The sequence below is a fragment of the Erwinia plantamica genome (assembly GCF_043420595.1).
GTDB lineage: Bacteria > Pseudomonadota > Gammaproteobacteria > Enterobacterales > Enterobacteriaceae > Erwinia > Erwinia aeris.
In genome coordinates this window covers 56608-111838 of record NZ_JBGCUC010000018.1, presented here as the reverse complement: position 1 = coordinate 111838, position 55231 = coordinate 56608, and the positions used below count along the sequence as shown (strand labels likewise).

Sequence of the window (55231 nt, the reverse complement as noted above, 5' to 3'; positions counted from 1 at the left end):
AGCCCTGCATGGTGCCTGGCTCAAGGATGTCACAACGAATGATAAGCGTAGAGTCTTCAAAGAAAGGATCCAGGACCGCGGTGGTCGCGTCCGGCATCAGCACCATGTCGGATTCGTTAATGCCTTTCCAGCCGCCGATGGAGGAGCCGTCAAACATTTTGCCTTCTTCGAAGAAGTCAGCGTTAACCTGGTGAGCAGGAATGGTAACGTGCTGCTCTTTACCTTTGGTGTCAGTGAAGCGCAGGTCAACAAATTTGACTTCATGCTCGTTCATCATCGACAGAACGTGTTCAGCGGACATACTTAACTCTCCTGGATTTGTCATGGTCGTCGGTTAGAGAACTTTCGCGGTGCGCTTTGCTTATCTCGCCCAGCCGACCGATAATTATGTTCTCTGACTGCTTAGCAACCGTTGTGGAAACTGGCCTCTTTCGCTTGTTATAATTAAAGCGAAAACTATGCCAACTTTCTTAATTGATGAAAAAAGCGCTATGATGCGCCCTCTCGTGAAACGGGAGCTGCACCATGATGGAAGTCGCGCACCATTATGGTGCTTTTGCGTGCGGTCAGTGCACAATAATAGTGCATTTTTCTGATAAAGGGTGTTTTTTGCACCGGAAACGGCCCCGAAAGCAATCCCGAAAGTTATCTTTAATTGAAAACTGTGATCCTGTTCAGCTCTTCGATTAATCCGTGTACAATAGCGCGCTATTTCTAATGCCTGAGGCAAAGCTGTGATCGAAAATTTGCGTAACATCGCCATTATTGCCCACGTTGACCATGGTAAAACTACCCTGGTTGATAAGTTGCTGCAGCAGTCCGGGACCTTTGACGCCCGCACCGAAGCGACCGAACGCGTAATGGACTCCAACGATTTGGAGAAAGAGCGTGGGATTACCATCCTCGCAAAAAACACCGCCATTAAATGGAACGACTACCGTATCAACATCGTGGATACCCCGGGACACGCCGACTTCGGCGGCGAGGTAGAGCGTGTGATGTCTATGGTCGACTCGGTGCTGCTGGTTGTGGATGCAATGGATGGCCCTATGCCGCAAACCCGCTTCGTGACCAAAAAAGCGTTTGCTAATGGTCTGAAGCCGATCGTGGTCATCAACAAGGTTGACCGCCCTGGCGCACGTCCTGACTGGGTTGTGGATCAGGTCTTTGACCTGTTCGTTAACCTGGACGCGACCGACGAACAGCTCGACTTCCCGGTTATCTACGCTTCTGCTCTGAACGGTATTGCTGGTCTTGACCACAGCGACATGGCAGAAGACATGACCCCGCTGTATGAAGCCATCGTGCAGCACGTTTCTCCTCCACAGGTAGAAATGGAAGCGCCGTTCCAGATGCAGATCTCGCAGCTGGACTACAACAACTATGTTGGCGTTATCGGCATCGGCCGCATCAAGCGCGGCAAAGTGAAGCCGAACCAGCAGGTCACCATCGTCGATAGCGAAGGCAAAACCCGTAACGGTAAAGTCGGCAAGGTGCTGACTCACCTGGGTCTGGAGCGTATCGACGCGACCGAAGCGGAAGCGGGCGATATCATCGCTATCACCGGTCTGGGCGAGCTGAACATCTCCGACACCATCTGTGACCCACAGAATGTGGAAGCGCTGCCGGCGCTGAGCGTTGATGAGCCAACCGTTACCATGTTCTTTAACGTCAACACCTCGCCGTTCTGCGGTAAAGAAGGTAAGTTCGTTACTTCTCGTCAGATCCTGGATCGTCTGCGTAAAGAGCTGGTGCACAACGTTGCGCTGCGCGTGGAAGAGACCGAAGACGCCGATGCATTCCGCGTTTCCGGCCGTGGTGAACTGCACCTGTCCGTACTGATCGAAAACATGCGTCGTGAAGGCTTTGAGCTGGCGGTATCCCGTCCAAAAGTTATCTTCCGCGAAATTGACGGTCGTAAGCAGGAGCCGTTCGAGAACGTCACCCTGGATATCGAAGAGCAGCATCAGGGCTCTGTGATGCAGGCGATGGGCGAACGTAAAGCGGACATGAAAAACATGGATCCGGATGGCAAAGGCCGCGTACGTCTTGACTACGTGATCCCAAGCCGTGGCCTGATCGGCTTCCGTAACGAATTCATGACCATGACTTCCGGTACCGGCCTGCTGTACTCTACCTTCAGCCACTACGACGATATTCGTCCGGGCGAAGTGGGCCAGCGCCAGAACGGCGTGCTGATCTCTAACGGCCAGGGTAAAGCGGTAGCTTTCGCCCTGTTCAGCCTGCAGGATCGCGGTAAGCTGTTCCTGGGTCACGGCGCAGAAGTTTATGAAGGCCAGATTATCGGTATTCATAGCCGTTCTAACGACCTGACCGTGAACTGTCTGACCGGTAAGAAGCTGACCAACATGCGTGCTTCCGGTACTGACGAAGCGACCACGCTGGTGCCGGCTATCAAGATGACGCTTGAGCAGGCGATTGAATTTATCGATGACGACGAGCTGGTGGAAGTGACTCCGCTGTCCGTACGTATCCGTAAACGTCACCTGACTGAAAACGATCGTAAACGCGCATCACGCGGCAGCAAAGAAGCTTAATCGCTTTTTTTAAGCTGTAATACAGGGCCGGATCTTTCCGGCCCTGTTTTTTTTCGCCTGTGGAACCTTCCTTCCAGATTTCAAAATCCTGCCCTGTTCAGCTTCTCTTTTTACCGCTAGAGTGAATACCTTACCGGAACAAATGGAGATGGCCATGCTGTATATCTTTGATTTAGGTAACGTCATTGTTGATATTGATTTCAACCGGGTTCTTGGCGTCTGGAGCGATCTGGGACGCGTGCCTTTGGCCACGCTGCAAAGCCGTTTTACGATGGGAGAAAGCTTTCATCGTCATGAACGAGGAGAAATCAGCGACGAGGATTTTGCCGAACAGCTGTGCGACGAGCTGGGTCTGGCGCTGAGCTTCGAACAGTTCACCGCAGGCTGGCAGGCCGTTTTTGTCGGCGTCAGGGCGGACACCATCCGTATCATGAACGGACTGCGCGCGCGCGGCCATCGGGTCGTGATCCTGTCTAACACCAACCGGCTGCATCAGCGTTTCTGGCCGTCGCAGTATCCTGAGGTACAAAGCGCGGCGGACAAGCTCTATCTTTCCCAGGAGATGGGGATGCGCAAGCCGGAAGCGCGTATCTATCAGCAGGTGCTGAGCGAAGAGGGCTTCACCGCCGGCCAGGCTATTTTCTTTGACGACAACCAGGAAAATATCGACGCGGCGCAGGCGCTGGGCATTCAGAGCGTGCCCGTATTTGATGCGACCACCATACCGGCCTTTTTCGCTAATGCGGCCGATTAACCATTATCGACACCGCCTGCGGGCGACCTGGCGCTGGATAAAGCTGCTGTGGCAGCGTATCGACGAGGATGGCATGACGCTGCTGGCGGGGCATCTTGCCTACGTATCGCTGCTGTCGCTGGTGCCGCTGGTGGCGGTGGTATTTGCGCTGTTCGCCGCGTTCCCGGCCTTCGCCGATGTCAGCAGGCAGCTCAAGCTGTTTATCTTTCAGAACTTTGTGCCGGCGTCCGGCACGGTAGTTCAAAGCTATCTGGAACAGTTTGTCGCCAACGTCAATAAAATGACGGCGGTGGGCGCCTGCGGGCTGGTGGTGACGGCGCTGCTGCTGATGTACTCCATCGACAGCGCGCTAAATGTCATCTGGCGCAGCAAGCGCAAAAGGCCCCTCGTTTACTCTTTTGCCGTCTACTGGATGATCCTGACGCTTGGCCCGCTGCTGGCGGGTGCCAGCCTGGCGATAAGCTCTTATCTGCTGTCGCTGCGCTGGGCTTCGGTCAGCGGCGTCAGCGGACTGATTGACTACGGGCTGCGTATTTTTCCGCTGCTGCTCTCCTGGCTGGCTTTCTGGCTGCTCTACAGCATTGTGCCAACGCGGCAGGTACCGGGGAAAGATGCGCTGGTCGGCGCGCTGGTGGCGGGGCTGCTGTTTGAGCTGGGGAAAAAAGGCTTTGCGCTCTATGTTACGATGTTCCCTTCATATCAGCTTATCTATGGCGTGCTGGCGGTTATCCCTATTCTGTTCCTTTGGGTTTACTGGACATGGTGTATTGTCCTGCTGGGTGCAGAGATCACCGCCTCTCTCGGCGACTATCGCCAGCTTAAACAGGAAGAAGAAAAGGAAGAGAATGATTGCCTTAATTCAACGAGCGCTGAGCGCCAGCGTGACGGTAGCCGGTCAGACCATCGGTGAAATCGGGCCGGGATTGCTAATCTTACTGGGCGTGGAAAAAGGCGACGACGAGCAAAAAGCGCAGCGGCTGTGCGACCGCGTGTTGGGCTATCGCATTTTCAGCGATGAGAACGGCAAGATGAATCTTAACGTGCAGCAGGCTGGCGGCAGCGTGCTGGTGGTTTCGCAGTTTACGCTGGCGGCCGACACGCAAAAAGGCATGCGCCCAGGCTTTTCGGGCGGCGCGGCGCCAGCAGAGGCCGAGCGGTTATATGAGTACTTTGTCGCCTGCTGTCGCGAAAGAGGCCTTGTCACCGAGACGGGCCGCTTTGCGGCGGATATGCAGGTATCGCTGGTTAATGACGGGCCGGTGACGTTCTGGCTCCAGGTATGAAGCGGTCGGAAAGGCTAACGGGCGCTCCGGAAAAAGAGAATCACTTTATGTATCATCTTCGTGTACCTGAAACCGCAGAAGAGCTGGATATCTACTACCAGTTTCGCTGGGAAATGCTGCGTAAACCGCTTCGCCAGCCCAAGGGATCGGAGCGCGACGCCTGGGATGCCTTTGCGCATCACCAAATGGTGGTGGATGAAAGCGGCGCGCCGGTTGCCGCAGGGCGGCTCTATATCAATGCGGATAACGAGGCGGCCATTCGCTTTCTTGCCGTGCACCCGGCGGTGCAGGGCAAAGGATTGGGCACGCTGGTCGCGATGACGCTGGAGTCGGTGGCGCGTCAGGAAGGGGCCAAGCGCGTGGTGTGCAGCGCCCGTGAAGACGCCGTCGAATTTTTCGCCAAGCTTGGCTACGTCAATCAGGGCGAAATCACCGTGCCACAGACAACGCCGGTTCGTCATTTTTTAATGATTAAGCCGGTGATCACGCTGGACGATATTCTGCATCGTGCCGACTGGTGCGGGCAGCTGCAGCAGGCCTGGTACGAGCACATCCCGCTCAGTGAAAAAATGGGCGTGCGTATTTTGCAGTATACCGGGCAAAAATTTATCACCACGATGCCGGAAACCGGCAACCAGAATCCGCACCATACGCTGTTCGCCGGCAGCCTGTTTTCGTTGGCGACGCTAACCGGCTGGGGGCTGATTTGGCTGCTGCTGCGCGAGCGGCATTTAGGCGGCACCATTATCCTGGCCGATGCGCATATCCGCTACAGTCATCCCATCAGCGGCAGGCCGGGCGCGGTAGCGGACTTAGGCTCGCTGAGCGGCGATCTGGACAGGCTGGCCCGGGGACGCAAGGCGCGCGTTCAGCTGGAAGTCGAGCTGTTTGGCAATGAAGAGTGCGGGGCGGTATTTGAGGGCGTCTATATTGTGCTGCCTGCCGATCCGGATGGCCCGCTGGAGCCAGCCGGATCGAATATGCCTTAACGGCCTTTTTTCTTGCGGCCCGGCTGGGTAAAGCGCTTGCGGGAGGCCAGGTTGCCCGGCGTCTTCGCGCCTTCTTTACCGCCTTTATCGCCGCCTTTCGGCCCGCCGATGGCCGGTTTCTTCGCGGCGGCGGGCTTCGCTTTTGCCTGCGCTTTTTTGGCGGGTTTCGCTTCGGATGAGGAATCCTCAATCAGGCCGAACAGCTCGGTCAGCTCGTCGTCGGTCAGATCGCGCCACTCGCCCAGCGGCAGGCCTTTCAGGCTGACGTTCATAATGCGCGTGCGTTCGAGCTTAGTGACCTCGTAGCCAAAGTGCTTACACATGCGGCGGATCTGGCGGTTAAGCCCCTGCACCAGCGTAATGCGGAAAACAAACGGCGCTTCCTTTTGCACCTTGCACTTCAGCGTCACCGTGCCCAGCATCGGCACGCCAGCGCTCATGCCCTCAATAAACTCATCCGTCACCAGCTTGTTTACCGTGACCACATACTCTTTTTCGTGATTGTTTCCGGCGCGCAGGATTTTATTGACCAGATCGCCGTGATTGGTCAGGAAAATCAGGCCCTGCGAATCTTTATCCAGGCGGCCAATAGGGAAAACCCGCTTGCTGTGGTTAACGAAGTCGCTGATGTTATCCCGCTCGCCTTCTTCCATGGTGGTGATAATGCCGACGGGCTTATTCAGGGCGATAAAGACCAGATCTTCCTCATCGCGCGGCTCGATAAGCTGACCGTTCACTTTCACCACGTCACCGGCAAAAACCTGCGCGCCAACGGCGGCCCGCTTGCCGTTAATAAAGACATTTCCCTGTTCGATATAGCGATCGGCATCGCGACGAGAACAGATACCGCTCTCGCTAATGTATTTATTGAGACGTATGGATGAGTTGGTCAGCATGGTTCCTCCGTAAAAAAGCGGACTATACATTAACCGCGCTACGTTGCGAATACGGGTTAATCATATAGTCCGCTTACGGGCAGCGTTTTTACCTGCTGCCGAGATTACCTGCCTGCACGGTCTGCTGGACTGACTTATCGCCAGCAACAGCGGAAAGCGAGCCGTTAACGGAAGGCTTCAGCGGCGCGTCTTTCGCCAGGCTGCCCTGCATCTTCAGCGTCAGCTCACCGTTTTCGGTCAGGGGCACCGCTGGCCATCCCCAGTCCTGCAACAGATTCAGCGGCGTTTCACGGCCATGCAGCGACAGCGAAAAGGCGCGCTGCGGCTGCTGCGAAACCGTTGCCAGCCCTTCGAGAAGGCCGCTGCGGGGAAACGCGCTCATCTCCGTGACGTTAATGGCATTACTGTCCGCCGTCAGGGCGAGAGAAGGATGACGCAGATCCACACGGTTAAAGGTCGCTTCCGCCGCGTTAAAACTCAGGTTGCCGCCCCAGATGCCCCATTCCCGATCGCGCGCCAGCAGCAGGTTGCTGCCGTTGCCATCCAGCGAGGTCAGCTGGAAGGGAAAATCCGGATCGATATCAATAATCAGGTTATGGCTGACGTTCAGCTTTGTTACTTCCACAGCGTGCAGCCACGCCGGTAAACGGCTCAGCCAGAACGCCCGCCAGGCTGGCGGCAGCGTGTACTCCAGCCCGGCGATTACCACGTCATCCAGCGTCAGCTTTTTATCGCTGCGCGTCCAGTTACCTGACGCGCGGATCAGCCCGTTAACCCAGCGGGAGCTGAACTGCGTCAGCGCCGCGCCCTGCGGCGAGAAGGTCATATTAACGATAGGATCGTTCAGCAGCAGCGCGCCATTTACAAAGCTGCTGGCGTTCATCGACAGCGAGCCGTCCTCGCTTTCCCAGTCGCCGTCGCGCAGCGTTATATTTTTCAACGCCAGATTAAGATCGGTCACCGCCCAGTTCTGACCTTCCAGTCGGGCATCGGTTACATCCACTCGCTCGAAATGCACGACGGGCAGCGTCAGTAGAGGCTGTAGAAATTCGGCAAGCGTTTTGCTGCTTTGCAGACGCAGATTGTTCAGCCTTAGCGTGCTGACCTGCCAGCTGCCCTGCTCGTCACGCTGTGCGCTGGCCGTCACCGATCCGCGCGCCACGTCGGCGCCCATATTACTAAGCTCCAGCTGTTTGGACCTGATGCGGCCTTCAATCAGCACATTCCTGGCGGGAATGTCTTTAAACGTCAGCGATCCGGCGCTGAACTGGAAGCTGGCATTATTACCGATAAAGCTTGTCGCCTCGGGCTGCCACGGCATCACGCCGCCGTTTACGTGCTGAGCGTTCAGGGGCAGCATGTCGTGATGGCTGCTAACCGCCATTTCGCTCAGCTGCAAACGCGCTGCGGAAAGAGGCAGTTGGCTGGTTTTGCTGGTAATTCTTAGCGTACCCTGGTTAAGCAAAACGCTGGCAAAATGCAGCGGCCGTGAAAACTGCCCGGCGCTTAACCCTAAGTCGACGCTTTTTGCCACCAGGGTGGCTGGTCGGGTTTTATGGCCGAACGAAACGTCATGAAGGATGAGATGCGATGGCGCGGAAAAATTATGCTCCAGCTTGCCGACTGCCAGCTGATAACTACTGTGCTGGCTAACGGTGCGGCTGAGCCAGCTGGCTCCCCAGCGAGTTTGCAGCAGTAGATACAACACAATGACCAATGCCAGCAGGATAACCAGCAGCGAAAGAAGAATTTTTCCAACAAATTTCATGAGCTATCCCTGTGCGCTTGCAATAAGGGGTGTTATGCCTGATTTATGCGCGAAGCTCAACCCTGGGAAGACGGCAGAAGGCGCTTTGCCCTCTGCCGTTTACGCTATTTCTCCTGCGGGAAAAGCAGATTCAGGATGATAGCGGTAATGCCGCCGGCGGCGATGCCGGAAGAGAGCAGCGTTTTCAGCCATTCCGGTGCGAATTGCAGGATCAGCGGCTGTTGTGAAACGCCCAGTCCCACCGCCAGCGACAGCGCAATAATCATAATCGCCCGACGATTCAACGGCTCGCGCGAGACGATGCGCACGCCCGAGGCCGCAATCGTACCAAACATAACGATGGTCGCGCCGCCCAGCACCGGTTCAGGAATATGCTGCACAAAGCCGCTGACCGCCGGGAAAAGCCCCAGCACCATCAGCATCAGCGCCACCACGAAGCCAACGTAGCGGCTGGCGACGCCGGTCAGCTGGATCACGCCGTTGTTCTGTCCAAAACAGGAGTTGGGAAAGGTATTAAACAGCGCCGAGACGCACGAGTTCAGGCCGTTCGCCAGCACGCCGCCTTTCAGCCGCTTCATATAGAGCGGGCCGCTGACCGGCTGTTCGGAAACGTCGGAAGTGGCGGTAATATCGCCGATGGTTTCCAGCGAGGTCACCATAAATACCAGCATCAGCGGGATAAGCAAATTCCAGTCGATGCCCAGCCCGTAATAGAAAGGCTGTGGCACGGCAATCAGCGGCTGGTTCGTTGCGGCGGTTCCGGCGGGGAGCATATCCATCAGCCAGGCCAGCAGATAGCCAACGGCCATGGCTATCACCAGAGAAGCCACGCGCAAATAAGGATTACGCTGGCGGTTCAGCAAAATAATCACCAGCAGCACCGCGCCGGCCAGCAGCAGGTTCTTTGGCGCACCAAAGGTGTGATCGCTCATGGCGGCAAAACCGCCGCCGATAGAGGTCAGGCCGACCTGGATCAGCGACAGACCGATAATCATCACCACAATGCCGGAAACCAGCGGCGTAATTACGCGGCGCGCCAGATGCAGCACGCGGGAAAGCGCCATTTCGGTAACGGAAGCCAGCATCAGCGTGCCGAACAGGGCGGCCATCATGGTCGGCACATCAGCGCCGCCGTTTTTCAGCGCCATACCGCCCATGATCAGCGGCGTCACAAAGTTAAAGCTGGTGCCCTGAATCGACAGCAGTCCCGATCCTATGGGCCCCCAGGTTTTTATTTGCAGCACCGAGGCGACCCCGGAGGCGAACAGTGACATGCTGATAATATGCTGCGTGTCCTGAGCGGGTAGGCCCAAAGCCTGGCAGATCAATAGTGCGGGCGTGATAACCGCCACAAACATCGCCAGCAAATGCTGGCAGGCAGCAAACAGCGTTTGCGGCAGCGGGGGACGATCTTCAAGGCGGTAAATTAATTCACTTTTTGCAGCGGGCGCTGCGCTGCGGCTGGCTTCAGAAAGATTAGCGGACATGCTCAGGGGTTCCGTGGCGAACAAAGTGGCGATTTTAAGCTTCTCCACGGCAAAAGCAAACGATTGCCAACAGCATCGGCTAAACGCCGGACGGCAAAGCGAACCACAATTCACTAAGCTTAATCATCGCGCCTGCGGGCCAGAAAAAAGGAAGCATACAATGAACGTATTTATTATTGGCGCAACGGGCGGCGTGGGGCGACGTCTCAGAAAACGGCTGGTCAATGCGGGCCATCAGGTAACGGGGCTGCATCGTCGGGACAGTCAAAAAGAGGCGCTGGAAGCCGATGGTGTAAAACCGGTCAATATCGACCTGATGAACACCAGTAGCGAAAGGCTGGCGGCGGCGATGCAGGGCTGCGATGCCGTGGTGTTCTCCGCAGGCGCAGCAGGCGCTGGCGTAGATCTCACCGACGGCATTGACGGCCGTGGCGCGCGCTTCGCTGCCGAGGCCGCCAGGCTGGCCGGTATTCAGCGTTTTCTGCTGGTTTCCGCTTTTCCGGATGCCGGAAGGGGCAAGGCGCCTTCGCCGGGCTTTGAGCACTATATGCAGGTAAAAAAGCAGGCCGACGTGATGCTTTCCGCCACCTCACTGGACTGGGTGATCCTGCGGCCCGGCACGCTGGTTAACGAAGCGGGCACGGGAAAAGTCAACGCCGGGTTGGCCATCCCTTACGGCACCATCCCGCGCGATGATGTGGCCGCTGTGCTGCATTCGCTGATTGAGCAGCCAGAGGTGAAAAGGGTGATTATTGAGTTAACCGGCGGCGAGCAGCCCGTTAACGAGGCGGTCGCCGCGATGGCTGCCTTTAGCGGCCGGTAGCCGCAGAGCAGGAGAAAAGACAGCAGGCTGCCGGGGGTCAGGCGTTGGTATAGCGCTCGGTTTCCGGCATCCAGCGTTCAATCAGCGCCTGCGCCTGTTCAGGATAGTGCTGATGAATATGGCGGGCGACGCGCTGCACTTCCGGGATCATCGCGCCATCGCGTACCAGATCGGCTACCTTGAATTCGGCGTTGCCCGTCTGGCGCGTGCCCAGCAGTTCGCCAGGACCGCGGATTTCCAGATCGCATTGCGCAATCACAAAGCCGTCGTTGCTGTCGCGCAGAACCTGTAAGCGTTTCTGCGCGGTTTTGCTCAGCGGCGCTTTATAAAGCAGCACGCAGTGGGAGGCAACCGAGCCGCGACCAACGCGGCCCCGCAGCTGGTGCAGCTGCGCCAGGCCCAGCCTTTCCGGGTTTTCAATGATCATCAGGCTGGCATTAGGCACATCCACGCCAACTTCAATGACCGTGGTAGCGACCAGCAGGTCAATCTCGCCCTGTTTAAACGCCTGCATCACCGCCTGCTTCTCGGTGGGTTTCATCCTGCCATGCACTAGTCCAACGTGCAGCTCTGGCAGCGCCAGCTTCAGCTCTTCCCAGGTGGCTTCGGCGGCCTGGGCTTCCAGCTGTTCCGACTCTTCAATCAGCGTACAGACCCAGTAGGCCTGGCGACCTTCGCCGCTACAGGCGTTCTGCACGCGGGTAATAATATCGGCGCGCCGCGTATCGGGAATGGCGACGGTAGTGACCGGTGTACGGCCCGGCGGTAGCTCGTCAATGGTGGAGGTTTCCAGATCCGCATAGGCGGTCATCGCCAGCGTACGCGGGATCGGTGTCGCGGTCATAATCAGCTGATGAGGATGAAAACCCTGCTCCTGGCCTTTCTCCCACAGCGCCAGCCGCTGGTGGACGCCAAAGCGGTGCTGCTCGTCAATAATCACCAGCGCCAGGCCGTTAAACTGCACCTGTTCCTGGAAAATGGCGTGGGTGCCGACAATCATCGATACCTGGCCGCTGGCGATGGCATCCTGCTGCGCCAGGCGCGCCTTGCCTTTCTGCTTGCCAGCCAGCCAGCCAACTTCAATCCCCAACGGTGCAAACCACTGGCGGAAGTTATTGGCGTGCTGTTCGGCCAGCAGCTCGGTTGGCGCCATCAGCGCCACCTGTTTGCCCCAGGCGATAACGTTCAGGGCAGTCAGCGCGGCCACCAGCGTTTTGCCCGATCCTACGTCACCCTGCACCAGGCGCATCATGGGATAGCTTTGTGCCAGATCCTGCTCTATTTCCTGCACGACGCGCGCCTGGGCGTTAGTCGGCTTAAACGGCAAGGCAGCCAGCAGCCTGTCGCTCAGCGCATGGCGAGCCGGCATAGCTAAAGCACGATAGCGCTGCGCGCCGGCGCGCACGGCCAGCATACTGAGATTGTGCGCCAGCAGCTCTTCCATAATCAGGCGTCGCTGGGCGGGATGCCTGCCGTTTTCCAGATCCACCAGCGCCATGTCGGGCGGCGGCCTGTGCAGCATCCGCAGCGCATCCGGCAGGCTGATCATGCCCTGGCTCAGCTCCTGCGGCAGAAGTTCGGCGACAGGACAGGTATCCAGCAACTTCAGCGCCTGATCGGTCAAGTTGCGCAGCGTCGCCTGGCGGATCCCTTCGGTCGTGGAGTAGACCGGCGTCAGCGTTTCCTGTAGCTCCACCACGCTGTTATCGCCCTGAACGCGATACTCAGGATGGATGATTTCGGCCCCGCGCTGGCCGCGCTTTATTTCGCCATAGGCGGTTACGCGCCGGCCGGGCGCCAGGCTGTTTTTCATGCCGGCGTTAAAGTTGAAAAAGCGCAGCGTCAGGATGCCGGTGCCGTCGCTGATTTGACAGGTCAGCATGCGGCGGCGGCCAAAGGAGATATCGCTTTGCAGCACTTCGCCCTCTACCGTGGCGTAGATGTTAGGCAGGAGGTCGTTAATAGCGTAAAGCTGGGTGCGGTCTTCGTAACGAAGCGGCAGATGCAGCAGCAGATCCTGCACGGTGGTCAGCCCGAGCTTCGCCAGTTTGCCAGCCTGGCTGGCACCAACGCCGGCAAGCGTGCTGAGCGGGATGGCGTCCATCAGGCGGCCCGTCATTTTTTACGTACCGATGCCTGCATGGTGGCCCACCAGTCGGGATCGGCAATCACCTCGCCCGTCTCGCTAATTTGCGGATAAGGTAAGCCTTTATGTTTGGCGACCCTGGCCAGAACGGGATAGCCGCCTTCAAACAACAGGCGCTGCTGTTCGCTATAGGAAAGCAGGCTCTCCTGACGCTGATACATGCCTGCATTCTGGCGCTGGCGCTGCGCTTCATAGAGGATCAGTGCCGAAGCCACGGAAACGTTCAGCGACTGCACCATGCCGACCATCGGAATAACGATCTCCTGGTCAGCCAGTTCAAGCGCCTGTTGGGTGATGCCGGTTTTTTCCTGACCCATCAACACGCAGGTCGGGCGGGTGTAATCGATTTCGCGGAAATCTACTGCTTTATCAGAAAGATGCGTAGCCAGGATCTGCATTCCCTGGCCTTTAAGATGCGTGACCGCATCGGCAATAGTGGGATGCGTTTTTACCTGCACCCAGCTGTTGCTTCCGGCGGCGGCAGAGGCCATGGTACGCATCCGGCTGCCCGGCCAGACCGCATGGACTTCATGCACGCCAACCGCATCCGCCGTGCGGATCACCGCAGAGACGTTATGCGGTTTGTGCACCAGCTCCATGCAGACGGTTAAATCGTGCTGGCGGGCAGCCAGCATTTCACGGATACGGGCAAAACGTTGAGCATTCATGCGCTAGTTTCGGTTGCGGTGAACTTTGATCACGTCAGGCATTACGCGGATTTTGCGCATAATATTCGCCAGATGAACGCGATCGCGTGCCGTCAGACGGATAAAGGCGCTGTAAACCCGGCCATCTTTCTCTTCCGTGTTCAGGCTCTGGATATTTGATCCGGCGGTGTTGATGGCCGCCGTCAGGTTTGCCAGCGCGCCCTGGTGGTTAAACATATCCACCTTGATCTCCGCCACGAACTCCTGCTCGGTAACCTTATCCCACTCTACCGCCATAAACTTCTCTGGCTCTTTCTGGTAGCCGCGAATATTACGGCAGGATTCGTGGTGCACTACCAGGCCTTTGCCGGGGCTGACATGCGCCACGATAGGATCGCCGGGAATAGGGCGGCAGCACTTGGCAAAGGTGATCAGCACGCCGTCGGCGCCTTTGATTGGCAGCTTGCCGCGCGATGGCGTACTGGAAACCACCGGTGCAGGCTGGTCGCTCTGCTGCAGGTTTTTCGCCACGACCACGCTCATGGCGTTGCCCAGGCCAATCTCTGCCAGCAGATCGTCCAGCGTCGCCAGCTTCATGCGTTCCAGCTCGTGCTGAATGCTCTCCGGCGAAATCTCGGCCAGCTTGCGGCTGCCGCCCAGCGCATGATTCAGCAGACGACGGCCAAGGCTGACCGAGTCGTCGCGCTTGAGGTTTTTCAACAGCTGACGGATTTTGGCGCGCGCTTTGGAGCTGACCACGAAGTTCAGCCAGGCGGCGTTAGGCCGTGCGCCCGGTGCCGTAATGATTTCAACGGTCTGACCGCTGGTCAGCGGCTGGGAAAGCGGGTAGGGCTGGCGATCGACACGCGCGCCCACGCAGGCATGACCGATATCGGTGTGCACCGCATAGGCGAAGTCAACCGGCGTCGCGCCCGCAGGCAGTTCGACGATGCGGCCTTCCGGCGTGAAAACGTAAATCTCGTCCGGGAAAAGATCCGATTTTACGCTTTCGATAAATTCAAAGGAGCTGCCCGCGCTCTGCTGCAGCTCCAGCAGGCTTTGCAACCAACGCTGGGCGCGGATTTGCGCGGTGGTACTGCTTTCGCCCTGCTCTTTATAGGCCCAGTGCGCCGCGACGCCCATCTCTGCCATCTGATCCATATCTTCCGTACGGATCTGCACTTCAACCGGTACGCCATGCGGGCCGATCATCGAAGTGTGCAGCGACTGATAGCCGTTGGCCTTGGGGATAGCGATGTAGTCTTTCACCCGGCCCGGACGAGGCTTATAGAGGCTGTGCATCTGGCCCAGCACCCGGTAACAGGTGTCCACGTCGTGAACGATGACCCTGAAGGCATAGATATCCATAATGGAATGGAAGCGCTGCTCTTTCAGGTGCATTTTGCAGTAGATGGAATAGAGGTGTTTTTCCCTGCCGCTGACGCGACACGGAATGCCGGCTTCCTGCAGACGACCGTCAATTTCCGCAAGGATTTTCTGGATCATCTCTTTGCGGTTGCCGCGCGCCGCTTTCACTACCTCTTTGATAACGCGGTAGCGGTTGGGATAGAGCGCCTCGAAACCCAGCTCTTCCAGCTCGGTTTTCAGGTGATGAATACCCAGGCGATGCGCCAGCGGACTGTAGATCTCCAGTGTTTCCAGCGCGATACGTCGACGCTTATCCGGACGCAGCGATCCCAGCGTGCGCATGTTGTGCGTGCGGTCAGCCAGCTTGATCAGAATGACGCGGATATCCTGCACCATCGCCATGATCATTTTGCGAAAGTTTTCGGCCTGCGCCTCTTTCTTATCGCGAAATTTCAGCTTGTCTAGCTTGGAAACCCCTTCCACCAGTTCAGCCACGTTTTTACCGAACAGCTGTTCCATATCCTGATAGGTGGCGGGAGTATCCTCGATGACATCATGCAGAAGCGCGGCCATGAGCGTTTCATGGTCGAGCTTCATCTCCGCCAGAATACAGGCGACAGCAACCGGATGGGTAATATAAGGCTCACCGCTGGAGCGAGTCTGTCCCTCGTGAGCATCACGTGCGACAAGGTAAGCTTGCTTGAGGCGCTTTATCTGGTCCTCAGGCAAGTATTTTTCAATCAGTTGATTGAGACTTTCAAACAGATACAAGGGCGAGCCTTCCGGCTGATGATTAACGACGACCTTCAGCGATAGCGGTAACAGCCTGCAGTTCTGCGGCTTCCTGCTCCTGCTGTTCCTGACGATCACGGACATCCAGAATCTGGTTGGTGATCAGACCTTCTTCGATCTCGCGCAGCGCGATAACGGTAGACTTGTCGTTTTCTTCCGGAACCAGCGGATCTTTACCGCCAACCTGCATCTGGCGAGCGCGACGAGCGGCGACCAGAACCAGGTCAAAACGGTTACCAATTTTTTCTACTGCGTCCTGTACGGTTACGCGTGCCATAAGTGTGATACTCCACGGTTGACGAAATGACTGGGCATCATACTGAGTTGTCCTCAGTCTGCCAACAGTTTGCTGATTAAAGCATCATGACGGGATTTTTGACGGCCCATTCGCAGACGCTCGGCGCGAATAATGGTTTTCAGATCGGACAGCGCCAGATCGAAATCATCATTCACAATAAGGTAGTCGTACTCCGCATAGTGGCTCATTTCCGCGACGGCCTGCGCCATACGCCGGGCAATGACCTCTTCGCTGTCCTGACCGCGACCGCGCAGGCGGCGATCCAGCTCGTCTTTTGACGGCGGTAAAACAAAAATGCTGCGTGCCTGCGGCATTTTCTGACGGATTTGCTGCGCGCCCTGCCAGTCAATATCTAAAAAGACATCCACGCCGGTTGAGAGCACCTGCTCAATCGCCCTACGTGACGTGCCGTAATAGTTGCCGAAGACTTCGGCGTGCTCCAGAAAGGCATCTTCTTCGATCATACGACGAAATTCGTCATGGTTTACAAAATAATAGTGTTCGCCGTGATTTTCACCCGGACGCACGCCCCTGGTGGTATGGGAGATGGACACCTGAGTGTCATACAGCGGTTGCGTCTTTAGCAGCGCGTTAATCAGGCTGGATTTACCCGCGCCGCTTGGTGCTGAAACAATAAAAAGTGTGCCTTGAGCCATGATGATTTCTTGCTATGCCAGTCGGAGTTTACTTCCTGCACAGTATACACGGGTGAAGGCCAGGATGCAGCGTTTCGGCTGTTCTGCCGCGTTTTTTCTCTAAAACTGGAAGATGGCTCGCGGTACTGATGACAGGTTTCATGCTAGAGAAAAAACTTTTCGATACGTTTTCCATAAGCGAACTTACGCTATCGCCATGTTCTGATTTTGCCGATTTAATAAGCGAAGCAGAGCAACAAGGGAGTGTGGAGATGCGAAGCATAGTAATAATGTTCGGGCTGGGAGGGTGCGCCATTGCACAGGCTTTTTGCCCCGTCTGGTCGCCCGCCCGGGCAGAACTGGAGATGACGGCGCTGGAAAAACAGCTGAGCGACTGGGATCGGGCCTACTATGAGCAGGGCATCAGCCTGGTAGAGGATGAACGCTATGATGCCTTAGAGAAAACGTATCACGACTGGCAGCGCTGCTTCCGGCCCGAAAGCGAGTCTCGTTCGCCGGCGCTGGCGAAAAGCGGCAAGGTACGGCATCCGGTAGCGCATGTTGGCGTCAAAAAGCTGCCGGACAGGCGGGCGGTGGTGCGCTGGATGGTGGGAAAGCAACCGCTGTGGGTGCAGCCAAAACTGGACGGCATTGCCGTGACGCTCTGGTACCGGCATGGGAAACTTGTGCGGGTAATCAGTCGCGGCGACGGGCTGCGAGGAGAAGACTGGACGGAAAAAGCACGCCATATACCCGCTATTCCGCAGCAGATAACGCTGGATGACGATCCCCTGGTTTTGCAGGGCGAACTTTATCTGAAGATGACCGATCACCAGCAGGCCAGCCAGGGCGGCGTTAATGCCCGCGCCGTCGTGGCTGGCGCAATGCGGCGTAATGAGAGCTCGCCGCTATTGGCACAGCTGGGCATGTTTATCTGGGCGTGGCCGGACGGCCCGGAAAAAATGCCGCAGCGCTTACAGCAGTTAAGCAAGGCGGGCTTCAGCATTATGGAAGCCTGGAGCAAGCCTGTTGCCAACGCTGATGAAGTCGCCGACTGGCGCGAACGTTGGTTTCATCAGCCTCTGCCCTTTGTTACGGATGGCGTGGTGATCCACGGTACGCCAGTAAAGGGCGCTTACTGGCTACCCGGCGATAATACCTGGTCAGCAGCCTGGAAATATACGCCGCTGAAAGTGAGCGCAGAGGTTCGCTCAGTCGATTTTCCTATCGGGCGGACGGGAAAAACAGGCGCGGTACTAAATCTGTTACCCGTACAGCTGGATGATAAAAAAGTCAGCCGGGTCAATATTGGCTCGCTTAAACGCTGGCAGGCGCTGGATATCGTGCCGGGCGACAGGGTCGCCATTAGCCTGGCGGGTCAGGGCATCCCCAGGCTTGACGAGGTCATCTGGCGGGTACAAAAACGGGACAGGCCTCCCGTACCGGATGCTGATGCTTTTCATGCTCTGAGCTGTTTTGACTATACGCCTGCCTGTCGCGAGCAGTTTCTGGCCCGCCTTGTCTGGGCAAGCGGCACACAGGCGCTGGCGATGACCGGCGTCAGCCGCAGCAGCTGGCAGCGCCTGATGCAGGCCGGGCAGCTGACCCATCTCTTTTCCTGGCTTGCGCTGACTCAGGAAGATCTGCGGAAAATTGCTGACCTCACGCCCGCCCGCGCAGACTGGCTTTACCACCAATTCTCGCTAAGCCGACGGCAGCCCTTCAGGCGCTGGGTAAAAGCCCTGGGCGTTCCTGTACCGGAAGGTGCCCTGAACGCTATTGAAGATAACGACTGGTCAACGCTACTGGCCCGACGGGAAGAGGCATGGCAGCAGCTACCAGGCATAGGTAAAACGCTGGCCGGGCAAATCGTGCGTTTTCTGCATCACCCTCAGGTGCAGCAGCTGATTGCTTATGCAGACGAGGCAAGGCGATGAACCTTTTAGTGATCGGCATGAGGATAGTTAAATACCGGCAGCCCCAGCCGGAAGCGCAACGCCAGCAGGCGCGCCAGAAAGCCAAACAGCAGCGTGATGATGATGGCCAATTCGTCGGATACCGGCGTTTTCAACAGCAGGATATAGAGCCAGCCGGAAGCAAAAGCGATACCGGCATAAAGCTCCTTCTGGAAAACCAGCGGGATACGGTTGCAGAACATATCGCGCAGCACGCCGCCGAAGACGCCGGTAATCACCGCACTAATAGCCGCAATAATCGAGGCATGGCCCATATCCAGCGCCACTTTGGTGCCGATGATAGAGAAAACGGCCAGGCCCAGCGCGTCCAGCACCAGGAAGACCTTGCGCAAATGCGGCATCAGCGGCGCCAGCTGGGTGGTAATAACGGCAGCCATCGCCACAATGACGATGTATTCGGGGTGTTTTACCCAGCCAAGCGGGTAGTGCCCAAGCAGCATATCGCGCACGGATCCGCCGCCAATGGCGGTAACGGAAGCGATAATAATTACGCCAAACATATCCATTTTACGGCGGCCAGCCGCCAGCGCGCCGGTCATGGCCTCTGCGGTGATCCCAATCAGATAAAAAACAGTAAGTAGCATAACCCGCTCCTGAGCAATCGGCGGCAAGCCTGCAGGATCCCAGACAGGTTGACGAGTGAATTTTTCTAAAAGCCGTTAAGTAAATGAGTTTACCTAATCTGAAAATAAAGTAACCGTGCGCGTCTCCAGGACAACGTTTTATTTTGTTTAAGTTTTTTTGAATCCGCTATTCAGCAATGGGCTTAGCCACCTGACATAGCATGATTAAAAAACTGCACGGCTGGATCCTGAAGTCGGGCAGGCTACCACAAGGACGAGAAAAATGATGGCAGGTGAAATTTTCCGACTGTTGGCAAAAGGGATCCATCCGGAAACAGGCGAGCTGTTGCCGCCAGCTTCTGTTGTGCATACACCCGATGCTATAAGGCTGTTGTTTGCTCTGGCTGAAGAGTTCAGCGGTGTGAATTTCAGTTCTGTAAAACGGCAAGAAAAAGTGAAGCTGACGCCAGAAGAGCGTCGGGAAAAGAATCGAGCGGAAGGGCGGCCTGGCAATGCTTATCTTCCCTGGTCTGAAGAGCAAAAACAGGAGTTGATAGCGCTTTTCCGGCAGGGCCATTCCGTCAGCGAGCTGGCTGGCCTGTGTGAGCGTTCGCCGCGTTCAATCGCCATGCAGTTAGAAAAGCAGGCGCTTATCACGGCGGAACAAGCTGCGGCCTTTAGCTGAAGACTGCGCAGCCTGTACGGCGATCGTTGCCGCAGGTTAAAACCGGATCAGTTTTTCTTTACGAATTCTGATTTCAGCTTCATCGGGCCAAAGCCGTCAATTTTACAGTCGATATTATGATCGCCTTCCACCAGGCGAATGCTTTTTACCCTGGTGCCGATCTTAAGAGGCGTCGAGCTGCCTTTGACCTTGAGGTCTTTGATAACTGTCACGCTGTCGCCGTCAGCCAGCAGATTGCCGTTGGCATCTTTAACTACCAGCGCCTCTGTGGCTTCTGTGTTGCCAGACCAGACGTGGCCGCATTCGGGACAGTTAAACAGGTCGCCATCCTGCCAGCTGTATTCGGAGTGGCATTCAGGGCAGGGAGGAAGAGTTTGCATAAAAACCTTAAAATTATCCGCAGGAAAAGAAGGGGGATTTTAGCCTGGTGCCGCCTGTAAAACTATTCATCTTTGACGATATGCGCCAGGCACAGGGTTCATGCACTCACCAGTGATAAAAGTGTACGGCAGACAATAACTGTTTATGCATTGGGTCAATCATCTTACCAACCAGTTGGCTGTACGGCTCATAAAGAGCAAATTTGCGGGATAGCGATCGGGCTCACTCATGTTTTCTTCGCATGGTTGGGGACAATACGGAGGGAGCGGAAGATTTTATTGTTATCTCTACGCGAGTGGAGCCGTTCTAATCTGATTTGTTTTTTACCATCTTACCACTGTCGTTTATACGATATGTTCCGCTATCTACAATGAAATAAAGGCCGGTATTCCTGCTATTGTTAACCATAATGAGCGAATCTTTATCAATACAATTTACTGGCGGTTTCATATCATTAAAACAGAGTCGGTCATACCCATCGGTTTCTTTATATCCATCACCAAAATCCCAAAAAATGACGGTGAAAAAACCATCCCGGGCCGGCCTTGGGATGTTATACCTGTTCTTGAGGATTTCCTTGTTTTTCAACCACCAATTAATTTTCCCTTGTTCAGTTAGAGGGAAATTCTTTACTAAAACATCGCTATAGTTATGTCTTTGGTGAACAGCTATGATCTTCACAGGACGTAACGACAACAAGAGGAGGTAAACCAGCAGGGTGCAACTAATAAGTAATGACGCACAAAACGCTTTTTTAATTTTAGATTTCATTGCGCTCACCTGTAATCTCTACAGTAGCTTCCATATTGGTCATGAATGGCCTGAAGCCAAACTGGTTGTATCGCTGGAGCACGAACCAGATACGGAAAAAATGGAACTGACTAAATTTTGTTTTCAAAATATCATCGCTATTCAAACCAAAATGGTCCTGTACCTTGTAATGTACCACTGTCCGGTAGCGATCATTATCAATATGCAGTGATTTTATAGTGATATGTGTAGCCCAGGTATCATGAACGGTAATGCCCATACCATTGTAATTATCCTGGAATCTGTCGAACTTTGGTAACTTACTACTTAGTATTGCATCTCTTAGTCTGTCCTTGTTTTCAACTGGAAAATTTTTTCTTTCCCAGTCTATACCTGTGCTAAATGCTTTTGATAACAAAATGCGTGTGCTTTTTTCCTCGGAAACATCTCTAATTATCTGTTCTTTCAATGCCCTGTTCAGCGCTGCATCCCGGAAAGTGGCACCCTTTTCGTTCTGCATGTGGTCGATCATCTTTTCAATCAGATGGCTGTATGGGCCATAAAGGGAAAATGTGCGTGATAGCGATCGGAGCTCCCCAAACAGGATAATGGCGCACTGCTGGCGAGTAATTTTCTCACCGGCTCCGCGCAGATTGCAGCAGAACATGGACTGAGGGCGATCCAGTGAGGAACGTCGGGTTAACGTATAAGGATCGACCCGATCGGAAATATAATTCAGACGGTATTGGGATTTCAGCTCTGCTTCGGAAAGGTCACCACAGCGCATATCGTCGGCGTTGTAGTCGTCCATGCGTTTCCGAGACTTGAAAAAGGTACAGGGGAACTCCAGGGCTGGCATGTTTTCGCCTCCTTGCGTGCAATAATCCATGAGTACGTTCAGATAAAGCCAAATTATACGCCGCTGACGCGGCCTGTATAATATTAGATGCCCGGCAGACAAAAATTAGGAATATGGCCCGATTTTAGCGTCTTTTTCTGCATTGGGTGGCACCAGATGAGGACATCCTAGGGTACGTTCCGTATGGCTGGTGTAAGCCCTGGAAAAAACGATGATTTTAGTACTGTCTCAACCTGCGAGGACGGACTTACTCTTTTTTAAGTTTGATTATTTCACCCTCTTTTTTCATCCGATATTCGCCATCATTTAATGTAAATATAGTGCCTCTGTTCCTGCTGGAACTGATTGAAAATACCCTGTCCTTTTCAATACAATTTACAGGCGGGTTCATATCATTAAAGCAAAGCCTGTCATTTTTACCTTCTTCTTTATAACCCTCACCAAATAACCAGAATGTCACATAAAAATGACCATCACTGTCAGGTTCAGGAATGCCATGTTTATCTTTTAACATACCTTTGTTTTTTAACCATCAGTTAATCTTTCCTTTATCCGTTGGCGGAAAAATGGTGACCAGAACATCACTGAAACCACTACTTCTGTGGTGAACGGCTATGATCTCCATGGGGCGCCCCTCAAGCCGTTCTCCTGCCTTAATCCATGCCTGCATCTGAATATCTGTCAGCTTTGCCATAGTGTTGCATTAACATTGAATAGTGCTTTGTACCCAAGCTGGAGCGAGGAAAGTACTTTGGGTACAAAGAAAATGCGCGATGTTATGCAACAGCATGAAAATAATAAAGCCCGCAATTAGCGGGCTTTATTGGTTTTCTGCTACTGAGTGCGACTGTATGCAACTTTACTCAATATTCTGGATCTGTTCACGCATCTGCTCAATCAGCACCTTCAGCTCAATAGCCGAAGTGGTAACCTCTGCATTGATTGATTTAGACGCCAGCGTATTCGATTCGCGGTTAAATTCCTGCATCATAAAGTCGAGGCGGCGGCCCACCGCTTCTTTCTTTTTCAGGATGTTATAGGTTTCTTTAACATGCGCTTCCAGACGATCCAACTCTTCCGCCACGTCCACGCGCTGCGCCAGCATAATCAGTTCCTGCTCAACCCGATTACTGTCCAGCTGAACCTGAGCCTCTTCCAGTTTGGTAACCAGACGTTCGCGCTGCCATTTCAACACGTCCGGCATCTGCGCACGTACTTTAGTCACTTCAGTACTGACGCCTTCCAGCCGTTGTTCAATCAATGATTTTAACGCGGCGCCTTCCGTTTCACGGGCGGCGATAAAGTCGTCCAGAGCGCTGTCCAGCGCGCTCAGCAACTCTGCGGAAATGGCATCCAAATCCTGTTCTTCTGCTGACATGACGCCAGGCCAGCGCAAAATATCGACCGGATTGATTTCGCCCTCGTCGCTCTGCATTTTGACCCAGTTGGCGGCTTTAACCAGCTGGATAGCCAGTTTTTCATTCAGCACCAGAGAGCTCTGCGCGCGCGCGTCTGCGTCAAAACGCAGATTACACTCGATTTTACCGCGGGTCAGTCGGTTGCGAATACGTTCGCGGATCACCGGCTCCAGGCCGCGAAACTGCTCGGGCAGACGAATATAGGTTTCTAAATAGCGCTGGTTTACGGAACGAAGCTCCCAGGCTGCGCTGCCCCATTCGCCTTTGGTTTCACGCCGGGCGTAGGCGGTCATACTGCGGATCATTATGCGTACCCGTTTTCAGAATAAGTTCAGGTGATTATAGCGGTGCCGGCCTTGCCTTAACAGGCATCTGGTCAAACTCTGACAAATCAATGGGATTGAGGCGGCGCTTACTATCGCGCCAGCTGCACAGAAACCGCGTTACCAGCAGGCTGTCATAGGCATTCGGCTGTGAAATCCGTATAATGCGCAGCCAATCACGATTTTCAAGCCGGAGAAAAACCATGCGTCCAGCAGGCCGTAATGCCCATCAGGTGCGTCCCGTCACCCTGACTCGCCACTACACCAAACATGCGGAAGGCTCCGTTCTGGTTGAATTCGGTGAAACCAAAGTCCTTTGCACCGCCACCATTGAGGAAGGCGTGCCGCGCTTTCTGAAAGGACAGGGCCAGGGCTGGGTAACCGCAGAATATGGCATGCTGCCACGCGCTACCCATAGCCGTAACGCTCGCGAAGCGGCCAAAGGCAAGCAGGGCGGCCGCACGCTGGAAATTCAGCGTCTGATTGCCCGTTCCCTGCGAGCAGCGCTGGATCTGAAAGCGCTGGGCGAATTCACCATCACGCTGGACTGCGACGTCCTGCAGGCGGATGGCGGCACGCGTACCGCTTCTATTACCGGCGCCTGCGTAGCGCTGGCAGATGCGCTTAATCATCTGGTCGCTATCGGCAAGCTGAAAGCCAACCCAATGAAGGGGATGGTCGCCGCCGTGTCTGTCGGCATCGTCAACGGCGAAGCGTTATGCGATCTGGAATATGTCGAAGATTCCGCTGCGGAAACCGACATGAACGTAGTCATGACCGAAGATGGCCGCATGATTGAAGTGCAGGGCACGGCAGAAGGCGAGCCGTTCAGCCATGACGAGCTGCTGACGCTGCTGTCGCTGGCTCGCGGCGGTATTGATACGCTGATTCAGGCGCAGAAAGCGGCGCTACAAGACTGATTTCCCCAGGCGACCAGAGAGTCGCCTTTTTTAATGATTGAGGAGCGAGACATGAAAGCCTGGCAGCGCCAATTTATCGAATTTGCTATTAATAAGCAGGTCCTGAAATTTGGAGAGTTCACGCTGAAATCCGGACGTAAAAGCCCCTATTTCTTTAACGCGGGCTTGTTTAACACGGGCCGTGACCTGGCGCTGTTAGGCCGTTTCTATGCGCAGGCGCTGGTGGATTCCGCTATCGATTTCGATCTGGTGTTCGGCCCGGCCTATAAAGGCATTCCTATCGCTACTACCACCGCCGTTGCGCTGGCCGATCACCACGACCGCGATGTGCCTTACTGCTTCAACCGTAAGGAAGCGAAGGACCACGGCGAAGGCGGAACGCTGGTCGGCAGCCCGTTACAGGGCCGTATTATGCTGGTAGATGACGTTATTACCGCCGGTACCGCTATTCGCGAATCGATGGAGATTATCTCGGCGAATAAGGCGACCCTGGCCGGCGTGCTGATTTCGCTGGATCGTCAGGAGCGAGGCCGCGGACAGGCGTCGGCTATTCAGGAAGTGGAGCGCGATTACGGCTGCAAGGTTATTGCCATCATCACGCTGAACGATCTGATTAGCTACCTGGAAGAGAAACCGGAGCTGGCCGATCATCTGGCCGCCGTCCGGGCCTACCGCAAAGAGTACGGTATCTGACGAATGCGGGCCGCGAGTTGCGGCCCTTTCATTTCACACCGGCTGGAAGGCCAACTGCGGCCTTCTCGATTCAGATCAGCTGGCAGGCCAACCGCGGCCTTCCCGATTCAGACCGGCTGACAGGCCAACCGCGGCCTTCCCGATTCAGATCAGCTGGCAGGCCAACTGTGGCCTTCCCGATTCAGACCGGCTGACAGGCCAACTGCGGCCTTCCCGATTCAGACCAGCTGACAGGCCAGCAGCGGCCAGCGCGTTTCAAATTCCACCGTCGGGCGATAGCGGAAGTCGGAACGCACAAAGCGCGACAGCAAACCCTCACAGAAAGCCAGCAGCTGCGAGGCCAGCAGCGCCTCCTCCGTCTGGAATCCTTCGCCGGTACGCATTTTCTGCTCGCGCAGCACCTGCTTCAGCTGCACCTCAATCCGTTCGAACAGCTGGTTAATTCTGCTTTGCAGGCGGTCCTGCTCGAACATCAACGCATGGCCGGTCAGAATACGTGATAAGCCCGGATTACGCTCACCAAAGCCCAGGATCAGCTGGATAATCAGCCGTAAACGCGGCAGCGTCTCTTTTTCATCCTGCAAGATTAGATTGATGCGCGTAATCAGGCTGTCTTCAATAAACTCAATCAGGCTGTCAAACATGCGGGTTTTGCTGGGAAAGTGCCGGTAAAGCGCAGCTTCAGAAACCCCCACGCTTGCCGCCAGTTTGGCGGTAGTGATCCGCTGGCTACCATCGCTGGATTCCAGCATCTGCGCCAGCGCCTGCAGTATTTCTTCGCGACGATTCCTTTTCGCACTTTTTTTCTCTGCCATGTCCTGAAAGACCCCTGAAATATCACCATGTACGGGCAAGCGCCCACGCAACATCCGTGAGCCATCACGCTCACGGTGGAAATAAGGACGGGTACTCTGGTCGGTCGTTACTGACGACCCGAGTGGCCGAAGCCGCCTTCGCCGCGCACGCTGGCGTCGAAGTCATTAACCAGATTGAATTCAGCCTGAACGACCGGTACAAACACCATTTGCGCGATACGCTCGCCTGGCTCAATGCTGAACGTCTCCTGGCTGCGGTTCCAGACGGAAACCATCAGCTGTCCCTGATAATCGGAGTCGATTAGCCCGACCAGGTTGCCCAGCACCACGCCATGCTTATGGCCGAGGCCGGAGCGCGGCAGGATAACGGCCGCCAGCTGCGGGTCGCCAATATGGATAGCCAGGCCGGTCGGTACCAGCGTGGTCGCGCCCGGCGCCAGCTGTACCGCCTCGTCCAGGCAGGCGCGCAGATCGAGACCAGCGGAGCCGGAAGTGGCATAGGCGGGCAGAGGGAAAGTGGTGCCCACGCGCGGGTCTAAAATCTTAACGTCGATTTTTTTCTTCATAACGGCTGACTATCTCGTCCAGTAATTGTTGGCCCAGGAGCTGCTTATCGCCGAGCGGTAAGGCTTTATTCCCTTCCTGCCAGAAAAGATGCAGGGCATTGGTATCGCTGTTGAAACCGTGCCCGGCTTTTGAAACATCGTTGGCGCAAATCAGATCCAGATTCTTCCGAATCCTTTTTTGCCGGGCGTATTCTTCCACATTCCGGGTTTCCGCTGCAAACCCCACCACGTACGGGCGATTTTGCTGCATGGCCGCGACGCCCGCGACGATATCCGGATTCTTAATCATCTTCAGCAGGATTTCGTCGCCCTGCTTTTTGATTTTCTCGCTGGAGACTTCCGCAGCGCGGTAGTCGCCGACGGCAGCGGCCGCGATAAAAATCTGCTGTTCGGCGGCGCTGGCCATCACCGCCTGCTGCATTTCCAGCGCGCTTATCACGTCGATACGTTTGACGCCCGGCGGCGTGGCTAAGGCGACCGGCCCGGCGACCAGCGTCACGTTAGCGCCCCGTTTTGCGGCGGCGGCAGCCACGGCGAAGCCCATTTTACCCGAGCTGTGGTTGCTAATGAACCGGACTGGATCAAGCGATTCGCGGGTTGGGCCAGCGGTTACCATCACATTAAGGTGCGTTAAATCGTGCTGCGGCGTCGCCCAGCGGACGGCTTCGTCCACAATAGTCAGCGGATCTAACATTCGGCCCGGCCCGACGTCGCCGCAGGCCTGGCTGCCGCTGTCCGGCCCCCAAATCATCAGGCCGCGCGCCTGCAAAACCTGAAGATTATGCTGCGTGGCGGCGGCACGATACATCTGCTGGTTCATGGCGGGAACGACGGCAACAGGCGCCGCCGTCGCCAGGCAAATCGTGGTAACCAAATCGTTAGCCATGCCTGCGGCGACGCGAGCGATAAGATCGGCCGTGGCGGGTGCCAGGATCACCAGGTCAGCCCATTTTCCCAGTTCGATATGCCCCATCGCCGCTTCCGCCGCCGGATCGAGCAGGTCGTCGCTGACCGGATGACCCGATACGGCCTGTAGACTCAGCGGCGTGATAAATGCTTTGGCTGCGGCAGTCAGCACGACGCGCACTTCCGCCCCGCGATCGCGCAGGCGTCTTACCAGCTCAGGCGCCTTGTAGGCAGCGATACCGCCGCTTACGCCCAGCACAATACGTTTACCGGTTAATGTCATAGTTTCTGCTCCATTGAGCCAGCAGGGCGCCCGCGCGCCGGAATTCCGCCATTTTATCATAATCCCTGCCTGCTGACTTTTAGCACAACGACCGTACTGTAAAGCAGCCCGGCAGACGGAAAAATGCATGGAAAACTACTGTATATAATGCCATGATTTAGCCAGCTACGGAAGGAGAAAGCGGATGAAGAAGCCATGGAAAAAAATGCCACCGCGCGAAAAGCTGGTGGCAGGCGGGGCCGGCACGTTAACGGATACGGAACTGCTGGCGATTTTTTTACGTACCGGCGCGCGCGGTGTCCACGTAATGACGCTGGCGCAACAGCTGCTGGAGGAGTTCGGTTCGCTGCACCGGCTGATGACGGCGGACAAAGACGCGTTTTTACGGGTGAAAGGCGTAGGCGTGGCGAAGTATGCCCAGCTGAATGCCATTGCCGAACTGGGCAGGCGTTTTTTCACCTGTGCGGATTCGGTAAAACAGGCCATGCAAAGCCCGGGCGATATGGTGAATTTCCTGCACAGCAAGCTGGCGCATCGTGAACGGGAAATATTTATGGTGGTTTTTTTTGATAATCAGCATCGGGTCATTCACACCAGTGAAATGTTTGCGGGCACGATAGCCAGCGTAGAGGTGCATCCGCGTGAAATCGTGCGTGAAGCGCTGAAGCAAAACGCGGCGGCGATTATCCTGGCGCATAACCATCCCTCGGGCATTTCGGCGCCCAGCATGGCAGATCGCGATGTGACTCAACAGGTTAACGACTGCTGCAAGCTGTTTAACATCCGCGTGCTTGACCATATTGTTATCGGTCAGGGCGAATATGTTTCCTTTGCGGAAAAAGGCTGGCTGTAATGCGGAAAAAAGCGGCAAACCGTGTTTTTTCCCACGTAGCGGCGGTGCTTTTTCCGTTCAAATGCGGCAATTTTGCGCGATCCAAAGGGATCTTTATCTGTTCGGGACTTGAGCACCAGCGTTGCAGGGCGTATACTACGCCACCTTTGAGAATCTCGGGTTTGGCATTTGGGCCTGCTCAGCGGGTTCACATAGAACTCGCCTGGATGGGCTAAGAGCCTGACGAGGCGGCCAAGACCTTATTTTTAAAGCTCGAGCTTATTTGATTTTTGGAGAATTGACATGTCACGAGTCTGCCAGGTAACTGGAAAGCGTCCGGTGACGGGTAACAACCGTTCCCACGCAATGAACGCGACGAAACGCCGTTTCCTGCCGAACCTGCACTCTCACCGTTTCTGGGTTGAGAGCGAAAAGCGCTTCGTTACACTGCGCGTATCTGCCAAAGGCATGCGCGTAATTGATAAAAAGGGTATTGAGACGGTTCTGGCCGATCTGCGTACCCGCGGTGAGAAGTACTAAGGTAAGGAACTGAAACATGGCTAAAGGTATTCGTGAGAAGATCAAGCTGGTTTCTTCTGCTGGTACAGGTCACTTCTATACCACCACGAAGAACAAGCGTACTAAGCCGGAAAAACTGGAACTGAAGAAATTCGATCCTGTTGTCCGCCAGCACGTGATCTACAAAGAAGCTAAAATCAAGTAATTGACTTTAGCGACTGAAAAACCCTGCCTCGGCGGGGTTTTTTCTTTTGTGCGCCTGAAAACATTTGCACGTCTGAAAACATCTGTACGCCTGAAAACATCTGCGGGAGGTTTGTATGCCGGAATTACCAGAGGTTGAAACCAGCCGACGCGGTATCGAACCGCACCTTGTCGGCGCCACCATTCTGCACGCCGTGGTGCGCAACGGCCGGTTGCGCTGGCCGGTCTCGCATGAAATCCACAGCCTCAGCGACCAGCCGGTACTCAGCGTACAGCGCCGCGCCAAATATCTGCTGTTGGAGCTGCCTGAAGGCTGGATCATCATCCATCTTGGCATGTCCGGCAGTCTACGCGTGTTGTCAGAAGAAGCACCGCCGGCGAAGCATGACCATGTGGATTTGGTGATGAGCAACGGCAAAGTGCTGCGCTATACCGATCCTCGCCGCTTTGGCGCCTGGCTGTGGAGCAGCGATCTGGCCGCCAGTAACGTACTGGCCCATCTTGGCCCGGAGCCGCTGAGTGAAGCTTTTAACGCGGATTACCTGTTTGAGAAGTCGCGCAGCAGGCGTACGCCGGTCAAGCCCTGGCTGATGGACAACAAGCTGGTGGTGGGCGTTGGCAACATTTACGCCAGCGAATCGCTGTTTGCCGCCGGGATCCATCCCGATCGACCGGCAATGGCGTTGACCAGAGAAGAAGTGGTTCTGCTGACGGAAACGATCAAGGCCGTGCTGCTGCGATCGATTGAGCAGGGCGGCACCACGCTGCGTGATTTCCTGCAGTCGGACGGCAAACCGGGCTATTTCGCGCAGGAGCTACAGGTCTATGGCCGTGCTGGCGAACCCTGCCGCGTTTGCGCTACGCCGATCGTAGGCGCCAAACACGCGCAGCGCAGCACCTTCTATTGCCCGACCTGTCAGAAATAATCAGGCGGAGAGCTTTGCCAGCAGCGCGCTGTGCACCGACGGCGGCAGGAAAGCGCTGACGTCGCCGTGATGGCGCGCCACCTCTTTGACCAGCGTGGAAGAGATAAACGAATATTTTTCTGAAGGCATCAGAAACACGCTTTCCAGCTCCGCCAGCAGGTGCCGATTCATATGCGCCAGCTGCATTTCGTATTCAAAATCGGACACCGCCCGCAGGCCGCGCACCAGGACGTTGGCCTGCTGATCCCGCGCGAAGTTCGCCATCAGATCGCTGAATCCTACCACTTCCACATTCGGCAAGTGTGCGACCACCTGTTGCGCCAGCACCACGCGTTCATCCAGCGAGAACATCGGCTTTTTACTGGGGCTGGCGGCAATAGCCAGGACGATATGGTCAAACATTAACGCGGCGCGCGTGACGATATCCAGATGACCGTTGGTCATGGGATCGAAAGTGCCGGGATAGATCGCTTTTGTGCTCATAGGCCGCCTTTGCCGGAAGCGTGGGAAGAGTGGTTCAGCGCCCAGAGCGCCGTGTATTTATTGAAGGTGTACTGCGCGTTAACCACGGCAAGCAGCCAGCCCTGTTTGCCATCCAGAAAACCGGCGCGCAGCACCAGCGTTTTCAGGAAGGCGCCCAGCGTATGGGCGAAAATTGAAAACAGGCCGCACTTTTTCCCCTGGTGGTGACGCTGCTTCGCCCAGGCTTCGGCATAGGCGAACTGCTTCCACTGAAACGCAGAGAAATCGCGGCAGGTCAGATGCAGCAGATCGCCCTTCAGCGCCACCACCTGCGCCCCTCTGGCTTCCAGCGATTCATGCACCTGATGATCGTTATAGCCGTATTCACGTGGATAGAGACGAGTCACGCGGTCAGGATACCAGCCGCTGTGGCGCATAAAACGCCCCAGAAACAGATTGCGGCGGCCCAGGCTATAAACCGTGGCGGGCGCGGCAGGCTGTTGCAGCACGGATTCGATAGCGGCGCGCAGCTGCGGCGTCACGCGCTCGTCGCTGTCGATCATCAAAATCATCGGATGCGTGGCATAGCTTTGCGCCAGCTGGCGCTGTTTGCCGTAGCCGTGCCATTCGCGGGAGTGAAACACTTTGGCGCCGTGGCGGGCGGCGATTTGCGGCGTGCCGTCGCTGCTGCCGGAGTCCAGCAGCACAATCTCGTCGGCCCAGTTCACGGACTCCAGACATTCCGGCAGCAGCTCGGCTGCGTCTTTAGCGATCAGCACGACCGACAGAAGCTGACGTGAAGGCATTTAGTGATTCCGCTGTGGCAGATAGGGTTCAAGTAACTGTAGCAGACGCTGTAGCGCGCCCTGATTCTGGTGCAGTACCTCTACCGCATGGCGGCCGTAGTAAAGACGATAGTCTTCGTCGGTCAGCAGCGTGCCGATCTCTTTATCCAGCGAGTCGGCATCGGTTACGGCGATCAGGCCGTCCGCCTGCTGAAGTTTTGCACAGATATCTTTGAAGTTAAACGTATGCGGCCCCATCAGCACGGGGATAGCATGTGCGGCGGCCTCGAGCGGATTATGCCCGCCGCGCTCCACCAGGCTGCCGCCGACGAAAGCCAGATCGGCGATGCCGTAGAGCAGCATCAGTTCGCCCATCGTATCGCCAATCACCACCTGGGTGCCGCTGGAAGGGATCTCGCCGCTGCTGCGTAGCGTGTAGCTGAAGCCGGCCTTTTGCGTCATGTCGCGAGCCGTGTCGAAACGTTCCGGATGGCGCGGTACCAGGATGAGCAGCAAAGAAGGAAAACGCGCCAGGAGCTTGCGGTGCGCTTCCAGAATAATGCTTTCCTCGCCTTCGTGCGTGCTGGTGGCTATCCATACCGGACGACGCGGCGCCCACTGCCGACGCAGCGTGACCGCGCGGGCGGCCAGCTCGGGCGTTACGGAAATATCGAACTTCAGGCTGCCGGTCACCGCCAGCTGGGAACGCTTCAGGCCAAGCGCCACAAAGCGTTCGCCGTCTTCCTCGTTCTGCGCCGCGATCAGCGTAATCTTTTGCAGCAGACGCTGCATAAATTTACCGAGCTTGCCGTACCCTTTCGCCGAACGCTCCGACAGGCGGGCGTTCGCGATGACCAGCGGGATTTTTCGGGCGTGAAGCTGCGCGATCATATTCGGCCACAGCTCGGTTTCCATAATGATGACCAGCCGCGGGCTGACATTATCCAGAAAACGGTTCATCGAGCCGGGCAGATCGTAAGGCAGATAGACGTGATGAACATCTTTACCGAAGGCGGAAGCCGCTCGTTCCGAACCGGTCGGCGTCATGGTCGTCACGGTAATCGGCATCGTGGGATAACGGTGGCGCAGCGCCCTGACCAGCGGCACGGCGGCCAGCGTCTCGCCGACAGAAACGGAGTGCAGGAGTATACCGTCCGGCTTGACCTTGCCTTTACAGTAGCCGTAGCGTTCGGCCCAGCGCTTCCGGTAGGCGGGCGCTTTTCTGCCGCGTAACCAGAGCCGGAGCCAAATCAGCGGCTGAATAAGATAGAGCAGGACGGAATAAATTGTTGTCATCACAGTGTTTACGAATTACGGAGTGACTCGCGTCAGAAAGTGCCGGAAAAGAGAAACATTACCGCATGTTAGCAGATAAGTCGCGCATGCTCACACCTTCTTCTCAGGCCTGTCGCAACACTTGTTGATATAGCGCATGAAGCTGCCCTGCCAGGCGCTGCGGCGAGCAGGGGAGAACGCGCTCCCGGGCCGCATCGCCCATGCGCGCATCAACGCTTCTGAGCGGGATGGCCTGCGCGGCGGCGCTCAGTGCCACAATATCCAGCGCGTCGCAAACGTAGCCCTGCTCGCCGTTAACGATAAACTCTGCGCCGCCGCAGGTGTCGCTGGTGATGACCGGCAGACCGCAGGCCATCGCTTCCAGGATCACGTTAGGGAAAGGATCGTAAAGCGTGGGCAGGATCAGCGCGTCGGCCGCATGGTAATAAGGGATCACGTTGTGCTGCACGCCGACAAAGTGGACGCGTTTTTCGCAGCCCAGCGCGCGGGCGTGGCTAAGATAGCGGGCCTGCTGTTTATCCTGACCCACCACCAGCAGGTGCGCTTCGGTAGCGGCCAGGGCGCTGATGGAGGCCCTTAATCCTTTGCGCTCGAAACCGGAACCGACGTAAATAAACACTTTGGCTTCGTCAGGCAGACGCAACGACGCGCGCGCCTGCTGGCGCTCGGCCGGCGTGGCAGGCTGAAAGCGCTGCGCGTCAATCGCGTTGTAGATCACCGCGAACTTCTCTTCCGGCACCTGAAAACAGCGCATGATATCGTTTTTTACCATCAGCGAATTACAGATGATTTTTTTCAGCGCAGGTGAGCGGAACATCTCTTCTTCCGCCGCCATCACATAGCGATGATAAGGGCTTAAATCGGCCAGCAGCTTTTGCACGGGCGAAACGATGCGCGCTCTTTGCGCCAGCCAGACGCGATGCACGCCGTCGCCGGCGCGAAAAATATCGCAGCCCGCAATGCGCTCGTGGCTTTGTACGATATCAAACTTCTCTCGCTGCCAGCATGCACGCGCCGCCAGCGCAAAGCCGCGCTCGCGCGAGATGCGTCCCCATTTTTTCGGGTTACAGATATGCAGGTGCCATTCCGGTTTCGGCTCGCCCTGCCAGCTGCGGGTGATGATGTTCAGATCCAGACTGTCATCGTCCAGCGCCTCCAGCGCCCGCGAAATAAACCGCTCCGCGCCGCCGTCCGGGCGATATTTTTGCCGCACTATAGCCAGTCGTACTTTACTCATCCAGATAGTTCCTTGCGGCTTTGACCACGTCATCAAGTGGGATGGCAGAAAGATAACGGGTCTCGGTCCTGGTATTAATGCTGTCCGGCGAAGGGAGAGGCGCATAGTCGCCGGCCCAGATCACCTGATTATTGTCGCCCCAGGGACGCCACTGCTTAAGCTTGGTCGGGCCAAACAGCGCGATACACGGCGTATCCAGCGCGGCGGCCATATGCATCGGCGCGGAATCGACGCCGATAAACAGGCGGGCATGATCGATCAGCGAAGCCAGCTGCGGCAGCGACAGCTTTCCGGCCAGCGAAATCGCTTTGCCGGGACACAGCGAGAGAATATGGTCGATCATCGCCAGCTCTTTTTTGTCCGGCGCGGCGGTCAGCACGATATCGATCTGCTCAGAGGCCAGCGCGGCGATCAGCCCGGCCACTTTGTCATCTTCCCAGCATTTAAAAATCCAGCGCGAGGTAGGCTGGATAACGATATAGGGACGCGTAACCTTGCTTTGCGCCAGCACGGTTTGCGTATGTGACCAGTCGCTTTCGCTGTAGTGCATCGCTGCCGGGAAACCGGAAAAGGGAATATTCAGCGGCTGTAGCGCGGCCAGGTTTTGCTCAACGGTATGCAGCTGGCTGTGGTTGCTGGTGGACACGAGGTGCGTATGCGCCCGTTGCCAGAAGGCGTTGCGACGCTTGTTGTAAGCGAACCCAATCCGAACCGGCGCGCCGGAAAGGGCGGTGATAATCGCGCTGCGCCACTGATCGGCCAGGTTGATGACCAGATCGTAGCCTTCCTGGCGGATCGCCTTAAGCAGCGCGGCTTCATGGCGCAAATGCGCCAGCGTTCCCTCGTTTTTCCATTTGCGATCGATAAAGCGCAGCTGACGAATATGCGGATGCGCCTGCAGCATCGGCAGCGTCTCTTTATAGAGCAGCACGTCGACGGCGGCCTGCGGATAGCGCTGGCGCAGCGCCTCAATAACCGGCGTGGTAAGCAGCATATCGCCATGGTGACGCAGCTTGATCAGCAAAATCTTTCGCGGCGCAAAGGAGGCGGGAATCGACGAAGAAGTGGCCATACTCATGGGATCTCAAAATAAAGTGGACCGATTGTAAGGGAAAGCTCGTGCAGGAAAAAGGCGCCGCGCATTACGAACGACGCCAGCGGTAAATCCGGCTCAGCCAGAGCAACAGCTGATACCACTGTTTAACGCCGCGCGCGTTGCGCAGCATCCGTCCCGGCGTTTTGCTGGCGAGCAGATCCGCTATCATCGCCTGCCGTGCTTCAGCATCAGGTTCACGCCGTAAAGCGTGGCAAACGGTCAGCGCCTCTTTGGTTACCTGACGATAAATTGCCGGACCAATTTTAACTTTATCGCGATAGCGCAGGTTGATCTCATCCAGCATCCGGGCGATTTTCAGATAATGACGCTGATACTCGACGTTAGCCATACCGCTGCGCTTGCGGTTGCTGATTGACTGGTCGTGCACGTAGTACCGATAAAAAACCTTATCGGTGTAGCGTACGCGACGGGCGTTCAGCATGAGTTCGGTCGTCCACGGGATATCCTGATGGTGCAGGCCGGGTTCAAACTGTAGGTGCAGCTGGTCGATTAGCGAACGGCGATAGATACCCAGCCACACGACGTGCAGATAGCGGTTGGACGCCAGCGCCTTGTTCAGCCATTCTGCGCCGCTCAGCACCGGCGTAGCCTGTAGACGGTCGGCAGGAATAAGCGTTTTTGCCCGGCCCGATCCCCAAAAAACGCGCTCGGCGTTACACTGCGCCACGTCCAGATCGTCCTGTTCCGCCATGGCGATCAGCGTGCTGTACATCTCTGGCGAAAGCGTATCGTCGGCGTCGGGGAAAGTGACATATTTGCCGCGCGCTATCGCCAGCCCGGCGTTGCGGGCGCGGGAAACGCCGCCGTTAGCCTGGTCGATCACGGTGATATGGTCATATTCGCTGGCGTAGCGGTGCGCCAGCTGCGCCGAAGCATCCGTCGAGCCGTCATTGACGATGATGATTTCCAGCGAGGCCAGCGTTTGCGCCAGCATTGAGTCGATAAAAGCCTGAAAGCTGGTTCCGGCGTTGTACATCGGGACGATCGCGCTCAGCAAAGGCGCTGAGGAGGTATCTTGCGGTTTCATGCTCAGGATGACGTCTTCTTTTCTTGTAATGGCCGCTTGCGCGCGCAGATAAAATCATAAATATCGTCGAGCTTGCGATTATCCAGCTCGTAAAGCTGCTCGACGGGATGATTAAACTTATACAGGGCGTGAAAAACAAACGACGACGGCGCGATATGATTCGGCCCGATTAACAGCACGTCGCCCAGCGGACGCTGCTCTTCAACGCAGCAAGGCCCGTAGATCAGGATCACTGGCACATTTTGCGAGTCAGCGATGTAGATGTTGCCCGAGTCGGAGGCGATGTAAAAATCCATCTGGCTGATGGCGTAGGGCAGGCCTTCCAGCGAAACCTTACCGATCATGTTAACGATGTTATCGCTTTCACCCACCACTTTATTGAGCTCGTGCAGGCGAGTAAGTTCATTTGGCGCGCCAAAAACATAAAACAGGCAGGGCAGCCCGCTCAGCCTGTCGAACAGGGCTTTCCAGATCGTCGGCGGAATGGTTTTCGCCTGGTTGCCGGCCGAAATACTGATGCCGATTTTAATCTTGTCCGTTCTGAACACTTCTTCCGGCGTAGTGTCCGGCTTCAGCAGCGGCAGCGTGGCGTGCTTGGGATAGCTTTCTTTGGTCAGCGAACGATCGGCCAGCCTGAGGTAGTTTTCCAGGGTTAGCGAATACTTATCGTGTTCCACGGTGCCGGTCGCGGTCAGATAAAAGATCCCCTGATACCATTTGCGGCGGTACATCGACAGAAACTGCTTGTTGCTCGCGTTACAGCAGGCGGCATAAAACAGATTGGTATTATTGGGATGCAGCAGATAGACGTTTTCATAGCGATTCATCAGCTTCAGGGCCAGCTTCAGCTTGCTGTACGTGCTGCTTTTATGCTCTTCAATATAAAAAATGTCCGCCAGCGTGCTGTCGTGCTCCGCCAGCGGTGCAACGGTACGGCTCAGCAGCGCGTCGCTCTTTTCAAGATGCGCCAGCAGGGGGGTGATATTGACAAAATCGCCGATTTTCGCCGTCTGGATCACCAGATTACGGGCCTCTTTTTTATGGCTGAGTTTCATCAACAGCTTAAAAGGCAGTAAAAGTAAAAACAGCAACACATAATTCACGCTCTGTTCTCCCTGAGCGAAAAGTGCCGGTATTCAGCTGCCACAGATGACGTTTGTAACGTTTTCACCGTGCTCTGATAGCCGTTTTCGGTTATGAGCGTATTCATACTGAAACCTTAAAAGATAAAAATGCGCGTCCGGCCAGGCCAGGGAGCGCGCCAGAATAATGTCTGACCCTCTCAGACATCTCCGATCCGCAAACGTTGCGTGGGCCTAAGAAGCGATCAGCGCAAGATACTGTTTGCAGATTGCTTCGATGCTGTAAGCCTCCAAATCAAGCTGTGAAACATCAGGCGGGTTTGACCAGACGTCCGCGATAGTGTCCGCCAGCGACTCCACATCCAGGTTCGCCAGGCCGCGAGCCAGTTCGCCGGTCATGATCGACACGGGGCCGCCGGGACAGCGCGTACTGACTACGGGCACCTGGCAAATCAGCGCTTCTACCAGCACGTTGCCGAAGCCTTCGCTGTCCGAGCTGACCACCAGCAGCTTCGCGTTGCGGATCCAGGGATAGGGGTTGCTGGTAAAACCTTTAAAAATTACCCGATCCTGAATGCCCAGCGTTAGCGCCAGTTTCTTAATTTTTCCTACTGCTTCATCCGTGCCCTGGCCGATTAAAACCAGCGGCGCGCTTATCCCCGTTTTGGCATAGGCGCGCAGCAGCCTGTCGTGGCGCTTGGTCTGGTGAAAGCGGCCGACGTGGATCAGATAGGGTTCGCCCGCCATCTCGCAGGGCTGCATAGCCGCGGTACGAACGGTATCAAAATCGAAAGGGTTGAAAATGATCCGCTCGTGCTTTGGCTGTATCGCAAAGGAGCGTTTCAAATCGCTGACCACGTACTGAGAGACGCCGATGATATTCCGGTTTTGATATACGCGGCGCGTTTTCAGTTTCTTCTGCCACAGGGAAAAGCCCTGCCGGTGGGCCAGATAAGAGGCGGAAAAGACGCCGTGCAGGCAAAACCAGGTCTTGTCCTTGTCGAGATGGCGACAGCGGCTGACGATACGGTCGGTTTTGTGCAGGTGCGATACCACCAGGTCGAAACGGCCCTGCTCTTTTTCGGCCTGCATTATCGCCCGATCCAGGCAGGCTGCGCGCCGGCTCAGCTCCGTAAGTTTCCGCCAGGGCATATGGCAGGTATCCTGAATGACCTGATAATCCAGCCCGGCAGGAATGGCGTAATCGCAGACGGCACGCAGCGAAAACAGCGAAACCCGATGACCGCGCTCTATCAGCCCTTTGGAAAGCGTCAGCACAACTTTCTCCGCGCCCCCGCCGGGCAGACCATCAATGATCATTAATACGCGCTTGGACAATTTTGTACCCTTAGCAGAGAAAATCATGCGGTGCCGACCGATTCCAGGCCACTAACCGCACGAAAAAAAGCATTTTTTTATCTAGTCGGGCAAGTCCCTTGCCGTAGCCCGGTAAAGCTGTCCTGCCGATCCTGTCAGGCTGAGCCAGTTTTATCTGTTTATCTTAGAAAAATAAAAAAGATAGCGCCATAGCCAATCGCTTTCGCGCCGTTGCGCTGCAATTACTGTTGCGTCCCGTCATGCCGCTGTTACCATACCGGCAGAGTTAACACGAGGTTAACGCGGAGCGCCGCATCGACATGAAAAAACCTGCTTTCTTACTCACCATCGATACGGAAGGTGATAATCTCTGGCGTAATCGCTCTGGTCAGGTGACCACCGAAAATGCCGCCTGGCTTGCCCGCTTTCAGCAGCTTTGCGAGAAATATACCTTTAAACCGACCTGGTTGACGAACTATGAAATGGCCGTCGATCCGGTTTATATCGATTTTGCCCGCGATGTTATCGCTCGCGGCCAGGGCGAAGTAGGCATGCATCTGCACGCCTGGAACAGCCCGCCAGCCTATGAATTAACCGACAACGACTGGCAGCATCAGCCCTATCTGATTGAATACCCTCGTGAAGAGATACGCAAAAAAGTCGCTTTTATGACTGAGCTGCTGGAAGAGACGTTTAACGTCAAAATGCTCAGCCACCGTGCGGGACGCTGGGCGTTCAACGAGTATTACGCTCAGCTGCTGGTCGAACACGGCTACCGGGTTGACTGCTCGGTGACGCCGGGCGTTAACTGGCGGTTTTCCCCGGGCGCGCCGCAGGGCAACGGCGGCACGGACTATACGCACTTTCCCCGCTCGGCTTACCATCCCGATAGCGCAGATATTTCTCGTCCCGGCAATTCACCGCTGCTGGAAGTGCCGATGACCATCCGTTATAAGCACTCCGGGCTGATGAATGCGGTTAAACAGGGCTACGATCGCCTGCGCGGCAAGCGCCGCAGCCCTTCCGTTTACTGGCTGCGCCCGACTGGCGGCAACGCGCAGCAGATGATCGACCTGGCGGAAAAAACGCTGGCGGAAGGCGCTGACTACGTAGAGTTTATGCTGCACTCCAGCGAGTTTATGCCCGATGGCAGCCCGACCTTTAAAACGGCGGCCGATATTGACCGGCTCTATGACGATCTGGCGCAGCTGTTCAGCTGGCTGCAAAGCCGCACTCATGGCATGACGCTGGCGGAGTATGCCGCCGCGAAAGCCGGCACCTGAACAGAAACGGGGCCGTTAAAGGCCCCGTTTTCTCACCGTCAGCATTTTCCTTTTATAACTCGTCCTGATTTTGCCGTTCAGCAAAAAACGCCCCAGGCCGACCTGCGCGATCCGCGCTCTCACTTTGTCGCCCTGCGAGGTTCCTCGCAGATCGGCATGGTAGCGATTGGCGATATCCAGCCAGTGGCAGGTGATCAAATGCTCATAGCGCGGCGGTAAAACCTCGTCCATATGCGCCGTTGCGGCGATCAGGCAGGCAATTTTGTCGGCATCAATAGCGGACGACAGGCTCTGCTCATGCTTGCGGTAGAGATAAAAACCGGCGGAGGTAAACAGCGTTTTTTTGCTCTGCATCAGCAGCTGCGGAAACAGCCAGCTATCTTCGTAGCAGATAAAGTCCGGAAAGGCGTGCTGCTGAATAAGCTCGCGGGAGAAAAACTGGCCGATAAAATGCGCCTGATAATCACGATGGATCAGGAAGCGCTCTACGGCATCATGCGTGGTCAGCTCCTCAGGCTCGGCAGGCTGCCACTGCACCGTGGGCGAGGCGTGCCGCACTTCGATAATTTTACTGAGCAGAATATCCGGCGAGGTCTGGCGCAGCGTCGTCAGCCGGTGCGCCAGCGCGTCGGGCAGCAGCATATCGTCGCCGTCCACCATTAAGACATAATCGCCGCGCGCCAGGCCTACCGCGTGGTTACGCACTTTGCCAACGTTGCGATAGTCGGTATGGCTGCTGCGAAGCTGCGGCAGCCGCGCCGCGTAGCGCTCAATAATGCTCTGCGTCGCATCCGTGGAAGCGTCGTTAACCACGACTATCTCTGCGCGATCGATTGCCGCGCCCAGCGAAGCGACGACGCTTTCCAGCGTATCGGCCAGCGTCTCGCCGCAGTTATGGGCGGCAATCAGTACGCTCAGCGCAGGGCTGTTCATGACTTTTCTTCCGGCGAGGAACCCAGCAGCGGCATCAGCTGCGCCATCACGTTTTCGGCAGAAATATCCGCCATGCGATTGCCCTGTGCGGGTTTCAGTACAAACTGGTTTTTGCCATAGCCGCCGATCAGGCCGGGATCGGTGGGGCCGTACAGCGTGATATTAGGGCGATCCAGCGCCGCCGTTAAATGGCTAAGCCCCGTATCTACCGACACTACCGCGGCGGCGCCCGCTAACGTGCGCGCCACCTGCTCCAGCGTAAGTTTGGGCAGCACTTCCACATAGTCGAAGCCAGCCGCCAGCCGCTGCGCGCGCTGGTGCTCATGTTCCGCGCCCCACGGCAATTTGATCCGCAGGCCGCTGCCGTTCAGCAGCGTAATCAGCTCACGCCACTGCGCTTCCGGCCAGTGCTTTTCATCGCGCGTGGTGGCGTGCAGGAAGACCAGATAGCGGCCGTCATCCGGCGAAGGCTCACGCATAAAATGTTGCGCGATAGCGTAATCGCCAGGCGTCTCCGGCAGCGGATAATTCAGGCTTTTGGCAAACAGCTCGCGCGTGCGCTGCACGGCATGCTGCTGCTTATTGATTTCATGGCGTTGGTCATACCACCAGCTGGCGAAAGGTTCGCGCGCGCTGCGGCTGTCCTGACCATGCTTGACGCCTTTAGCGATGCGCGTCACCAGCGCGGCGCTTTTGATCAGGCCCTGCGCGTCAATCACCATGTCATACTGGCGCGACTGTACTTCGCGCTTGAACAGAAAGCGTTCTTCGCGCACTTCGCTGCCGAACCAGTGCTTGCGCCAGCGGCGGATTGCCACGGGGATAACCCGATCAACCGCCGGATGCCAGGAGGGGATTTGTGCGAAACCTTCTTCTACAACCCAGTCGAAACGGATGCCGGGGATAGCCCGCATGGCGTCGGTGAGGGCGGGCAGCGTGTGCAGGACATCGCCCATTGAGGAGGTTTTTACAATCAGGACGTGCATACAGCCTCCAGAGGCTGACCCAGCAGCGCCGACAGCTCTTCCGCCACGCGCTGCGGCTTAATATCTATCAGGCTCTGGTGATAGCCTTCTTCCGCATCGCCTTTACGGACCTTGTGATAGCCGGTGATCAGCCGGATAACGCGCGCTTTATGCGACAGCGGCGGCGTAAAGTCCGGGCTGCTTGGGCCGTAAAGCGCAACGAGCGGGCGATCCAGCGCGGCGGCGATATGCATCAGGCCGGAGTCGTTGCTGACCACGGCCTGGCAGTGCGCCAGCAGAATGACCGCCTGCTCCAGTTTGGTTTCGCCAGCCAGATTATGGCAGTGCTGGCGCGAGCTTTCTTCCAGGCTTTGCAGGATTTGCTCGCCGGTCTCTTTATCTTTAGCCGAGCCAAACAGCGCGATCTGATAGCCGCTGTCGATCAGCTGCTGCGCCAGCGCGGCATAGTGATAGTGCGGCCAGCGCTTGGCCGGCCCGAATTCCGCGCCGGGACAGAAGCCGATAAGCGGCCGTTCCGCGCTCAGCCTGAAGGCGGCGGCGGTTTCCTGCTTTTCCTGCTCGTTGACGAGCAGCTTCGGCCAGAGCAGCGGCTGCGGCAGATCGCTGGCGCTCGCGATCTGCGCTTTGTCGTAAGCCAGCGCGACGTAGCGCTCAACCATCAACGGAAACGCGGCTTTATCCAGCACGCGGATATCGTTCAGCAGGCCGTAGCGCATCTCGCCGCGCCAGCCTGTACGGGTCTGGATATCGGCAAAGAAAGGCACCAGCGCGGATTTAAAGGAGTTGGGCAGGACGTAAGCGCGATCGTAACCCTTATCGCGCAGCGAGCGGCCCAGACGGCGGCGCTCGCCCAGCGCCAACGCGCCGTGGCCCAGCGGCATCGCCAGCGCCTCGTTGACTTCCGGCATCCGCGACAGCAGCGGACGGCACCACGCGGGGGCCATCACGTCAATTGTGGCTTCAGGCCAGCGCTGTTTCAGCGTGCGATAAAGGCTTTGCGACATCATCATATCGCCGACCCAGGATGGCCCGATCACCAAAATTTTCATTGCCGGATCCGTCCCGTTACGCGTTGCGATTCAGCCAGGCCATATACTCGGCCACGCCTTCTGCCACGGTTTTAAACGGCTTATCGTAGCCCGCCGCGCGCAGTTTGGTCAGGTCCGCCAGCGTATAGGCCTGGTAACGTCCTTTCAGTTTTTCCGGGAAAGGAATGTATTCGATCTGGCCTTTCTGATGGAAATTCAGCGCGGCGTCGGCCACTTCCTGGAAAGATTCGGCACGGCCGGTTCCGCAGTTAAAAATGCCGGAAACGCCGTTTTCCCAGAACCACAGATTGACGGCGGCGACGTCTTCCACATAGATAAAGTCGCGCTTAAAGTTATCGCTGCCTTCAAACAGTTTTGGATTTTCGCCGTTGTTCAGCTGGGTGTTCAGATGGAAAGCCACGCTCGCCATGCTGCCTTTATGCCCTTCGCGCGGGCCATACACGTTGAAGTAGCGGAAGCCGCAAATCTGCGACTGCGCTTCCGGCAGGATCTCACGTACATAGTGGTCAAACAGCATTTTGGAATAGCCGTAGACGTTCAGCGGCTGCTCATACTGACGCTCTTCGATAAAGTTATCGTTGCGGCCGCCGTAAGTCGCGGCGGAAGAGGCGTACAGGAAAGGGATCTGACGCTCAAGACAGTAGTGCAGCAGCTCTTTGGAGTACTGATAGTTGTTATCCATCATGTATTTGCCGTCCCACTCGGTGGTGGAAGAGCAGGCGCCTTCGTGGAAAACTGCCTCGACGTCGCCAAAGTCTTCATCGGCCAGAATGGCGATCAGGAAATCTTCTTTATCCATATAATCGGCAATATTCAGATCCGCCAGGTTGGCGAATTTGGTGCCGTCTTTCAGGTTGTCGACCACCAGAATATCGGTGTGGCCTTTGTCATTCAGCGCTTTGATGATGTTACTACCGATAAATCCCGCGCCGCCAGTGACGATAATCATGAGTTTTAACCTTTAAGAATGTGGGTGAAACACAAAGTTCACGCGCTAATGCCTGATATCATAACATCTCAGCCCGCCTCAAACAGCCGGATGACTCCGTAAGAGAAGGTAAATTCCGGCCGGAGGCGGCAAACTACTTCAGCTTTTCCGCGTCGGTCAGATAGCGTACTTTGCGGGTATAATCCTGGCCCTTGAACGTCAGCGGCGTATCAGGGGATTGCAAATATTTTTGCCATTCGTCCAGCGGGAACCCGCCGTGCGCGCCCACTACTTCTTTAGGAATGGCTGCTGTAGTGCCACCGATTTTTTTAGAAACCGGCCAGTTTACCCAGTCACCTAAATTAACCGTTTTGAAATCCAGCAGATCCAGAAGCGCGGCCAGCGGCAGCTGATCGGTCGGCGGCTGCGAATCATCCAGAATTTCCCAGGTATCTTTAAACATCGCCAGCCACAACGGACAGAGGCGTTTCCAGGTCGACCGGGTAGCAACGAGAAAGGCGCTGTTGGCATGATCCTGCAAAAAAGGTCGGATGGTGTGCCGATAGTACGCCGGGCGTTTTTCTTCCGGCGCGCTCATCAGCTTGGCGGCCATTTTCCCCTGACGGAAGCTGGAATAGAGATGGTTGTCCCGCACGTTGATTTCCGGCATTTTCAGTAAATTGAGATCGGAATCGATCATCAAAATGCCGTCCGTCTCGGCATACAAAGGCGCTTGTATTTTGATCAGGCGACTGCGGTAAATTTGCTTATAACGATAGCTCTCTTCCCGCACGGGCACATCCAGCGTCACCACGCGCGTTTTCTCCGGCAGCTGGCCGAAAGCTTCGACAGGCTGGTCGCTGACGATGACGATTTCCTGTGCCGCAGGCGCGAAGCGCGAGGCGAACAGCGTGCTCAGCCTGGCCTCTTCAACAAAATCCGCGCCCGTACAAGGAATAACAACAGAGGTCACCGGAACAGCGCCCTGAACTTCTGGCTGTTGATACGAAATATTATGCCGTGCGCGAATATGCCGAAATCGGGGGTTCAAAAATTCAAACATGCGATGAGTTTCCATAAGCCGCAGTTTTCAAAATGGTTTCCACGCCAGAGACGTAGTGCTCAATGGCATAGTGTTCTTTGACGTGCTGGTTTGCCTGGCGCAGAAGCTGCTGGCGCTTTTCAGCATCAAGCCACAGCGTTTCCATCTGTTTGAACAGGCCCTGCGTATCGCCATAATCAAACAGCAGGCCGGTTTTGTTATGCTCAATAAGCTCCGCCGTGCCGGTGACTTTTGAACCGATTACAGCGGTGTTGAGCAGCATCGCTTCCAACACCACGCGCGGCAGGCCTTCGCTTTTCGACGCCAGAATAAAAACGTCGAAAGCAGCCAGATAATCCAGCGGGTTGCTGCGAAAACCGGTAAAAATCACGCGATCCTGAATCCCGGCCTGCGCCGCCTGCTGCTGCAGTGCCGCCAGCTCCGGCCCTTCGCCCAATATCACCATGCGCCAGTCGGCTTTGGGAAAAGCAGCGGCAAACTTCGCCAACGCCTGCAAGGTATGGTGATTGGATTTTCTGGCAATCAGCGAGCCGATACTGCCGAAAACAAAGGTATCGTCGGTTACGTCCGGCAGCTGCCGGCGCATGGCGGCCCGTTCCGGTAACGGTTGATAAATATCGATGGCGTTAAAAACGGTAAGGCATTTTTCCGCCGCTACGCCGTTGGCCAGCAACACTTCGCGTACGCCGTTGGAGACGGCGATAACCGCATCGGCGCGCCGGTTGACCATCGCAACCAGCTCGCGATCCAGCACCGGCTCAATACGGCAGTGCTGCACCACGCTGACGGGCAGATCGCGGGCAGCCAGATAGCCTTCGGCGTTGGAGCCGGGCTGATTATTCATATACAACATATCGCTCTGTTGCTGAATAAGCAGCTGGCGAATAGCGAGGGCGTTGGGCCGGATGCGCCATAGCTTATCGACAAAACGTGTGGCTTTCAGCCGCAGGCCGCGATGGAAAAACACCAGCGAACGCAGCAGCTCTTTAAGCAGCTTCGCCCAGCGCGGCTGTTTGCGCTGGGCAATAAAGGTAACGGGGATAGCCAGCGAAGCCAGCACCTGCTCAATGGAATCCCCGCTGCCGCGCCGGTAGTTATGGTAAAAGCAGCAGCGGATATCGAACTGGCTGCGATCGATACGCTTCAGCAGCTCCAGCATACTGTTGGTGCCGCCGCCCCATTCATTGCCGGTATCCAGTAACAGAATTTTTTTACGCTGTGGCGCCATCATGCCGCTTCCAGACTCGTTTAGCCGACGTGATGCGGCATGAAGATTAATCGTTGTCCAGTTCCAGCCTCAGGCCGGAAAAGTAAGTATTGATATAGCGGACGCCCGCGCTGTCGGCGAGGCTTTCCGTTATGGCGTTCAGCGCGCGGCTGGCCGGCACAAATTCAGGCTTGCCCGGGCAGGCTTTCACGCCCTTGAACGGATTACGCGGCGGCGTCGGTTTCGCGACGGTCGGCGGCGCCTGACGGCCTGCGTTTTGTGGCTCGTTCAGCAGCTGACCCGGACTGACCAGCGTGATATCGGCTGGCAGCGTCGGCAGCATCTGTTGCAGTACTTTCACCGTAGTCGGGTGTGGGTGCCCAATAGCAATCGCGGAGCCGTCGCGCTGGGCCAGATGCACCGCGCGCAAAAACTGTTTGCGAATATCGGCTTCGTTTTGCGTATCGTCCAGAAAGACGCGGCGCTTAATCACTTTAACGCTGGTGCCCGCTGCGGCACGGGTCGACTGACTGTTGCCGATGGTCATGCTGTCGAGAAAATAAAAGTTGTAGTGGTTCAGCACCTGCATCACTTTCTGCATGCCCGGCAGGCTGGAAGTCATCGCGCTGCCCATATGGTTGTTCAGCCCCACGGCGTAGGGAACTTTAGCCACGGCCTCCCGGATAATCCGCTCTACCTCTTCGCTGGACATGTCCGGGCGCAGCGTGTTTTTTTCCAGCGGCTGTTTGCTGAGCGGCGCCATCGGCAGATGGATCAGCACCTCATGTCCCCGCTGGTGGGCTTTCGTTGCCATTTCATGAGCATGGGTAGCGTCCGGCAATACCGCCACGGAAATGGCTGCTGGCATTTGTAATACCTGGTTTTCCTGCGCCGGACGATAGCCAAAATCGTCAATGACGATAGCGAGTTTACCCGCGTGCGCCGAACAGGCCATCAGCAGACCCGTCAGCGCGCCGCTGAATTTATAAAGATAAGACAAAAGTTATTTTCCCAACCACGGAAGTGGATTAACGGCCTGTCCCTGGCGGCGGATTTCAAAATAGAGCGAAGGCGTGCCGCGCCCGCCGCTGGTGCCGACCAGCGCAATCGGCTGGCCTGCCCTGACCTGAGCGCCCACGCTGACCAGCGCGCTCTGATTGTAGCCGTACAGGCTCATATCGCCTTTGCCATGTTCCACCACCACCACCAGACCATAGCCCTGTAGCCAGTCCGCCATCAGCACGCGACCGTCGGCAACGGCTTTGACTTCCCGGCCTTCCGGCGCGTCGATCACCAGTCCTTTCCAGCGCAGTTCACCCTGCAACTGCTCGCCGAAACGGTGCTCAAGGGTGCCGCGCACTGGCCACAGCAGCTGGCCGCCGGGCCTGCCCAGACCGCCGGTTCTCGCCATCAGCGAGCGCTCGCCCTCGGTGGGTTTATAGGTGGTGCCTTTGCTTTTCGCCTGCGCCTCGCGTTCGCGCACGCGCTGCGCTTCTTTGGCCTCTTTTTCGGCTCTGGCGCGGGCTTCCCGCTCCGCTTTGGCGATCTTATCGCGCAGGCGGCTCTCGTTCGCCCGCATCTCTTCCAGCTGCGCCTGGTCTTTCTCCAGCGAGGATTCCAGCGTGGTCAGCGTTTTCTGGCGCGCCGCACGAGCGCTTTCCAGCTTCTGCTGCTGGACTTCCTGCTGCGAAAGCATCGCTTTCTGCTTCGCCTGCTTGTCGACCAGCGAGGTTTTCTGGGAAGAGAGATCGCTGCGCGTTTTTTTCAGATCGTCGATCGATTTCTGGCGCGCATCGTTCAGGTAGCCGAAGTAGGCCAGGATACGTTCGCTACGCTGGCTCTCTTCGCTGCTCAGCAGCAGCTGTAAACCGTTGTGCTGGCCCTGGCGAAAGGCGGCGTCCAGCTGCTCGGCCAGCATTTTTTCCTGCTTCGCCTGCTGGGTTTGCAGTTTGCCGATCGAGGCGGTAAGCGCCGCGATCTCGCCATTGAGCGCGCCAAGCGTACGCTGGGTTTCACGCAGCTGTCGGCTGGCCTGGGCAATGATTTTTTCCTGGCTTTGCAGCTGGTCGAGCAGCTTGCTGCGCTGCTGTTTTTGCTGCTGAACGCTTTTTTCTTTGGCGGCGATATCGGCACGCAGGCTGGAGAGCGCGGATTTCGTGTCGTCTGCGTGGCCGATAGCGGGCAGCAGAAGCAGGCCAGCGCAAAACAGGCTGGCTGACAGCGTGAACATGCCCGATCGTAACGGGGGTGCAGAGGCCAATCCGTTAGCTGGGGTTCGTTGATATGAAACTGTCGCTTTTTCCCTCATAGGAGGAGGATTATTCCACGATGAACAGCGCCTTACCAGCCTCGCCGGCGGGTTTTGCGTTTCCATCGGTGACAAAGCGAGGCGGCTGACCGGAAAGCGCAGACGCAAAGAGGGTCGCTGCGCAATTAATCGCCAGTCAGGATTGCTGCGTTAACCTTCGGATCGAACGTTTATGACATAAGCCAATTTTTTTGGGAAATTTGCCGCAGAAAAAGCAACTCTGACGGCATCGCGTCTGTACATGAAACGCCTGGCAGGTATACTCAGAAGCCTTGTTTTCGCTTATTAACCCTTTCGGGAGTTGTTACCCCTCATGCAAGATATTATGCAGTTCGCAGGCAATCATACCCTTCTTAGTCTGGCATGGGTCGTCCTGCTGGTTTTGGTGATCGTGACCACTGTTAAGGGCATGTTCTCCAAGGTAAAAACCATCAGTCGCGGCGAAGCAACGCGTCTGATTAACAAAGAAGAAGCCGTGGTAGTGGACGTGCGCGGGCGCGATGACTTCCGTAAAGGCCATATTTCTAACGCGATCAACGTGCTGGCTGCCGATATCAAAAAGGGCAGCTTTGGCGAACTGGAAAAACACAAAACCAAGCCGGTTATCGTGGTGTGCGCTAACGGCGTTTCTGCAGCCGATCCTGCTGCGCAGCTGAACGCCGCCGGTTTTGAACAGGTTTTCATTCTGAAAGACGGCGTGGCTGGCTGGAGCGGTGAAAACCTTCCGCTGGTGCGTGGCAAATAATTTCTGGAGACGAAGGTATGGCAAACGTTGAGATCTACACCAAAGCAACCTGTCCTTTCTGTCATCGCGCCAAAGCGCTGCTGGCTCAGAAAGGCGTAGCGTTCCAGGAAATCGCTATCGACGGCGACGCTGAGAAGCGCGAAGAGATGATCAAACGCAGCGGCCGTACCACCGTTCCGCAGATTTTCATCGATGCACAGCATATTGGCGGCTGTGACGACCTCTATGCCCTCGAGGGCCGCCAGGGCCTCGACCCGCTGCTGCAGTAACGCGGGCAAGTGGCGCAATAACGGATTATTAACCCATAGGATTTTAAAATGTCAGAACAAAATAACACCGAGATGTCTTTCCAGATCCAGCGTATCTATACTAAAGACGTCTCTTTTGAAGCACCAAATGCGCCGCAGGTTTTCCAGAAAGAGTGGGAACCAGAAGTGAAACTGGATCTGGATACGGCATCCACTCTGCTGGCTGATGACGTATACGAAGTGGTTCTGCGCGTAACCGTGACCGCCACCGTGGGCGAAGATACGGCTTTCCTGTGCGAAGTGCAGCAGGCGGGCATCTTCTCCGTGGCCGGCATTGACGGCAACCAGATGGCGCATTGCCTGGGCGCATACTGCCCGAACATCCTGTTCCCTTATGCGCGCGAATGCATTACCAGCCTGGTTTCCCGTGGGACCTTCCCGCAGCTTAACCTGGCGCCGGTTAACTTTGACGCGCTGTTTATGAACTATCTGCAGCAGCAGTCAGGTGAAGGCGCCGCTCCGCAACAGGATGCATAATGCCTGCCTCAATGAGTGTACTCGGTGCCGGCTCGTACGGCACCGCCCTGGCTATCACGCTGGCCCGTAACGGACACGACGTGGTGATGTGGGGCCATAACCCACAGCATCTGGCGCAGCTCCAGGCTGACCGCTGCAATGCGGCTTTTCTGCCCGATGTTCCTTTTCCCGATTCGCTGAGCCTTGAGAGCGACCTGGCGACGGCTATTGCCGCCAGCCGCGATCTGCTGGTGGTTGTGCCCAGCCATGTGTTCGGCGATCTGTTACAACAAATTAAACCGCACCTGCGCAGCGACTCCCGCATTGTCTGGGCCACCAAAGGGCTTGAAAAAGAGACCGGGCGGCTGCTGCAGGACGTGGCGCGCGAAATCCTGGGTGACGATCTGCCGCTGGCGATTGTGTCCGGCCCGACCTTTGCCAAAGAGCTGGCGGCGGGCATGCCGACGGCGATCGCGCTGGCCGCGACGGATGCCGAATTTGCCGACGATTTACAGCAGCTGCTCCACTGCGGCAAAAGCTTTCGCGTTTATAACAACCCAGATTTCACCGGCGTGCAGCTTGGCGGCGCGGTAAAAAACGTTATCGCCATCGGCGCGGGTATTTCTGACGGTATCGGCTTTGGCGCCAACGCCAGAACGGCGCTGATTACCCGGGGCCTGGCGGAGATGACCCGGCTGGGCGTAGCGCTGGGGGCCGATCCCGCCACCTTTATGGGCATGGCGGGACTGGGCGATCTGGTGCTGACCTGTACCGATAATCAGTCGCGCAACCGCCGCTTCGGCATGATGCTGGGGCAGGGAATGGACGTGACGGCGGCGCAAAATACTATCGGGCAGGTAGTGGAAGGATTCCGAAATACCAAAGAGGTGAGGGCGCTGGCCGCACGCTACGGCGTGGAGATGCCGATAACCGAGCAAATTTATCAGGTATTGTATTGCGAAAAGAACGCGCGGGAGGCAGCATTAAGCCTGCTTGGGCGTACACGGAAAGACGAAAACAGCATCAGCTGAGACAGGGAAGCGCCGCAGTATTCTGTTATTTGATGGGGAGTAGAGTAATGCCGTGTGTAGAGCCCGGGGTGGTCTGGGATTATATCAAAGAGGAAGCGCGGGCGCTGGCGGAAGGCGAGCCGATGCTGGCCAGTTTTTACCACGCTACCTTGTTAAAGCACGATGATCTGGGGAGCGCGCTGAGCTATATGCTGGCTAACAAGCTGGCTAACCCAATCATGCCCGCTATCGCCATCCGCGAGATTGTCCAGGAGGCCTATAAGCAGGACGCCTCTATGATCCAGTCGGCCGCCTGCGACATTCAGGCCGTACGCCAGCGCGATCCCGCCATCGATAAATACTCTACGCCCCTGCTCTACCTGAAAGGGTTTCATGCTCTACAGGCTTACCGTATCGGCCACTGGCTGTGGAATGAAGGCCGCCGTGCGCTGGCCATCTATCTGCAAAACGAAATCTCTGTCTCTTTTGCCGTAGATATTCATCCGGCCGCGAAGATCGGGCGCGGCATCATGCTCGACCACGCCACAGGCATTGTCGTGGGCGAAACCGCCGTGATTGAAGATGATGTTTCTATCCTGCAATCGGTGACGCTGGGCGGGACGGGCAAGACCAGCGGCGACCGTCATCCTAAAATCCGCGAAGGCGTGATGATTGGCGCAGGCGCGAAAGTGCTGGGCAATATTGAAGTGGGACGCGGTGCCAAAATCGGCGCCGGTTCCGTGGTGCTACAGCCCGTGCCGCCGCATACCACGGCGGCCGGCGTACCGGCGCGCATCGTCGGCAAACCCAGTAGCGACAAACCGTCAATGGAGATGGATCAGCACTTCAACGGTATGGTGCCGGGCTTTGAGTTCGGCGACGGTATTTAGCTTTTAATCAGCGCGCCCGCATAGTCCAGCTGGCGCCACGCTTCATAAACCACCACGGAAACCGCATTCGACAGGTTCATGCTGCGGCTGTCCGGCTGCATTGGAATACGAATTTTCTGCGCCGCAGGCAGCGCGTCCAGGATCTCTTTGGGCAGGCCGCGCGTTTCCGGGCCGAATAGCAAATAATCCCCTTTCTGATAGCTTACGGCGCTGTGCGCGGGCGTGCCCTTGGTGGTCAACGCAAACAGGCGCTGCGGCTGTTCGGCTGCCAGAAAAGCCGCATAGTCGGCGTGACGCTGGATGGCGGTGAATTCATGGTAATCCAGACCAGCCCGGCGCAGACGCTTATCATCCCAGGTAAAACCCAGCGGCTCAATCAGATGCAGGCGAAAGCCTGTATTGGCACACAGACGAATAATATTGCCCGTGTTTGGGGGGATTTCAGGTTCAAAAAGTACGATATTCAGCATCAGCAGCGGCCCTCGTTCACAAGGGCCGCAGCATAGCAAATTCAGCTGTTGCTGGTATAGAGCGGCAGCCAGAGCGTCAGTCGCAGTCCGCCAAGCGGGCTGTCATCTGCTTTCACCCAGCCGCGATGTTGCTGAATGGCGGTTTCCACAATCGCCAGCCCCAGGCCGGTGCCGCCAGATTCACGGTCGCGCGCCTCGTCGGTACGGTAAAACGGCCGGAAAATCTGCTCGCGATCTTCCGCGCTGACGCCCGGGCCATCATCATCCACATGGATGGTAATACCCTGTTTATCCACGGAAAAGCTGACTACGATACGGCTATGAGAATAGCGCAGCGCGTTACGAACGATATTTTCCAGCGCACTATCCAGCGCGCTCGGGTTGCCGTAAAGCGGCCACGGCCCTGGCGGATAGGGGACTTCCAGCGTTTTGCCCATCTGCTCCGCTTCAAACCGGGCGTCGTCCAGCACGCCTGACCAGAGATGATTGGCCTTCATGGCTTCGCTGACCAGCGCGTTCTTATGCTGGGTGCGCGACAGCACCAGCAGATCGTTGATCATGCCGTCCAGCCTTTGCGCCTCCATCTCAATGCGCTGTAGCTCTTTACCTTCACCCTGGCGACGACGCATCAGCGCGGTAGCCAGCTGTAATCGCGTCAGCGGCGTGCGCAGCTCGTGCGAGATATCGGACAACAGGCGCTGCTGCGCGGTCATCATTCGCTCCAGCGCGCTCACCATCTGGTTGAAGCTGGAACCGGCGGCGAGAAACTCCTGCGGGCCAGATTCGAGCTCAGGGCGTTGCCGCAGATTGCCGGCGGCCACGTCATCGGCCGCGTGTTTCAGTTTGCGCGCCGGTTTCGCCAGGCTCCACGCCAGCCAGAGCAGCAGCGGCGAGCTGATCAGCATGGTGACTATCAGCAGCAGCAGCGGGCGGTCAAACAGCAGGTTGATAAAATCCAGCTGCGAACTGCCGGCAGGCCTGATCAGATAGAGCTGATAGCTGTCTTCGCCATCGCGCACGGAAAACGGCCCGAGCATCTCTGTGCGGCCATATTTCTTTTTCTGCGGATGATCGGCGTTATCGGACTGGCCGATAAAGTTACGGATAACCTGCATTTCGTTATGCTGTGCGCCGATGACGCGGCCTTCGCTCGTCACCAGCAGCAGGCGCTGACCCGGCGGTGCCCACTTGTCGATGGCGCGAAACAGCCTGCGCCACCACATTAAATCGTTGGGCGGATCCTGCATCAGCTCCGCCTCGACGTGTTGTTCTATCATGGTGCCCTGCCGCTGCTCATTATCAAGCAGCGGCGTCATCTGACGGGTATCCAGTTTGGGCACCATCAGCACCAGCATCAGCACCAGCGCCAGGGTCAGCCAAAAAATGGCAAAGATGCGGGTAGTCAGGCTCGATATCATGTAGCGGAGACCATCAGATAGCCCCGACCGCGCAGCGTTTTAAACCAGGGATGTCCATCCTTGCGGTCCGGCAGCTTGCGGCGCAGATTGGAAATATGCATATCGATGGCGCGGTCAAACGGCGTTAAGCGTTTGCCTAACACTTCCTGGCTCAGGTGTTCGCGAGAGACGACCTGGCCCAGATGCTGCGCGAGCAGATAGAGCAGCGTAAACTCGGTACCGGTTAAATCCAGCGTGACGTCGTCAAAGCTGGCCTCCTGACGCCCCGGATTCAGGCGCAGATGGTCAACCTCCAGCGTTGGGGAACCGCTGTCGTGCTGTTGCTGCTGTTCACTCCAGTTGGAGCGGCGTAAAATTGCGCGTATGCGGGCCACCAGTTCGCGATCGTTGAAGGGCTTAGGCAGATAGTCATCCGCACCCAGTTCCAGCCCCAGAACGCGATCCAGCTCGCTACCGCGCGCGGTCAGCATGATAACCGGCGTTTGATGCTGCTGACGCAGCTCTTTCAGGGTATCAATACCGTTCTTTTTGGGCATCATAACGTCGAGAAGTAACAGATCGACAGAACTATCCAACAGGGCCAGTGCCTGTTCGCCGTCGCCGGCTACCAGTACGTCGAACCCTTCCATTTCAAGCAATTCTTTCAATAGCGAAGTCAATTCGCGATCGTCGTCAACCAACAGGATTTTATTCATTTTTTATCGCCCTCCACAGGCAAAATACCGTGAACGAATGCCCGCAATCCATGACTTTACGTAGTTTTACACCCCCTGACGCATGTTTGCAGCTGCCCCCGTAGACTGATTTTCGTTGAATCGAAATATGGAAACCAACCTGGGAGTTAACGATGCGCAAAGTTACCGCCGTCGTTGTGGTTCCGGCGCTGATACTCAGCTTCTCCGCCGCATGGGCTACAGATGTGACGACGTTTGACGAGATGCATCGGGGTAGCGCAGTGCCAGGCAGTATGGCGCAAGTTCCGCAAAACCACATGTTTGATGGCATCGATCTTACCGAACAGCAGCGCCAGCAGTTACGGGATCTGATGCAGCAGGCTCGTCATGAGCGTTCTCCCATAAGTATTAACGATTTAGAACAGCTTCACGCAATGATTATTGCAGATAAATTTGATGAGGCGGCCTATAAAGCCCGCGTCGACAAAATTGCTCAGGCTGAAGTAGCACGGCAGGTAGAGATGGCGCGAGTGCGCTACCAGATGTATCACCTGCTGACGCCGACGCAGCAAGCCGTTCTGAATCAGAAGCATCAGCAGCGCATAAACGAAATGCGCCGCCTGACGGAAGCGCAGCACGTTACACCGCTGCAGGCTGTAAGTAGCACAGGCAGTAACCAGTAGCAGAATATCCCTTTTTTCCTTGCCATAGACACCATCCCTGTCTTCCCCCACATGATGTGGGGGTTTTTTTTATCAGGCTTTTCACACCTCCCGCCTCTGATGATTTCTCAAAAAACCTTCATTACAGCCGCTTGTCTTCCGATCACGTGAAAGGATAACCCCAATAACTCCATATAGAGTTACTGGTCGAGCTGGGGCAGGACATTCCTGCCGTGGCCACTGTAGGCACGCTGGCTAAAAACCCTGACTTCGCGGGCTATACGTGGGCGCTGGTGGAGGTGGATATACTTCGTTTGCTGGGCGGCGCTGAAAAAATTAACGTTACCTTGCCTAAGTCTCTTATTGACCGGATCGATCGTTTCGTTGCCAGGCACCCGGCGTTTAAAAGCCGCTCGGGCTTTCTGGCTCAGGCAGCGTTAGAGCGTATTAGCGCA

The 55231-nt window shown here is 56.4% G+C and carries 57 protein-coding genes and 2 pseudogenes (2 of these 59 running past the window's edge); 22 read left to right on the top strand and 37 right to left on the bottom strand.

What is annotated here, in order from left to right:
- Positions 1 to 301, bottom strand: partial view of a glutamate--ammonia ligase gene (gene glnA / locus AB3U87_RS18005; RefSeq protein ID WP_253456937.1) — the 5' portion only. It extends 1109 nt beyond the left edge of the window; the window shows 301 of its 1410 coding nt (coding positions 1-301); it begins with the start codon at positions 299 to 301; its stop codon lies beyond the left edge, outside the window.
- A 433-nt stretch (positions 302 to 734) separates the two neighbouring features.
- Between glnA and typA the strand changes: the two genes are divergently transcribed.
- From typA to fabY, 5 genes are all read left to right on the top strand, one after another.
- Complete coding sequence (typA, locus tag AB3U87_RS18000; protein ID WP_125290646.1) at positions 735 to 2558, top strand: ribosome-dependent GTPase TypA; 1824 nt, start codon at positions 735 to 737, stop codon at positions 2556 to 2558.
- 154 nt (positions 2559 to 2712) lie between these two features.
- Positions 2713 to 3312, top strand: coding sequence for a glucose-1-phosphatase (gene yihX, locus AB3U87_RS17995; protein WP_394149974.1), 600 nt, complete (start codon positions 2713 to 2715; stop codon positions 3310 to 3312).
- Positions 3299 to 4222, top strand: a complete 924-nt coding sequence (locus AB3U87_RS17990; RefSeq protein WP_369896567.1) for a virulence factor BrkB family protein — start codon at positions 3299 to 3301, stop codon at positions 4220 to 4222. Before yihX ends, AB3U87_RS17990 begins: the two co-directional genes overlap by 14 nt.
- Positions 4158 to 4595: a D-aminoacyl-tRNA deacylase gene (gene dtd / locus AB3U87_RS17985; RefSeq protein ID WP_253456945.1), complete on the top strand. Its 438-nt coding sequence runs from the start codon at positions 4158 to 4160 to the stop codon at positions 4593 to 4595. The genes AB3U87_RS17990 and dtd overlap by 65 nt, the downstream gene beginning before the upstream one ends.
- Positions 4596 to 4642: 47 nt before the next feature.
- On the top strand, positions 4643 to 5584 hold the full coding sequence (gene fabY / locus AB3U87_RS17980; RefSeq protein WP_253456948.1) for a fatty acid biosynthesis protein FabY: 942 nt from the start codon (positions 4643 to 4645) through the stop codon (positions 5582 to 5584).
- On the opposite strand, the gene rluF is transcribed toward fabY, so the two are convergent.
- The 3 genes from rluF to AB3U87_RS17965 all read right to left on the bottom strand — a co-directional run bounded on the left by rluF (position 5581) and on the right by AB3U87_RS17965 (position 9735).
- Complete coding sequence (rluF, locus tag AB3U87_RS17975) at positions 5581 to 6480, bottom strand: 23S rRNA pseudouridine(2604) synthase RluF (RefSeq protein ID WP_253456951.1); 900 nt, start codon at positions 6478 to 6480, stop codon at positions 5581 to 5583. The two genes, fabY and rluF, sit on opposite strands and share 4 nt — an antisense overlap.
- A gap of 88 nt (positions 6481 to 6568) precedes the next feature.
- On the bottom strand, positions 6569 to 8248 hold the full coding sequence (locus AB3U87_RS17970) for an AsmA family protein (protein WP_394149970.1): 1680 nt from the start codon (positions 8246 to 8248) through the stop codon (positions 6569 to 6571).
- A 104-nt stretch (positions 8249 to 8352) separates the two neighbouring features.
- Entirely contained in the window at positions 8353 to 9735 is a 1383-nt protein-coding gene (locus AB3U87_RS17965; protein ID WP_394149968.1) for a nucleobase:cation symporter-2 family protein, read from the bottom strand.
- A gap of 160 nt (positions 9736 to 9895) precedes the next feature.
- Between AB3U87_RS17965 and AB3U87_RS17960 the strand changes: the two genes are divergently transcribed.
- Positions 9896 to 10558: an SDR family oxidoreductase gene (locus AB3U87_RS17960; RefSeq protein WP_253456958.1), complete on the top strand. Its 663-nt coding sequence runs from the start codon at positions 9896 to 9898 to the stop codon at positions 10556 to 10558.
- A 37-nt stretch (positions 10559 to 10595) separates the two neighbouring features.
- Here the strand turns inward: AB3U87_RS17960 and recG are convergent, their stop codons facing one another.
- From recG to gmk, 5 genes are read right to left on the bottom strand one after another with little or no spacing between them, the layout of a single operon-like run.
- The gene (gene recG / locus AB3U87_RS17955) at positions 10596 to 12677 is read right to left on the bottom strand and encodes an ATP-dependent DNA helicase RecG (RefSeq protein WP_253456961.1); all 2082 of its coding nucleotides are present in this window, start codon (positions 12675 to 12677) and stop codon (positions 10596 to 10598) included.
- Positions 12674 to 13372 carry a tRNA (guanosine(18)-2'-O)-methyltransferase TrmH gene (gene trmH / locus AB3U87_RS17950; protein WP_301253383.1) on the bottom strand — a complete coding sequence of 233 codons (699 nt, stop codon included), beginning with the start codon at positions 13370 to 13372 and terminating at the stop codon, positions 12674 to 12676. The genes recG and trmH overlap by 4 nt, the downstream gene beginning before the upstream one ends.
- Positions 13373 to 13375: 3 nt before the next feature.
- Positions 13376 to 15490: a bifunctional GTP diphosphokinase/guanosine-3',5'-bis pyrophosphate 3'-pyrophosphohydrolase gene (gene spoT, locus AB3U87_RS17945; RefSeq protein ID WP_125290632.1), complete on the bottom strand. Its 2115-nt coding sequence runs from the start codon at positions 15488 to 15490 to the stop codon at positions 13376 to 13378.
- 22 nt (positions 15491 to 15512) lie between these two features.
- Positions 15513 to 15788, bottom strand: coding sequence for a DNA-directed RNA polymerase subunit omega (rpoZ, locus tag AB3U87_RS17940; protein ID WP_016191359.1), 276 nt, complete (start codon positions 15786 to 15788; stop codon positions 15513 to 15515).
- 53 nt (positions 15789 to 15841) lie between these two features.
- Entirely contained in the window at positions 15842 to 16465 is a 624-nt protein-coding gene (gene gmk / locus AB3U87_RS17935) for a guanylate kinase (RefSeq protein ID WP_125290631.1), read from the bottom strand.
- A gap of 251 nt (positions 16466 to 16716) precedes the next feature.
- Here gmk and ligB point away from each other — a divergent pair, with 251 nt between their 5' ends.
- The gene (ligB, locus tag AB3U87_RS17930) at positions 16717 to 18381 is read left to right on the top strand and encodes an NAD-dependent DNA ligase LigB (RefSeq protein ID WP_301730988.1); all 1665 of its coding nucleotides are present in this window, start codon (positions 16717 to 16719) and stop codon (positions 18379 to 18381) included.
- A 5-nt stretch (positions 18382 to 18386) separates the two neighbouring features.
- Here ligB and AB3U87_RS17925 read toward each other — a convergent pair whose 3' ends face one another.
- On the bottom strand, positions 18387 to 19004 hold the full coding sequence (locus tag AB3U87_RS17925; protein ID WP_125290629.1) for a trimeric intracellular cation channel family protein: 618 nt from the start codon (positions 19002 to 19004) through the stop codon (positions 18387 to 18389).
- 262 nt (positions 19005 to 19266) lie between these two features.
- Between AB3U87_RS17925 and AB3U87_RS17920 the strand changes: the two genes are divergently transcribed.
- Entirely contained in the window at positions 19267 to 19668 is a 402-nt protein-coding gene (locus AB3U87_RS17920; RefSeq protein ID WP_301730987.1) for a hypothetical protein, read from the top strand.
- Between the two features lie 47 nt (positions 19669 to 19715).
- On the opposite strand, the gene AB3U87_RS17915 is transcribed toward AB3U87_RS17920, so the two are convergent.
- From AB3U87_RS17915 to AB3U87_RS17895, 5 genes and pseudogenes are all read right to left on the bottom strand, one after another.
- Entirely contained in the window at positions 19716 to 20048 is a 333-nt protein-coding gene (locus AB3U87_RS17915; protein ID WP_253456977.1) for a zinc ribbon domain-containing protein YjdM, read from the bottom strand.
- Between the two features lie 307 nt (positions 20049 to 20355).
- The gene (locus AB3U87_RS17910; RefSeq protein WP_301253387.1) at positions 20356 to 20820 is read right to left on the bottom strand and encodes a DUF943 family protein; all 465 of its coding nucleotides are present in this window, start codon (positions 20818 to 20820) and stop codon (positions 20356 to 20358) included.
- Complete coding sequence (locus AB3U87_RS17905; protein ID WP_301253388.1) at positions 20810 to 21658, bottom strand: YPO3983 family protein; 849 nt, start codon at positions 21656 to 21658, stop codon at positions 20810 to 20812. The genes AB3U87_RS17910 and AB3U87_RS17905 overlap by 11 nt, the downstream gene beginning before the upstream one ends.
- Positions 21659 to 21905: 247 nt before the next feature.
- A pseudogene (locus AB3U87_RS17900) lies at positions 21906 to 22283 on the bottom strand (DUF943 family protein).
- 234 nt (positions 22284 to 22517) lie between these two features.
- Positions 22518 to 23381, bottom strand: coding sequence for a YicC/YloC family endoribonuclease (locus tag AB3U87_RS17895; RefSeq protein ID WP_301253389.1), 864 nt, complete (start codon positions 23379 to 23381; stop codon positions 22518 to 22520).
- A 221-nt stretch (positions 23382 to 23602) separates the two neighbouring features.
- On the opposite strand from AB3U87_RS17895, the gene rph reads away from it, so the two are divergent.
- Both rph and pyrE read left to right on the top strand, forming a co-directional pair.
- Positions 23603 to 24319, top strand: a complete 717-nt coding sequence (rph, locus tag AB3U87_RS17890) for a ribonuclease PH (RefSeq protein ID WP_125290623.1) — start codon at positions 23603 to 23605, stop codon at positions 24317 to 24319.
- A gap of 51 nt (positions 24320 to 24370) precedes the next feature.
- Positions 24371 to 25012 carry an orotate phosphoribosyltransferase gene (gene pyrE, locus AB3U87_RS17885; protein WP_253456988.1) on the top strand — a complete coding sequence of 214 codons (642 nt, stop codon included), beginning with the start codon at positions 24371 to 24373 and terminating at the stop codon, positions 25010 to 25012.
- A gap of 218 nt (positions 25013 to 25230) precedes the next feature.
- On the opposite strand, the gene slmA is transcribed toward pyrE, so the two are convergent.
- The 3 genes from slmA to coaBC all read right to left on the bottom strand — a co-directional run bounded on the left by slmA (position 25231) and on the right by coaBC (position 27582).
- Entirely contained in the window at positions 25231 to 25827 is a 597-nt protein-coding gene (gene slmA, locus AB3U87_RS17880) for a nucleoid occlusion factor SlmA (RefSeq protein WP_253456991.1), read from the bottom strand.
- Positions 25828 to 25934: 107 nt separating this feature from the next.
- Complete coding sequence (gene dut, locus AB3U87_RS17875) at positions 25935 to 26393, bottom strand: dUTP diphosphatase (protein ID WP_253456994.1); 459 nt, start codon at positions 26391 to 26393, stop codon at positions 25935 to 25937.
- Positions 26371 to 27582 (bottom strand): bifunctional phosphopantothenoylcysteine decarboxylase/phosphopantothenate--cysteine ligase CoaBC, encoded by a 1212-nt coding sequence (gene coaBC, locus AB3U87_RS17870; protein WP_301730984.1) that lies wholly within the window; start codon positions 27580 to 27582, stop codon positions 26371 to 26373. The genes dut and coaBC overlap by 23 nt, the downstream gene beginning before the upstream one ends.
- Positions 27583 to 27766: 184 nt before the next feature.
- Between coaBC and radC the strand changes: the two genes are divergently transcribed.
- From radC to mutM, 4 genes are all read left to right on the top strand, one after another.
- The gene (gene radC, locus AB3U87_RS17865) at positions 27767 to 28435 is read left to right on the top strand and encodes a RadC family protein (protein WP_253456999.1); all 669 of its coding nucleotides are present in this window, start codon (positions 27767 to 27769) and stop codon (positions 28433 to 28435) included.
- A 282-nt stretch (positions 28436 to 28717) separates the two neighbouring features.
- Complete coding sequence (gene rpmB, locus AB3U87_RS17860) at positions 28718 to 28954, top strand: 50S ribosomal protein L28 (protein WP_004154798.1); 237 nt, start codon at positions 28718 to 28720, stop codon at positions 28952 to 28954.
- Positions 28955 to 28970: 16 nt separating this feature from the next.
- The gene (gene rpmG, locus AB3U87_RS17855; protein WP_001051798.1) at positions 28971 to 29138 is read left to right on the top strand and encodes a 50S ribosomal protein L33; all 168 of its coding nucleotides are present in this window, start codon (positions 28971 to 28973) and stop codon (positions 29136 to 29138) included.
- 115 nt (positions 29139 to 29253) lie between these two features.
- Positions 29254 to 30063 carry a bifunctional DNA-formamidopyrimidine glycosylase/DNA-(apurinic or apyrimidinic site) lyase gene (gene mutM, locus AB3U87_RS17850; RefSeq protein ID WP_301730983.1) on the top strand — a complete coding sequence of 270 codons (810 nt, stop codon included), beginning with the start codon at positions 29254 to 29256 and terminating at the stop codon, positions 30061 to 30063.
- On the opposite strand, the gene coaD is transcribed toward mutM, so the two are convergent.
- The 8 genes from coaD to AB3U87_RS17810 all read right to left on the bottom strand — a co-directional run bounded on the left by coaD (position 30064) and on the right by AB3U87_RS17810 (position 38389).
- The gene (gene coaD / locus AB3U87_RS17845; RefSeq protein ID WP_301730982.1) at positions 30064 to 30546 is read right to left on the bottom strand and encodes a pantetheine-phosphate adenylyltransferase; all 483 of its coding nucleotides are present in this window, start codon (positions 30544 to 30546) and stop codon (positions 30064 to 30066) included.
- A complete protein-coding gene (locus AB3U87_RS17840; RefSeq protein WP_253457005.1) occupies positions 30543 to 31331 on the bottom strand; it encodes a glycosyltransferase family 2 protein in 789 nt (262 codons plus the stop codon). Before AB3U87_RS17840 ends, coaD begins: the two co-directional genes overlap by 4 nt.
- The gene (waaA, locus tag AB3U87_RS17835; protein WP_253457007.1) at positions 31332 to 32606 is read right to left on the bottom strand and encodes a lipid IV(A) 3-deoxy-D-manno-octulosonic acid transferase; all 1275 of its coding nucleotides are present in this window, start codon (positions 32604 to 32606) and stop codon (positions 31332 to 31334) included.
- A 103-nt stretch (positions 32607 to 32709) separates the two neighbouring features.
- Entirely contained in the window at positions 32710 to 33843 is a 1134-nt protein-coding gene (locus tag AB3U87_RS17830; RefSeq protein ID WP_301730979.1) for a glycosyltransferase family 4 protein, read from the bottom strand.
- Positions 33836 to 34915 (bottom strand): putative lipopolysaccharide heptosyltransferase III, encoded by a 1080-nt coding sequence (gene rfaQ, locus AB3U87_RS17825; protein WP_253461179.1) that lies wholly within the window; start codon positions 34913 to 34915, stop codon positions 33836 to 33838. Before rfaQ ends, AB3U87_RS17830 begins: the two co-directional genes overlap by 8 nt.
- 70 nt (positions 34916 to 34985) lie before the next feature.
- Entirely contained in the window at positions 34986 to 35987 is a 1002-nt protein-coding gene (locus AB3U87_RS17820) for a glycosyltransferase (protein ID WP_301289642.1), read from the bottom strand.
- A 2-nt stretch (positions 35988 to 35989) separates the two neighbouring features.
- Positions 35990 to 37090: a glycosyltransferase family 9 protein gene (locus AB3U87_RS17815; RefSeq protein ID WP_301252463.1), complete on the bottom strand. Its 1101-nt coding sequence runs from the start codon at positions 37088 to 37090 to the stop codon at positions 35990 to 35992.
- A gap of 213 nt (positions 37091 to 37303) precedes the next feature.
- On the bottom strand, positions 37304 to 38389 hold the full coding sequence (locus tag AB3U87_RS17810) for a glycosyltransferase (protein ID WP_394149985.1): 1086 nt from the start codon (positions 38387 to 38389) through the stop codon (positions 37304 to 37306).
- A 317-nt stretch (positions 38390 to 38706) separates the two neighbouring features.
- Here AB3U87_RS17810 and AB3U87_RS17805 point away from each other — a divergent pair, with 317 nt between their 5' ends.
- On the top strand, positions 38707 to 39669 hold the full coding sequence (locus AB3U87_RS17805; protein WP_394149944.1) for a polysaccharide deacetylase family protein: 963 nt from the start codon (positions 38707 to 38709) through the stop codon (positions 39667 to 39669).
- Between the two features lie 15 nt (positions 39670 to 39684).
- On the opposite strand, the gene AB3U87_RS17800 is transcribed toward AB3U87_RS17805, so the two are convergent.
- From AB3U87_RS17800 to envC, 8 genes are all read right to left on the bottom strand, one after another.
- On the bottom strand, positions 39685 to 40602 hold the full coding sequence (locus AB3U87_RS17800) for a glycosyltransferase family 2 protein (RefSeq protein WP_370734991.1): 918 nt from the start codon (positions 40600 to 40602) through the stop codon (positions 39685 to 39687).
- On the bottom strand, positions 40599 to 41588 hold the full coding sequence (gene rfaC / locus AB3U87_RS17795) for a lipopolysaccharide heptosyltransferase RfaC (protein WP_253457018.1): 990 nt from the start codon (positions 41586 to 41588) through the stop codon (positions 40599 to 40601). The genes AB3U87_RS17800 and rfaC overlap by 4 nt, the downstream gene beginning before the upstream one ends.
- Entirely contained in the window at positions 41576 to 42637 is a 1062-nt protein-coding gene (gene rfaF, locus AB3U87_RS17790) for an ADP-heptose--LPS heptosyltransferase RfaF (protein ID WP_253457021.1), read from the bottom strand. Before rfaF ends, rfaC begins: the two co-directional genes overlap by 13 nt.
- 16 nt (positions 42638 to 42653) lie before the next feature.
- Complete coding sequence (gene rfaD / locus AB3U87_RS17785; RefSeq protein ID WP_125290606.1) at positions 42654 to 43586, bottom strand: ADP-glyceromanno-heptose 6-epimerase; 933 nt, start codon at positions 43584 to 43586, stop codon at positions 42654 to 42656.
- A 133-nt stretch (positions 43587 to 43719) separates the two neighbouring features.
- Entirely contained in the window at positions 43720 to 44628 is a 909-nt protein-coding gene (locus AB3U87_RS17780; RefSeq protein WP_394149940.1) for a hypothetical protein, read from the bottom strand.
- Positions 44621 to 45856 (bottom strand): glycosyltransferase, encoded by a 1236-nt coding sequence (locus AB3U87_RS17775; protein WP_253461184.1) that lies wholly within the window; start codon positions 45854 to 45856, stop codon positions 44621 to 44623. The genes AB3U87_RS17780 and AB3U87_RS17775 overlap by 8 nt, the downstream gene beginning before the upstream one ends.
- Before the next feature lie 46 nt (positions 45857 to 45902).
- Entirely contained in the window at positions 45903 to 46790 is an 888-nt protein-coding gene (locus AB3U87_RS17770; RefSeq protein ID WP_394149983.1) for a divergent polysaccharide deacetylase family protein, read from the bottom strand.
- Positions 46791 to 46838: 48 nt separating this feature from the next.
- On the bottom strand, positions 46839 to 48143 hold the full coding sequence (gene envC / locus AB3U87_RS17765) for a murein hydrolase activator EnvC (protein WP_253457027.1): 1305 nt from the start codon (positions 48141 to 48143) through the stop codon (positions 46839 to 46841).
- Between the two features lie 313 nt (positions 48144 to 48456).
- Between envC and AB3U87_RS17760 the strand changes: the two genes are divergently transcribed.
- Genes AB3U87_RS17760 through cysE form a run of 5 tightly spaced genes read left to right on the top strand, consistent with a single transcriptional unit; the run spans position 48457 to position 51552 of the window.
- Positions 48457 to 48888: a rhodanese-like domain-containing protein gene (locus AB3U87_RS17760; RefSeq protein ID WP_253457030.1), complete on the top strand. Its 432-nt coding sequence runs from the start codon at positions 48457 to 48459 to the stop codon at positions 48886 to 48888.
- Positions 48889 to 48905: 17 nt separating this feature from the next.
- Positions 48906 to 49157, top strand: coding sequence for a glutaredoxin 3 (gene grxC, locus AB3U87_RS17755; protein WP_125290603.1), 252 nt, complete (start codon positions 48906 to 48908; stop codon positions 49155 to 49157).
- Positions 49158 to 49205: 48 nt separating this feature from the next.
- Entirely contained in the window at positions 49206 to 49673 is a 468-nt protein-coding gene (gene secB, locus AB3U87_RS17750; protein ID WP_125290602.1) for a protein-export chaperone SecB, read from the top strand.
- A complete protein-coding gene (gene gpsA / locus AB3U87_RS17745) occupies positions 49673 to 50683 on the top strand; it encodes an NAD(P)H-dependent glycerol-3-phosphate dehydrogenase (RefSeq protein ID WP_394149937.1) in 1011 nt (336 codons plus the stop codon). Before secB ends, gpsA begins: the two co-directional genes overlap by 1 nt.
- 47 nt (positions 50684 to 50730) lie before the next feature.
- Entirely contained in the window at positions 50731 to 51552 is an 822-nt protein-coding gene (gene cysE / locus AB3U87_RS17740) for a serine O-acetyltransferase (RefSeq protein ID WP_253457035.1), read from the top strand.
- Here the strand turns inward: cysE and trmL are convergent.
- Genes trmL through cpxR form a run of 3 tightly spaced genes read right to left on the bottom strand, consistent with a single transcriptional unit; the run spans position 51549 to position 54135 of the window.
- On the bottom strand, positions 51549 to 52022 hold the full coding sequence (gene trmL, locus AB3U87_RS17735) for a tRNA (uridine(34)/cytosine(34)/5-carboxymethylaminomethyluridine(34)-2'-O)-methyltransferase TrmL (RefSeq protein ID WP_125290599.1): 474 nt from the start codon (positions 52020 to 52022) through the stop codon (positions 51549 to 51551). The genes cysE and trmL overlap by 4 nt on opposite strands.
- Positions 52023 to 52063: 41 nt before the next feature.
- Complete coding sequence (cpxA, locus tag AB3U87_RS17730) at positions 52064 to 53440, bottom strand: envelope stress sensor histidine kinase CpxA (RefSeq protein ID WP_125290598.1); 1377 nt, start codon at positions 53438 to 53440, stop codon at positions 52064 to 52066.
- Positions 53437 to 54135, bottom strand: coding sequence for an envelope stress response regulator transcription factor CpxR (gene cpxR / locus AB3U87_RS17725; protein ID WP_125290597.1), 699 nt, complete (start codon positions 54133 to 54135; stop codon positions 53437 to 53439). The genes cpxA and cpxR overlap by 4 nt, the downstream gene beginning before the upstream one ends.
- A gap of 152 nt (positions 54136 to 54287) precedes the next feature.
- On the opposite strand from cpxR, the gene cpxP reads away from it, so the two are divergent.
- Complete coding sequence (gene cpxP / locus AB3U87_RS17720) at positions 54288 to 54797, top strand: cell-envelope stress modulator CpxP (protein WP_253457037.1); 510 nt, start codon at positions 54288 to 54290, stop codon at positions 54795 to 54797.
- Positions 54798 to 54967: 170 nt separating this feature from the next.
- Positions 54968 to 55231 (top strand): annotated as a pseudogene (locus tag AB3U87_RS17715) (type II toxin-antitoxin system HicB family antitoxin) (its annotated part continues 9 nt past the right edge of the window); the annotation flags it as partial.

What these genes read in the sequence shown, in the direction of transcription:
- yihX (WP_394149974.1), top strand. Translation starts at nt 2,713, where the DNA reads ATGCTGTATATCTTTGATTTAGGTAACGTCATTGTTGATATTGATTTC.
- AB3U87_RS17990 (WP_369896567.1), top strand. Translation starts at nt 3,299, where the DNA reads ATGCGGCCGATTAACCATTATCGACACCGCCTGCGGGCGACCTGGCGC.
- dtd (WP_253456945.1), top strand. Translation starts at nt 4,158, where the DNA reads ATGATTGCCTTAATTCAACGAGCGCTGAGCGCCAGCGTGACGGTAGCC.
- fabY (WP_253456948.1), top strand. Translation starts at nt 4,643, where the DNA reads ATGTATCATCTTCGTGTACCTGAAACCGCAGAAGAGCTGGATATCTAC.
- rluF (WP_253456951.1), bottom strand. Translation starts at nt 6,480, where the DNA reads ATGCTGACCAACTCATCCATACGTCTCAATAAATACATTAGCGAGAGC.
- AB3U87_RS17970 (WP_394149970.1), bottom strand. Translation starts at nt 8,248, where the DNA reads ATGAAATTTGTTGGAAAAATTCTTCTTTCGCTGCTGGTTATCCTGCTG.
- AB3U87_RS17965 (WP_394149968.1), bottom strand. Translation starts at nt 9,735, where the DNA reads ATGTCCGCTAATCTTTCTGAAGCCAGCCGCAGCGCAGCGCCCGCTGCA.
- AB3U87_RS17960 (WP_253456958.1), top strand. Translation starts at nt 9,896, where the DNA reads ATGAACGTATTTATTATTGGCGCAACGGGCGGCGTGGGGCGACGTCTC.
- recG (WP_253456961.1), bottom strand. Translation starts at nt 12,677, where the DNA reads ATGACGGGCCGCCTGATGGACGCCATCCCGCTCAGCACGCTTGCCGGC.
- trmH (WP_301253383.1), bottom strand. Translation starts at nt 13,372, where the DNA reads ATGAATGCTCAACGTTTTGCCCGTATCCGTGAAATGCTGGCTGCCCGC.
- rpoZ (WP_016191359.1), bottom strand. Translation starts at nt 15,788, where the DNA reads ATGGCACGCGTAACCGTACAGGACGCAGTAGAAAAAATTGGTAACCGT.
- gmk (WP_125290631.1), bottom strand. Translation starts at nt 16,465, where the DNA reads ATGGCTCAAGGCACACTTTTTATTGTTTCAGCACCAAGCGGCGCGGGT.
- ligB (WP_301730988.1), top strand. Translation starts at nt 16,717, where the DNA reads ATGCGAAGCATAGTAATAATGTTCGGGCTGGGAGGGTGCGCCATTGCA.
- AB3U87_RS17925 (WP_125290629.1), bottom strand. Translation starts at nt 19,004, where the DNA reads ATGCTACTTACTGTTTTTTATCTGATTGGGATCACCGCAGAGGCCATG.
- AB3U87_RS17920 (WP_301730987.1), top strand. Translation starts at nt 19,267, where the DNA reads ATGATGGCAGGTGAAATTTTCCGACTGTTGGCAAAAGGGATCCATCCG.
- AB3U87_RS17915 (WP_253456977.1), bottom strand. Translation starts at nt 20,048, where the DNA reads ATGCAAACTCTTCCTCCCTGCCCTGAATGCCACTCCGAATACAGCTGG.
- AB3U87_RS17910 (WP_301253387.1), bottom strand. Translation starts at nt 20,820, where the DNA reads ATGAAATCTAAAATTAAAAAAGCGTTTTGTGCGTCATTACTTATTAGT.
- AB3U87_RS17905 (WP_301253388.1), bottom strand. Translation starts at nt 21,658, where the DNA reads ATGCCAGCCCTGGAGTTCCCCTGTACCTTTTTCAAGTCTCGGAAACGC.
- AB3U87_RS17895 (WP_301253389.1), bottom strand. Translation starts at nt 23,381, where the DNA reads ATGATCCGCAGTATGACCGCCTACGCCCGGCGTGAAACCAAAGGCGAA.
- rph (WP_125290623.1), top strand. Translation starts at nt 23,603, where the DNA reads ATGCGTCCAGCAGGCCGTAATGCCCATCAGGTGCGTCCCGTCACCCTG.
- pyrE (WP_253456988.1), top strand. Translation starts at nt 24,371, where the DNA reads ATGAAAGCCTGGCAGCGCCAATTTATCGAATTTGCTATTAATAAGCAG.
- slmA (WP_253456991.1), bottom strand. Translation starts at nt 25,827, where the DNA reads ATGGCAGAGAAAAAAAGTGCGAAAAGGAATCGTCGCGAAGAAATACTG.
- dut (WP_253456994.1), bottom strand. Translation starts at nt 26,393, where the DNA reads ATGAAGAAAAAAATCGACGTTAAGATTTTAGACCCGCGCGTGGGCACC.
- coaBC (WP_301730984.1), bottom strand. Translation starts at nt 27,582, where the DNA reads ATGACATTAACCGGTAAACGTATTGTGCTGGGCGTAAGCGGCGGTATC.
- radC (WP_253456999.1), top strand. Translation starts at nt 27,767, where the DNA reads ATGAAGAAGCCATGGAAAAAAATGCCACCGCGCGAAAAGCTGGTGGCA.
- rpmB (WP_004154798.1), top strand. Translation starts at nt 28,718, where the DNA reads ATGTCACGAGTCTGCCAGGTAACTGGAAAGCGTCCGGTGACGGGTAAC.
- rpmG (WP_001051798.1), top strand. Translation starts at nt 28,971, where the DNA reads ATGGCTAAAGGTATTCGTGAGAAGATCAAGCTGGTTTCTTCTGCTGGT.
- mutM (WP_301730983.1), top strand. Translation starts at nt 29,254, where the DNA reads ATGCCGGAATTACCAGAGGTTGAAACCAGCCGACGCGGTATCGAACCG.
- coaD (WP_301730982.1), bottom strand. Translation starts at nt 30,546, where the DNA reads ATGAGCACAAAAGCGATCTATCCCGGCACTTTCGATCCCATGACCAAC.
- AB3U87_RS17840 (WP_253457005.1), bottom strand. Translation starts at nt 31,331, where the DNA reads ATGCCTTCACGTCAGCTTCTGTCGGTCGTGCTGATCGCTAAAGACGCA.
- waaA (WP_253457007.1), bottom strand. Translation starts at nt 32,606, where the DNA reads ATGACAACAATTTATTCCGTCCTGCTCTATCTTATTCAGCCGCTGATT.
- AB3U87_RS17830 (WP_301730979.1), bottom strand. Translation starts at nt 33,843, where the DNA reads ATGAGTAAAGTACGACTGGCTATAGTGCGGCAAAAATATCGCCCGGAC.
- rfaQ (WP_253461179.1), bottom strand. Translation starts at nt 34,915, where the DNA reads ATGGCCACTTCTTCGTCGATTCCCGCCTCCTTTGCGCCGCGAAAGATT.
- AB3U87_RS17820 (WP_301289642.1), bottom strand. Translation starts at nt 35,987, where the DNA reads ATGAAACCGCAAGATACCTCCTCAGCGCCTTTGCTGAGCGCGATCGTC.
- AB3U87_RS17810 (WP_394149985.1), bottom strand. Translation starts at nt 38,389, where the DNA reads ATGATCATTGATGGTCTGCCCGGCGGGGGCGCGGAGAAAGTTGTGCTG.
- AB3U87_RS17805 (WP_394149944.1), top strand. Translation starts at nt 38,707, where the DNA reads ATGAAAAAACCTGCTTTCTTACTCACCATCGATACGGAAGGTGATAAT.
- AB3U87_RS17800 (WP_370734991.1), bottom strand. Translation starts at nt 40,602, where the DNA reads ATGAACAGCCCTGCGCTGAGCGTACTGATTGCCGCCCATAACTGCGGC.
- rfaC (WP_253457018.1), bottom strand. Translation starts at nt 41,588, where the DNA reads ATGCACGTCCTGATTGTAAAAACCTCCTCAATGGGCGATGTCCTGCAC.
- rfaF (WP_253457021.1), bottom strand. Translation starts at nt 42,637, where the DNA reads ATGAAAATTTTGGTGATCGGGCCATCCTGGGTCGGCGATATGATGATG.
- rfaD (WP_125290606.1), bottom strand. Translation starts at nt 43,586, where the DNA reads ATGATTATCGTCACTGGCGGCGCGGGATTTATCGGTAGTAACATCATC.
- AB3U87_RS17780 (WP_394149940.1), bottom strand. Translation starts at nt 44,628, where the DNA reads ATGTTTGAATTTTTGAACCCCCGATTTCGGCATATTCGCGCACGGCAT.
- AB3U87_RS17775 (WP_253461184.1), bottom strand. Translation starts at nt 45,856, where the DNA reads ATGGCGCCACAGCGTAAAAAAATTCTGTTACTGGATACCGGCAATGAA.
- AB3U87_RS17770 (WP_394149983.1), bottom strand. Translation starts at nt 46,790, where the DNA reads ATGGCCTGTTCGGCGCACGCGGGTAAACTCGCTATCGTCATTGACGAT.
- envC (WP_253457027.1), bottom strand. Translation starts at nt 48,143, where the DNA reads ATGAGGGAAAAAGCGACAGTTTCATATCAACGAACCCCAGCTAACGGA.
- AB3U87_RS17760 (WP_253457030.1), top strand. Translation starts at nt 48,457, where the DNA reads ATGCAAGATATTATGCAGTTCGCAGGCAATCATACCCTTCTTAGTCTG.
- grxC (WP_125290603.1), top strand. Translation starts at nt 48,906, where the DNA reads ATGGCAAACGTTGAGATCTACACCAAAGCAACCTGTCCTTTCTGTCAT.
- secB (WP_125290602.1), top strand. Translation starts at nt 49,206, where the DNA reads ATGTCAGAACAAAATAACACCGAGATGTCTTTCCAGATCCAGCGTATC.
- gpsA (WP_394149937.1), top strand. Translation starts at nt 49,673, where the DNA reads ATGCCTGCCTCAATGAGTGTACTCGGTGCCGGCTCGTACGGCACCGCC.
- cysE (WP_253457035.1), top strand. Translation starts at nt 50,731, where the DNA reads ATGCCGTGTGTAGAGCCCGGGGTGGTCTGGGATTATATCAAAGAGGAA.
- trmL (WP_125290599.1), bottom strand. Translation starts at nt 52,022, where the DNA reads ATGCTGAATATCGTACTTTTTGAACCTGAAATCCCCCCAAACACGGGC.
- cpxA (WP_125290598.1), bottom strand. Translation starts at nt 53,440, where the DNA reads ATGATATCGAGCCTGACTACCCGCATCTTTGCCATTTTTTGGCTGACC.
- cpxR (WP_125290597.1), bottom strand. Translation starts at nt 54,135, where the DNA reads ATGAATAAAATCCTGTTGGTTGACGACGATCGCGAATTGACTTCGCTA.
- cpxP (WP_253457037.1), top strand. Translation starts at nt 54,288, where the DNA reads ATGCGCAAAGTTACCGCCGTCGTTGTGGTTCCGGCGCTGATACTCAGC.